Origin of the sequence: Rhodopseudomonas sp. BAL398 (genome assembly GCF_033001325.1) — a bacterium.
GTDB lineage: Bacteria > Pseudomonadota > Alphaproteobacteria > Rhizobiales > Xanthobacteraceae > JARJEH01.
In genome coordinates, this window is the sequence record NZ_CP133111.1 from 1,641,342 (window position 1) to 1,696,862 (window position 55,521).

Genomic DNA, 55,521 nt, shown 5'->3' on the forward strand with positions numbered 1-55,521 from the left:
CGGTCGGCACCGCGATCCTCGGCATCATCCTGCTCGGCGAACCCTCCGGCGCGATGCGGCTGGCCTGTATCGGGTTGATCGTCGCCGGCATCGTCGGGCTGAAGCTGGCGAGCTGAACCCTCCCGTCGTACTCTAGAACGTCAGCAGCCCCGCAGCCCAATAGGCCAGCGCCGCGACGCTGGCGGCGGCCGGAATGGTGATCACCCAGGCATAGACGATCGAGCTGGCCACGTTCCAGTTCACCGCCGACATCCGCCGCGCGGCGCCGACGCCGACGATGGCGCCGGTGATGGTATGGGTGGTGGAGACCGGCACGCCCAGATAGGTCGCCATGAACAGCGTCGCGGCGCCGCCGGTCTCGGCGCAAAATCCCTGCATCGGGGTCAGCTTGGTAATCCGCAGCCCCATGGTCCGCACGATCCGCCAGCCGCCCATCAGCGTGCCCAGCGCCATCGCCGACTGGCAAGCCAGCACCACCCAGAACGGCACCGAGAATTCGCTGCCCAGATAGCCCTGCGAATACAGCAGCACCGCGATGATCCCCATCGTTTTCTGGGCGTCATTGCCGCCATGGCCGAGCGAATACAGCGAGGCCGAGACAAATTGCAGGATCCGGAACGCGCGATCGACCGCGAAGGGTGTCGAGCGCACCGCGGCCCAGGACACGATCGCCACCAGCACCAGAGCCAGCAGGAACCCGACCACCGGCGACAGCACGATCGCCAGCAGCGCCTTCGACAACCCACTCCACACCGCCGCCGAGAGCCCGGCCTTGGCCAGGCCGGCGCCGAGCAGGCCGCCGATCAGCGCATGCGAGGAACTCGACGGAATCCCCAGCGCCCAGGTGACGATATTCCAGACGATCGCCCCCATCAGGGCGGCGAAGATCACCTGGGCATCGATAATGTTCGGATCGATGATCCCGGTGCCGATGGTGTTGGCGACGTGCAGCCCGAACACCATGAACGCCACGAAATTGAAGAACGCCGCCCACAGCACGGCATATTGCGGCCGCAGCACCCGGGTCGAGACGATGGTGGCGATCGAATTTGCCGCGTCGTGCAACCCGTTGAGGAAATCGAACAGCAACCCGATTGCGATGAGACCGATCAGGACCGGCAGACCTAGCGTGGCGTCCACTGCGGCCCCTAAACCTGTTCGATCACGATGCTGTTGATCTCATTGGCGACGTCGTCGAAGCGGTCGGCAACCTTCTCAAGATGCTTGTAGATTTCGGCGCCGACGACGAAATCCATGGTGTTGGCCTGGCGATGCTTGAGAAACAGCTCCTTGAGGCCGATGTCGTGCAGATCGTCGACCCGGCCTTCGAGCTTGCCGAGTTCCTCGGTGATCGCGGTCAGCATCGCCACATTGTGGCCGATCGACTTCATCAGCGGCAGCGCGCGGCCGACCAGATTGGCGCATTCGACCAGCAAGGCGCCGATTTCCCGCATCGGCGGCTCGAATTCGCGCACCTCGAACAGGATCACGGCCTTGGCGGTCTGCTGCATCTGGTCGATGGCGTCGTCCATCGCGGTGATCAGGTTCTTGATGTCGACCCGGTCGAACGGGGTGATGAAGGTGCGCCGCACCGCGGTCAGCACTTCCCGGGTAATGCCGTCGGCCTCGTTTTCGAACTGGCTGACACGCTGGCAATGTTCCAGGGCCTGATCGCCGCCGCGCAGCATGTCCTGCAGCGCCTGCGCGCCTTGAACACAGGTCTGGGAATGCCGGGCGAACAGGTCGAAAAACCTCTCCTCCTTCGGCAGGAAGGCGCGAAACCAGCGCAACAGCATGGGAACATCCGGCTTGATGGGAACAACGCGCCGGGCAGCCCCTGTCACGCGAGCGTCATAAACCACTTCCCGGAACCGGGGGCAACTGGGCGGCCGGCGTCATCCACCTTTTGCCGGCGCGCCGAAAACCGGGCCGCGGACGCCTTCGCCCGGACCTGCGCCCAGGCAGCGACGCCGGCGCCCGGCTTCGCACCTCACGAATCACTTGAAGTCGATCGGCTCGCAGCCGTGTCGCGACCCCTGCCGTCAAACGGTATCATGGGAGCGCATAACTAATCGCTTGCGCTACACTTCGAAAAATTTTTCGACGCCATAACGGACAGGCCCGATTCCCGCGCGGGTCACGACTTTGCTCCTAACTTCGCACACTTAAGCGACATTGCTGAGGACGTGTAGTAACGCGGCTGATAGCCGCTGCACAATTCGGTGCGGCTTGCAATCGTCACCATTCTGCTAGACTCGAATCTGTCCTGTCACTTTCAACCGCGGTGCAGATTCCGCAGAACTGGGCGGCCATGCTTCAACGCGCACTTGGATTAATCGCCGGCGTCGATCGCAAGACCCTGGCCAGCTGTCCGGCGACCGACAAGATGTGGGCGACCCATCTGGGGTTTTCGCTCTGCCTGTCCTTCGTAGTCGTCCTAGGAGTCTCGTTCCACGCTACCGGCTACATGATAGTCGGGGTCGGGACACGGCTGCTGGTGTCGGTGGTGATCGCCCTCACCGTGCTGATGTTCGATCGCGCGCTGTGCCAATCCGACTGGTTCTATCAGGGCACGTTGTGGAACAACGCCACCAAGCAGACCGGCGCGGAGGCGCGACAGTCGGCCTGGCGGTTCGTGCGCATCGCGGTCCGGCTCAGCATGTCGTTCGGTCTGGCCTGGGTGATCGCGATGTTCCTGGAGCTGGCGATCTTCTCCGGCACCATCAATGAGAAGATCGAGGCCGACCGCGTCGCCGCCAACGCCCCGATCTATCAGAAGATCCAGCAATACCAGTCGCAGCTCGACGCCGAGTCGGACCGTCGCCAGGCCAATATCGCGGCGCTGGAGCAGTTGCATCGCGATGCGGTAACCTCGGACGCCGCCGCCGAGCCGTCGACGCTGACCCGCTCGGACGAGATCGAGCAGCAGATCAAGGCGTTGGGCGCAAGGGAAGCCGCGATCCGCGACGACATCCGCGACATCGACGGCACGATCCAGCGCTATGTCGGCGACATGCATGCGGAAGAATTCGGCCTCAAGGTCCGCCCCGGCAATAGCGGGCGGCCGGGCGCCGGAATGCGCTATGAATACGCCAAGAAGCAGAAGGAATCCTTCGAGGCGCAGCGCGCGGCGCGCGAGGCCGAGATCGCCCAGCTCCACGCCAAACGCGACGAGCTGCGCGGCGCCCAGGCCCAGATCGCCGCGCAGGCGCTGGCCAGCCGTGATCGCGAGCGTGACGTCATCCAGCGCAAGCGCGACGCGCTGCAGGCGCAGATCGACGCCGCCCGCGCCGATTTGCGGCAATTCGATGCCACCAAGGCGGCCAGCGTCGCCGAATTCCGGAGCAAGGCGCTGAGCGAATCCTATTACCAGGAGAAGAAGGACCGGGTCGATCCGCTGACCCGGATGGCGGCCTATCAGGAGCTGAAGAACGATCCGAAGGACGGCGCGACCATGGCTCTGTTCTCCTGGATGACGCGGTTCTTCATCATCTTCCTCGAGATCGTTCCGGTGGTCGCCAAGATCTTCTTCTCGCCGCCGAGCGTTTATGCGGCCAAGATCCAAGCCCAGGTCGAGCGCGCAAGGCAGCGGATCGAAGCCAATGAGGACGTTGAGGATCAGCGCGTCGAGCCGGTGATCGAGCCGGCGGCCGCGCGCCCTGCCCCGTCGATCGCCACGATCCACACCCCCGCGATCGCCATGGAAGCGTTCGACATGCCGCGGCGCCGCGGATTCGACCGCTGGTGGGCGGAATTCGCCGACCAGAATCCCGCGCCGGTGGCGCGACCGGAATCGCGGCCAGAGCCGCTGCGCGACGATCCCGTTCTTGCAGCCCGGCAAAGCGAGCCGCTCCGCTGGGCCCAGGCCGAGGCAACTCCGTCCTTCGCCGTCACGGCAGCCCCCGTCGGGTCGTTCCGGCCGGAGAGCAGCCTTGGGCCCGCGACGAGCCTAGAGCCCGCGGCGATCCCCGCCGACCTCGGCTACGACCCGATCATCCTGCCGCACCGCAGCGACGCCGCGCAATCATCCGTCGCGGCGCTGCCAGCCGAGCAGCCCGACCCCACGGTCGACGCGCAGCTTGATGCCGACGATGCTGCCCGCACGGTCCAACCGCCACTGTTGGCCATCGTGGAATCGCTGGAGATGGCAGAGCCGCCGGCGCCGCCCGCCGCGGATCAGCCGGAGCAGATCAGCAGCGCCCAGGTGGTGAAGTTCAGCGCCGATGTCGAAAATCTGATGAGCGAGGCAATGGAACGCTCAAAGGCCGCCAAGGCTGGCAAACGCCGCAAGCACGGCGCATTCCACACCACCGAGCACGCCGAACACCTGGATGGCGACGGCGGCCAGCTGCCGCTGAACTACTCGTTGCAATACGAGATTTTTCCACGGGCCTGATTGCCTCGGACACGCGGCCGGAGCCCCCGGCCGCGCCGCTGCTCCCGTTACAGCGATCGCTTGAAGTAATGCGCGATCTCGCCGACCACGCCGCGGCGGAAGGTGAGCACGCAGGTCACGAAGATGACGCCCTGGATCACCGTGACCCATTGGCCGAAGCCGGCGAGATATTGCTGCATGGCGATGATCACGAAGGCGCCGACCACCGGCCCGAACACGGTGCCGAGGCCGCCGACCAGCGTCATCAGCACGATCTCGCCCGACATGGTCCAATGCACGTCGGTCAGCGAGGCGTTCTGCGCCACGAACACTTTCAGTGAGCCAGCGAACCCCGCCAGCGTCGCCGACAGAATGAAGGCCATCAGCTTGAAATGGTCGGTCTTGTAGCCCAGCGAAATCGCGCGCGGCTCGTTTTCACGGATGGCCTTCAGCACCTCGCCGAACGGCGAATTGATCGCCCGGTAGATCACCAGAAAGCCGAACAGGAAGCCGGCGAGAATGACGTAATACAGCGTGACCGGCTCCGACAGGTCGATCAGGCCGAACAGCTTGCCCTGCGGAATGCCCTGAATGCCGTCCTCGCCATGGGTGAACGGAGTCTGCAGATAGACGAAGTACAACAGCTGCGACAGCGCCAGCGTGATCATGGCGAAATAGATGCCCTGGCGTCGGATCGCCACCAGGCCGGTGACGACGCCGAGCGCGGCCGCCCCCAGCGTGCCGATCACGATGCCGAGTTCCGGCGCCAGCCCCCAGACTTTCAGCGCATGGGCGGTGATATAGCCGGCGGTGCCGAGGAACATGGCATGGCCGAATGACAGCAGCCCGCCATAGCCGATCAGCAGGTTGAAGGCGCAGGCCAGCAGCGCGAAGCACAGCCCCTGCATCACGAAATACGGATAGACGCCGGTGAGCGGCACCACCAGCAGCACCGCGGTCATGACCGCGAAGACGATCATCTCGTCGCGGATTGAGCGGCGGCCGGGGGCCGGAACGGCTTGGTCGGTGATGGATGTCATGTCAGGTCGTCCGTCCCGTAAGTCCCGAGGGTTTCACCAACAACACCAGCACCATCAGCACGAAAACCACGGTGTTGGAGGCCTCGGGATAAAAATACTTGGTCAAGCCCTCGACCACGCCCAGCGCAAAGCCGGTGATGATCGATCCCATGATCGACCCCATGCCGCCGATCACCACCACGGCGAACACCACGATGATCAGGTCGGCGCCCATTTGCGGTCGCACCTGGTTGATCGGCGCCGACAGCACGCCGGCGAGCGCCGCCAGGCCAACGCCGAGCCCGTAAGTCAACGTGATCATCCGCGGCACGTTGATGCCGAAAGCGCGCACCAAGGTCGGGTTTTCGGTGGCGGCGCGCAGATTGGCGCCGAGGCTGGTGCGCTCGATCAGGTACCAGGTCGCAAAGCAGACGACCAGCGAGCACACCACCACCCAGCCGCGATAGATCGGCAGGAACATGAAGCCGAGATTCATGCCGCCCTGCAGCTCGGGCGGGATCGCATAGGGCAGCCCCGAGGAGCCGAAATAGTTCTGGAATACGCCCTGGATGATCAATGCCAGCCCGAAGGTCAGCAGCAGGCCATAGAGATGGTCGAGCCCGGCCAGCCACTGGATCATGGTGCGTTCCAGGATCATGCCGAAGATGCCGACCGCGATCGGCGCGACGATCAGCGCCGGCCAATAGCCGATGCCCATCACGTTGAGCAGGAAATAGGCGCAAAATGCGCCCATCATATAGACCGCGCCATGCGCGAAATTGATGATGTTGAGCATGCCGAAAATCACGGCGAGGCCGAGACTGAGCAGCGCGTAAAACGAGCCGTTGATCAGCCCGACAAGAAGCTGCGCCAACAGGGCCTGAATATTGATCGACATATCGCCTCAACTCTCAGCGGCAGGGAACAGAAGCCCGGCGGCGGCGAGACGCCACCGCCGGGCGGTCGGAGCTATTTCTTCACCAGCGGACAATTGCTTTCCGACACCGGCCGGAATGCCTGATCGGCGGGCGTGGTACCCACCAGCTTGTAGTAGTCCCAGGGGCCCTTGGATTCCGAGGGCTTCTTGACCTCGAACAGATAGGCCGGATGGATCGCGCGGCCGTTGGCCTCGATCTTGCCCTTGCCGAACAACACATCGTCGGTCGGGATTTCCTTCATCTTGTCAGCAACCTTGGTGCCGTCATGCGGGTTGCCGCCGAGCGCCTGCAATGCCTTGAAATAGTGCAGCAGGCCGGCATAGACCCCGGCCTGAACCATGGTCGGCATCGCCTTGGTCTTCATCCGCGCGGAGAACCGCTTGGCGAAGGCCCGGGTCTGGTCGTTGGCGTCCCAATAGAAGGTCGAGCTGAGATTCAGCCCCTGGGCGACCGGCAGACCGAGCGAATGCACATCGGTCAGGAACAGCAGCAGACCCGCGAGTTTCTGGCCGCCGGCGACGATGCCGAATTCGGCCGCCTGCTTGATCGTATTGGTGGTGTCGCCGCCGGCATTGGCCATGCCGATGATCTTGGCCTTGGAGGCCTGCGCCTGCAGCAGGAACGAGGAGAAGTCGGCGGTGTTGAGCGGATGCTTGACGTCGCCGATCACCTTGCCGCCATTGGCCACCACCACCGCGGTGGTGTCGCGCTCCAGCGCCTGGCCGAAGGCGTAGTCCGCGGTAATGAAGAACCAGGTATCGCCGCCGGCCTTGACCAGCGCCCGCCCGGTCGAATTCGCCAGCATATAGGTGTCGTAGGTCCAATGCACCGTGTTGGGCGAGCACTGCTTGCCGGTGAGATCCGAGGTCGCGGCACCCGAATTGATCATCAGGGAGTTCTTTTCCCGGACGACATTGTTGACCGCCAGCGCCACGCCGGAATTCAGCACGTCCATCAAAACGTCGACCTTCTCGACGTCGATCCATTGCCGGGCGATGGTGGCGCCGATATCAGGCTTGTTCTGGTGATCGGCCGAGATCACGTCGATGGTCCAGCCCTTGCCGGTCAGGCCGGAATCCTCGACCGCCATCTGCGCCGCCACGGTGGAGCCGGGACCGCCGAGATCGGCGTACAATCCGGAATTGTCGGTCAGCACCCCGATCTTGACGGTCTTGTCCTGGGCGAAGGCGGCGCCGCTGGCCGAAATTGCCAGGGCGGCACCGAGTAGAATGGCAGAAGCTTTGTGTCTCATATCAATCTCCCTCCAGAAATTTCGTTCGCCGCAATCAGACACCGAGATAGGTGTGTAGCTTGTCCATGTTCGCCTCCAATTCGGAATTGGCGAAACCGTCGATGATTTTGCCGTGCTCGACGATGTAGTAGCGATCCGCCACCGTGGCGGCGAAGCGGAAATTCTGTTCGACCAGCAGGATGGTGAAGCCCTCTTTCTTCAGCCGCGCGATGGTATGGCCGATCTGCTGGATGATCACCGGCGCCAGCCCCTCGGTGGGCTCGTCGAGCATCAGGAAGCGGGCGCCGGTGCGCAGGATCCGCGCGATCGCCAGCATCTGCTGTTCGCCGCCGGACAATTTGGTGCCCTGGCTTTTCAGCCGTGACTTGAGATTTGGAAACAGTTCGAAGATCTGCTCCAGCGTCATGCCGCCAGGGCGCACCTGCGGCGGCAGCATCAGGTTTTCGCGCACGTCGAGGCTGGCGAAGATGCCGCGCTCCTCCGGGCAGAATGCCACGCCGAGCCGCGCGATCTTGTCCGACGAGGTACGGCTGATGTCGTGCCCATCAAAGCTGATCGCGCCGCTGCGCTTGTCGATGATGCCCATCACGGATTTCAGCGTCGTGGTCTTGCCCGCGCCGTTGCGGCCGAGCAGTGTCACCACCTCGCCGGGGCGGACCTCGAAGTCCATGCCGTGCAGGATGTGGGATTCGCCATACCACGCTTGGAGATTTTGCACGGTCAGCAGCGCAGCGGCGGTGGGGGCAGCCGCGGAGGCCGGATCGGCCGTCATGGTGTCAGTCATGGCCTGCTCCGAGATAGGCTTCTTTGACCCGCTCGTCCTGGGTCAAATCGGCATAATTGCCTTCGGCCAGCACCTCGCCATGGGTCAGCACCGTGATGATGTCGGACAGGTCGGCGACGACGTTGAGATTATGCTCGACCATCAGGATGGTGTATTTGGCCGAAATCCGTTTGATCAGCGCCGCGATCTTGTCGATGTCTTCATGGCCCATGCCGGCCATCGGCTCATCGAGCAACATCATCTCCGGATCGAGCGCCAGCGTGGTGGCGATTTCCAGCGCGCGCTTGCGCCCATAGGGCATCTCGACCGCGGCGGTTTCGGCGAATTCGCTGAGGCCGACATCGTCCAGCAAGGCGCGGGCGCGATCGTCGTAGCGGTCGAGCACACTCTTGGAACGCCAGAAATCGAACGAATGGCCATGCTGGCGCTGCAACGCGACGCGCACGTTTTCCCGCGCCGTCAGGTGCGGAAACACCGCGGAAATCTGGAACGAGCGGACCAGGCCGAGCCGCGCCACATCGGCCGGCGCCATCGTGGTGATATCACGTCCCTTGTAACGGATATGCCCGCCAGAGGGCCGCAGGAATTTGGTCAGCAGATTGAAACACGTCGTCTTGCCGGCCCCGTTGGGGCCGATCAGCGCGTGAATGGTGCCACGACGGACCCGCAGATTGACATCGCGAACGGCGAAGAAGCCGGCGAATTCCTTGGTCAGTCCATGGGTTTCAAGAATAATATCATCGGCCAAGCAAGCTTCCCCCAATCGGCCTTCGCGGCGAGACCATCGCGCGCGGCCGATTTATTTTTACTTTCCGGTATGCGTCGCCCCATCGATCGGCGACGCATCCAGTCCTTGTCTGGGGGAATATGCCGCCAATCGGAAGGGTTGCGCAAGGTGCAATGCTGGGCAGCGTAAAAATGATGGGGCGAGCCTGGGGACAGTCCGCACCGGCTGCGGACTATGCCAATTCCTCGGCATAAAGCTCGGGCTTGAATCCGACCAGCAGCTTGCCGTCACCCTCCAGCACTGGCCGCTTGATCATCGCGGGCTGCGCCAGCATCAGGGCGATCGCCTTTCGCTCGGTGAGGTCCTGCTTGTCGGCGTCGGCGAGTTTGCGAAATGTGGTGCCGGCGCGATTGAGCAGAGTTTCCCAACCGACCGCCTTGGCCCAGCGCGTCAGCCGCGCCTGGTCGATGCCGGCGGTCTTATAGTCATGAAAGGCATAGGCGACGCCGTGGCCGTCGAGCCAGAGCCGGGCTTTCTTCATGGTGTCGCAATTCTTGATACCATACAGGGTGACGGGCACGCGCAACCTCATCTGCTGAACCGCAAGGCCTCATACCTAGCCGTCGCCGGCGCTTTTGGCCACTGCGCGGCGCCTGCCGCCGGCCGGGCGCCAGCGAGCCGGATCACGTGCTTCGGCTCCGCCTGTTCGCGATGAGCGGTATTTCGCCCCGTCACAGGACTTGCGTAAACATCGGCTAAGCAACCCGATCCGATGTTCTGACACCTCACAACTCGGCGCTGTGCCGTGGCGGAGACATTCCGAGCCCCGGACGCGGCGCGCTGCCTTGCGGAATCCATCCATGACGATCGACATCGCCCAGCTGAAACAACGCGTCGACCATCTGATCGCCGCCGTCGAGCACGACGGCGCAACCCGCTGCGCCGGCTGGGCCGATCGCATCACCCGCCCCGGCTTCCATGCCAGCGCGACCAATCTGGCGCATTACCTGGCGCTGCGCCGCCACGATCTGCGGCCGTTGCAGCGCGCGCTGATGGCGCTCGGCCTGTCATCGCTGGGCCGGCTTGAAAGCCGCGTGCTGCCGACCCTGCAGGCGGTCAGCGCGACGCTGGCGGCGCTGTGCGGCGAGGTCCATGCCGCGCGGCCGTCGTCGCAGCATTTCTTCGCCGGCGAACACGCGCTCGCTCGGCGCAGCCACGAATTGTTCGGGACCTGCCCGGAGCCACGCACCACCGCGCTGCTGGTGACCTGCCCGACCGAGGCCGCCGACGATCCGGTGTTCCTGCAGCGGCTGGCCGAGCGCGGCGTCGAAGCGGTGCGGATCAATTGCGCCCATGACGATGCCGAGCATTGGCAGCGGATGATCATCAATGTCCGCGCCGCCGAGCAGCAGGTCGGCCGCCGCATCAAGGTGCTGATGGACATCGCCGGCCCCAAGATCCGCACCGGCAAGGTGCGCGCACCGGACGACCACGACCGGATCGGCAGCGGCGATCTGCTGGCGATCGTGCCGGAGGGCGGGCTCGACCGGGTCGATCCGGCCGAGGCCGGCTTCGCGGTCGAATGCACCCTGCCCGAGCCGCTGAGGCTGACCCCGGTCGGCGCCCGGGTGTTCGTCGATGACGGCAAGCTCTGCGTCCGGATCGAAAAGACCGCGCCGTGGGGCCTGCTCGGCCGCGTCACCGCCGCCGCCGACAAGGGCGTGCGATTGAAGCGCGAAAAGGGCCTGAACTTTCCCGACACGAAGCTGCAGATCGAAGCCCTCACCGCCAAGGACCGCCGCGACCTCGACTTCGTCGCCGCCCATGCCGACGGCGTCGAATTCTCCTTCGTGCAATCGGTCGCCGATGTCGAGATGCTGCAGGACGCGCTCGCGCAGCGCCGGCCGGACGATTGGCGCACGCTGTCGCTGATCCTCAAGATCGAAACCCCGACGGCGGTGGCCCACCTTCCGGAGATCGTGGTGCAGGCGGCGGGTCAACAGCCGACCGCGATCATGATCGCGCGCGGCGATCTCGCGGTCGAGATCGGCTTCGCCCGGCTGGCCGAGATGCAGGAGGAGATCTTGTGGATCGGCGAAGCCGCTCACATCCCGGTGATCTGGGCCACCCAGGTCCTCGAAACCCTGGTCAAGAAGGGCACCCCGTCGCGCGGCGAAATGACCGACGCGGCGATGGCGGCGCGCGCCGAATGCGTGATGCTCAACAAGGGCCCCTATCTGTTCAAGGCGATCACCGAGCTCGACACCTTGCTGCAACGCATGGGCGCCAACCAGCACAAGAAGACGCCGCAACTGCGCCGGCTGATGAGCTGGGCCTAGCGCCGCCACCGCTTGCGGGACAACGGCCTACGCTATATCTTACCCCTGTCTTACCTGACCGGAGGGCACCGTGTCCGCGGCTAAATATTTGACGACGACCGTCTCGACCAAGGGACAGGTGATTTTGCCGAAGGCGATCCGGCACCACCGGCAATGGCCGGCTGGAACCAGGCTGGTGGTCGAGGACACGCCCGACGGCGTGTTGTTGCGCCAGGAATCACGATTCGCGCAGACACGCCCCCAGGACGTGTTCGCGTCGCTTCCCTATCGCGGCAAGCCGAAGACACTGGCCGAGATGGAAGCGGGCATCGCCGCCGAAGCGCGACGTCGTCATGCTGGGGATTGATACCAATCTGATCGTTCGCTACCTGACTGGCGATCATCCGAAACAATCGGCCAGAGCGCGGGCGCTGATCGATGGCGAGGAGGTGTTCGTCGCCACCACGGTGCTGCTGGAAACCGATTGGGTGCTGCGCAGTGTCTACGGTTTTACGGCCAATGAAATTTGCGTCGCGCTCCGCGCCTTCGCGGGTCTGGCACGGGTCTCGTTGGAAGACCCAGCCCTGATCGCCTCCGCACTCGACCGCGTCGAACGCGGAATGGATTTCGCGGATGCGCTGCATCTTGGCCGCGCCGAACGCTGCGACGGCTTCGTCACCTTCGATAGCGGATTGATCAGAGCCGCGAAGGCAGCTGGCTTGAAACACGTCGGATTGCCGTAAGACAGGCGCTGGCGCACCAAGCGGCACGATTCAGCACGAGCATGCCCCGGCCGATGAGCTGGGCGTATTACGCCGCCGTTTCCTCACCCCGGCCGGCCGCCATCCCCGCTTCACAGCATCCCGTCGTTTTGACCGCGCTGGCTGCGGCAGGCCACCGGGGCCCTGTCAGCGCATCAGCTCGAGCAGCCGCGCAACGACAGACGTGACCGATGATCGCGGCACAGCATTCGATCGACCTCCGTTTCGGCGCCAAGAACGCCCCTTGACAACCTACCTACTAGTCAGTAGATAACGAGCCATGACCAGCATCTCGAAGACCTCGGACGACATCCTGCGCTGCGCGCGAACGCTGATTCTGGCGGGGGGCTATAACGGGTTCAGTTATGCCGATATCGCCAAGGTGGTCGGCATCCGCAACGCCAGCATCCACCACCATTTCCCAACCAAGTCCGTGCTGGTTCGAACCCTCGTCGCCCGATATCGCGAGGAGGCCGAGGCCGGCATCGCGCAGCTCGAGCGCGCCGTCGCCGACCCGGCCGAGCAGCTCCGCTCCTATGTCGGCTACTGGCAAGCCTGCATCGCCGACAACAGCGCACCATTCTGTGTCTGCGCCCTGCTCGCAAGCGAGATGCCGATGCTGCCCGACGAGGTGGCGTTCGAAGTGCGGGCACATTTCCGATCATTGTCGGCGTGGCTGGCGTCGGTCCTGGAGCGCGGTGTGCAACAGCGATGCTTGCGGCTGACGCAACCCGCCAAAGTCGAGGCCGAGGCGTTCATGGCGACGGTGCACGGCGCCATGCTGTCGGCGCGGACCTATGGCGATGCCACGATGTTCGGCGTGGTGACCCATCATCTGCTCGAACGTCTGCAGCCTCAGCGCTAATTTCCCTCGAAAAATGGCGACGACCTTCGCCCGCATCACCTACCTACTAATAGGTAAATTTTTAACTTAGGAAAGGACCTACAATGTTTGGCATTTCTCCGCTCGGCTGGGTGCACACCCTCGGTAGCCTCCCGGCGATTCCGACCGCCGTCTACATGATTGCACGATATGGCCGGATCGTGCCTCGCTCGACCGCGGGCACGGTGTATCTCGTCTCGATGCTGATCGGCGCAGTCACGGTGTTTTTGGTCGCTCGCCAGCCGATCAGCTACGGTATTGGCGCAGCTACCCTCGCCTTGGTGCTGGCGGGATATGCCGTCGGCTCCATCACCATGCTTGGACGCGCCGCGCCCTATCTGGAAACTATCTTCCTCAGCCTGAGCGTTTTCCTGCTGATGTTGCCCACCGTCTCGGAGACGCTGCGTCGCGTGCCCGACGGCCATCCGCTCGCGGCCGATCTGCATGCGCCGATCCTGCTCGGCGCCCAGGCCGCGATACTGGCGATTCTGCTGATCGGCCTGCCGATCCAACTGATCCTTCTGCGTCGTCGCAGCCGGCTCGCCGCGTCCTGAGTGGCGCCGAACCGCGCGGGTGCCAAGCGTCGAACCGCACCTGGCAGTCCCCGCGCGCGGCTCACAGCATCGCCGGCCGGACCAGCGCGCGGCAGCTGATGAGCTGGGCGTATTACGCCGCGGTGTCGCCGCCGCCGCCGGCCGCCATCCCAGCTTGACAGCATTCTGTCGTTTTGACAGGATACTGTCATGACCCAGACACCCCGTTCGCCGTTCGACGATCCATTCAACGCGCTCGTGCTCGAAGTGTTTCGGCTGAACGGCGCATTGATCCGAAGCGGCGACGAGCTGGTCGCGCCGCTCGGGCTCAGCAGCGCGCGCTGGCAGGTGCTGGGATCGATCGTCCATGGCGAGGGGCGGCTGTCGGTCGCAGCGCTGGCCGACAATATGGGGCTGGCGCGGCAATCGGTGCAGCGCGTCGTCAACGAACTCGAACAAGACGGGCTGGTCGGCTTCGCCCCCAACCCGGCCCACAAGCGCGCCAAGCTGGTGGTGATGACCGCGCGCGGCCAGCGCGCCTTCGACCGCGCCACCGCGCTATGGGCACCGCTGGCGGCAGAACTGGCGGCCGCGCTCGGCCCCCGCAAGTTGCGTCAGGCCACGGACAGCCTGTCGGCGATCCGCGAGCAACTCGAGCAACAACGCAACGACAGGAATGACCCATGATCAAGATTCTGCATCCGATCGCCGGCATTCTGGCATTTCTCACCATTCTGACATTCTGGCTATCAACCGTTGCGGTCGAGCTCGGCGGCGACCCGGTGGCGATCGCATCGGTCAAGCTCGGCATCCTGTGGGGCCTGCTGCTGCTGATCCCGGCGATCGCGACCGCCGGCGCCACCGGCTTCAGGCTCGGCGGCCGATCGCAGCGCCCCGACATCATGCACAAGCGCCGACGGATGCCGATCATCGCGCTCAACGGCATCCTCGTGCTGGTGCCCTGCGCGATCGTGCTGCAACAGCGCGCCAGCGCCGGCCAGTTCGACGCCACCTTCACCGCCATTCAGGGACTCGAACTGATGGCCGGCGCGGTCAATCTCGTCCTGCTCGGCCTCAACATCCGCGACGGCTTCAGACTGTCCCGGCGGTTCGGCATGGCGACGACGTGACGCTCGCCGGTGAGGCAGCCGCGTGGCTTGCACCCGGGCACGGCTCGGAGCGGGGCCCAGCCGTCACCCCAACATCTCCGGCCGGAACAGCGAGCGCCGGCTGATGATCTTGCCCGCCACCATGAAGACGCCGTCGCCGGTGTAGTGCAGCGTCTGCGGATGTTTTGGCGAAGCCGCGACATGGGCCTTCACCACTTCGAAGATGAAGAAATTGTATTTGTCGACCAAGACATCGTCGTGCAGCCGGCATTCGAAGCTGGCGTGGCATTCGCCGATCAGCGGCGCCTTGACCTCGTCGGCCTCTTGCGCCGTGAGGCCGAACTGCGCGAATTTGTCGATCTCGGCGCCCGAGCAATTGCCGATCCCGACCACCATGTCGGTCAGCGCCGTGGTCGGCAGGTTGATGACGCATTCGCCGCTGCGGCGGATCATCTCGAAACTGTGATTGCCGCCGGAGATCATGCAGCCGACCAGCGACGGGGTGAATTCCAGGATGGTGTGCCAGCCCAGCGTCATGATATTGGTCTTGCCCTGCCAGCGCGACGACAGCAGCACGATTGGCCCTGGTTCCAGATAGCGCCGGACCTGGCCGACCGGAAAATCCAATTTTTTCGGAAGTCTGGTCATGGTGGGGTCTCAACAAACTCGTCGCGGCGGGGCCAGCCGCGACACTGTATTCAAAGCGTCCGGCGCGGCCTATAGGCAATGCTGGCCCGAATCCGGCCGACGAGTCGGCCGCTTGCCACCGGAGCAGTCATGGAATTCACCGCCCTGTTTCTCGTCGTCGCCGTGGTGATGCTGATCGCCTGGCGCGGCTTGCGCAAGCTGACGCTGGCGCTGTTTGCCATCGCGCTGCTGGCGTCGGTGGCCACCTATCTGCACCACGCCACCGACGTTTTGAAGCTGTCGTTTTGAGGGCCGATCGATGACCCGCACGCACGCCGTCACCCTCAACGCGCTCAGCCTTTACGGCCTGGCGCTGCTGCTCGGCGCCGCCTTCGCGGCGCAGCTGGCGCTGCACGAACTGCCCTGCCCGCTCTGCCTGCTGCAGCGAGTGATGTTCGCGCTGCTGGCGATCGGTCCGATCCTCAACATCCGCTTCGGCCCGCGCCCCAGCCACTACGCGCTGTCGCTGCTCGCAGCCGTGGTCGGCGCCGTGGTGTCGACCCGTCAGGTGCTGCTGCACATCATGCCGGGCGACCCCGGCTATGGCACCGCAATGCTGGGCCTGCATTACTACACATGGGCGTTGCTGGGTTTCATCGTCGCGATCGTGCTGCTGGCCGCGATGCTGTTAGCCGACCGACAATTCGCGGAACAGCCGGTGCCGCAGCCGCCCGGCATCTTCGCCGCGGCCGGCGTCTGGCTGGTGATCGCGCTGACCTTTGCCAATGTCGGCTCGACCTTGCTGGAATGCGGCTTCGGCGCCTGTGCCGACAATCCGGTGATTTACGAGCTACTCAAGCGCTGAGGCCGGCGCCAGCGAGGCCATGAGCCTCACGCACGATCAATGCAAGCCGCTCCGCCGAGGATCGCAGCCGGTGCAGGTCGAAGCCGGCATAGCCCAGCAGCAGCCCCTGGCGCGGCTGAGCCTGCAGATAGAGCTGGCTCACCGGCTTCACCACGATGCCTTGCGCCAGCGCCTGGCGCGCGACCGCGACATCGGAAATCGCCTGCTTGAAATGGATCGCCAGCTGAATGCCGCATTCCGGCACCTCGACCTCGACGAGGTCGCCGAGCTGGCGCGTGATCGTCGCGACCACGACGTCGCGGGCGTCGCGATAATGCAGCCGCATCCGCCGGATGTGGCCGTTGAGAAAGCCCTGGCGGATGAAGTCGGTGACCATCGCCTGGACGAGCGTCGGCGGCTGCCGGTCGGTGACGAATTTGACGCCGGTGAAGACGTCGATCAGATCGCGCGGCACCACCGCAAAGCCGATCCGCGCGCCCGGAAACAGCATCTTGCTCAAGGTGCCGACATAGATCACCCGGGCGCCGTCATCGATGCCCTGCAACGACGCCAGCGGCCGGCCGACATAGCGAAACTCGCTGTCGTAATCATCCTCGATGATCCAGGCGCCGTGCTCGCGCGCCCAGGCCAGGATGTCGAGCCGGCGTCGCATCGACATCACCACCCCGGTCGGATATTGGTGCGACGGCGTGATATAGGCGGCGCGGGCGTTGGCTTCGCGCGCAATGCCGGCGCTGACGATCAGTCCGGAATCATCGACCGGCACCGGGATCATCCTGGCGCCGATGCCGTCCAGCGCGCCGCGCGCGCCGTGATAGCCGGGGTCCTCGACCCACACCGCGTCGCCAGGATCGAGCAGCACCCGCGCGCACAGATCGATCGCCTGCTGGGCGCCGGAGACGATGATGACCTGCTCGGGCTCGCAGCGCACCGCGCGCGCCGCCCGCAAATATTGCGCGACTTCGGTGCGCAGCGCCAATTCGCCGATCGGATCCGCATAGGCCAGGTTGACGCGATCCAGCGTCCGCAGCTGCCGCGATCCGACGCGCCGCCAGGCCTCGATGGTGATGGCATCGACCGAACTGCATCCGGGGCTGAACGGCACGTCCTGCGGCGGCGCCAGCCTGCGCGCGGTCTCGCGATAGCGATCGCCGGCCGCGGACAGCCGCCGGCTCGCCCCCTCTTTGGGTTGCCCGCCCCCGACCACCGGCACGATCACCGATTCCGAGACGTCATGCGACACATAGGTCCCGGAGCCGGTGCGGCCTTCGATATAGCCTTCGGCCAGCAGCCGGTCATAGGCCGCCAGTACCGAGGTTCGCGACACGCCAAGGCGATCGGCCAATTGCCGGGTCGACGGCAGCCGGCTGCCCGGCGCCAGGGTCTTCAGCAGGATCGCCTCGCGCAGCCCGAGATAGATCTGCTGCAGCAGCGGCGTGTCATTGCCCGGATCGACCACCAGATCGAGAAAATCCGCCCATTTCGAGCGCGACCCGCCAGCGGCCGGCGGTTTGCGTGGTTTGACCGGTTGCGCGACGTCGGAATCCATCAGCCGTCCTTTGACAATCAGACCCGCCACGCGCGGCACCACATCGAAGTGGCATTGCGCGAGACGGCATTATCTTGGCTGCGATCATACCGCTATGGGATCGGCCCGGCAATTCGAGAGTGGTCGCTCGGCGCGGCCGAAGTGGGTCTGGCGGCGCGCGAAACCACGCGGTTGGTAGAGGACATCCAATGGGGGTCCTGCACATGACTGCAATCCACGAATTATCCGCCACCGCGCTGCTCCGGGCCTATGCCGAGAAGAGCCTGTCGCCGGTCGAGGTGACGCAGCATGTGTTGGAGCGGATCGCCAAGGTCGATCCGAAGCTGAATGCGTTCTGCGTGGTCGATCCCGACGCGGCGCTGCGCGACGCCCGCGCCAGCGAGACGCGGTGGATGGCGGGGGCGCCGGCCGGCCTGGTCGACGGCGTGCCGACCACCATCAAGGATGTGGTGCTGACCAAGGGCTGGCCGACGCTGAAAGGCTCGCGGCTCAGTTCGGCGGCCGGGCCCTGGGATGAAGATTCGCCGGCCACCGCGCGGCTGCGCGAACATGGCGCGGTGCTGCTCGGCAAGACCACCACCCCGGAATTCGGCTGGAAGGCGATCGGCGACAGCCCGCTGACCGGCATCACCCGCAACCCGTGGTCGCTCGACCACACCTCCGGCGGCAGCAGCGCCGGCGCCGCGGCCGGCCTCGCCGCCGGCCTCGGCGCGCTGGCGGTCGGCAGCGACGGCGGCGGCTCGATCCGGATTCCGGCGAGCTTCTGCGGCGTCGCCGGCATCAAGCCGACGCTGGGGCGGGTGCCGTATTATCCGCCGAGCGCGATGAGCACGCTGGGCCATTGCGGCCCGATGGCGCGTAGCGTCGACGACGTCGCGCTGATGCTGACGGTGCTAAGTGGCGCCGATCCGCGCGAGGCCTATGCGCTGCCGCCGGCCGGCGATTTTCGCGACGGCATCGATGGCGGCGTCGCGGGCCTGCGGATCGCGCTCAGCATGAATCTGGGTTATGCCAAGGTCGATCCCGAGATCGCCGCGCTGGTGCAGGCGGCGGCGCAGCGGATGCAGGCGCTCGGCGCCGCCGTCGAGGAAGCCGATCCCGGCTTCGAGTCGCCGCATGACGCCTTCGACGTGCTGTGGAAATCCGGCGCCGCCAATGCGGTGTCGCAGCTGCCGCAGGATAAGCTCGATCTGCTCGATCCGGGCCTCGCCTGGGCGGCGCGCGAAGGCGCCCGCTTCTCGGCGACCGACTATGTCCGCGCCGATTTCGTCCGCACCCATCTCGGCATCCAGATGGCGCAATTCCACCAGCGCTACGATCTGCTGCTGACGCCGACGGTCGGCATCCCGGCGCTGCCGGTCGGCATGGACCTCGCCGATCCGGTGACCGAGCGCGGCTGGATCGACTGGGCGCCGTTCTCCTATCCGTTCAACATGACCCGGCAGCCGGCCGCCACCGTGCCCTGCGGCTTCACCGCGGCAGGCCTGCCGGTCGGGCTGCAGATCGTCGGTCCGCTCTATGCCGAGGCGCTGGTGCTGCGCGCCGCCAAGGCGGTCGAACTGCCGCTGGCGATGCCGGCGCTGAACTAAGCGGCACGCTGATCGTCGCCATTGCGAGGCGCGCAGCGACGAGGCAATCCAGGACTGCCGGGTGTGGCCCCTGGATTGCGTCGCTGTCGGTCGGCGCTTCGCGCCGGCCTCCGCTCGCAATGACGACTTTGACGTGTCGCCTCTTGAATTCAGGCGCTCAGGCCGCCGCCTCCCACTTCGCCACGTCGAGAAAAGTACTTTGATAGGTCGCGCCTTCGCCGATATCGGTGTAGCGGTCGGAGCACAGCATGTTGACGGTGCCGGCTTCGGAATCGACATCGGTGCGCTGGCCCGGCACCAGAACGACGCCGCGCTGCACCTCGTCGCTGATGGTCAGCACCATCCGGATCTGCGCCCGGTCGTTGTGCAACCGCACCACATCGCCCTCGGTGAGGCCGCGTTGCGCGGCATCGTCCGGATGCATGATGCAGACCACCGGTCCTTGTCGTTGACGGAGAAACGCCACGCCCTCATAGGCGGTGTGCGGCTGGAAATAGCCCGGCGCGGTCAGCAACCGCAGCGGCCATTTGGCGGCATCGCGCGCTTCCTCGGCGTCCGGCTTCCAGTCCGGCATCGGGCTCACGCCCATTTCCGCCAGGGTCTCCGAATAGATCTCGAGCTTGCCCGAGGGCGTCCCAAAACTTTGCGCATCAGGCTGCGAAAGCTTGATCGGACCGGCGGTGAGCAACGCCGGATCGAAAGCCGGGATGCCCTCCCCGGCGCCGTCGAACAGCGCGCGTACCAGTTCGGATTCGGGCAGCCGGAAGACGGCGTCCTGCAGACCCATTCGCGCTGCCATCGCCTGCGCGAATTTCACATTCGACCACGCCTCGCCCTGCGGCTCCACGGCGCGCGGCGCGTATTGCATGTAGTAGGAGCCATAGGAGCGATAGAAATCCTCGGTCTCAAGATAGGTCGTCGCCGGCAGGACGATGTCGGCGTAGCGCGCCGTCATCGTCATGAACGGATCGTGGACCACGGTGAACAGATCCTCCCGCGACAGCCCGCGCCTGACCTTGCTGGCTTCCGGACAGGTGATGGCGGGATTGTTGGCGGAGACGAACAGCCCATGAATTGGCGGGCTCTCCATGTTGAGCAATTCTTCGCCGAGCCGCAGATGATTGACCAACCGCGTCGCCGCCAGCCCCGACGGCTTGCGGATCGCGCCATAGTTGAACGGCATCGAGCCCGGCGTCACCAGCAGCGCGCCGCCGCCGCGCCGCCCATAGGCGCCGGTCAAGGCCGGCAACGTGCTCACCGCGCGCAGCGCTTGGCCGCCATTGGCGAGCCTTGTCATGCCCTCGCCGAGCCGAATGAACGAGGTCTTCGCCTTGCCATACATCGCCGCCAGCCGCTCGACATCGGCGACGCTCAGCCCGGTCACTTCGGCAACATAAGACGGCGTGAAGCGCGGCAGCGTCTCGCGCTCGAGCCGGTCGAAGCCGAGCGTGTTTTGCGCAAGATAGGCGCGGTCGCACAAGCCATCGCGCACCAGCACATGCATCACGCCGAGTGCCAGCGCCGCGTCGGTGCCGATCCGGATCGGAATGTGCCAGTCGGCGCGCTCCGCGGTGCGACTGCGGCGCGGATCGATCACGACCAGCGGAACGTCCGGCCTGGTCTTGCGGATCGCCTCGACCTTCGCCCAGAAATGCACGTTGACGGCGACCAGATCGCAGCCCCAAGCGATGATCAGATCGGAATCGACCACGGTTTCCGGATCGGTGCCGCCGACCGGGCCGACCGTCATGTCCCAGGAGGTCTCGCAGCAGGTGTCGCAGACGGTGCCGGCCTGCAGCCGGCTGGTCCCCAGCGCATGGAACAGGCCGTTGACCAGGCCGCGGTTCAACTGGCCCTGATGCGCGCTATAGGCGTAGCCGAGCAGCGCCAGCGGGCCGTGGTCGGCGATGATCGCCTGCCACCGCGTGGTGATCTCGTCGAGCGCTTCGTCCCAGGAAATCGGCCTGAAGTCGCGGCCGCCCTTGGCGCCGACGCGGCGCAGCGGAGTCAGGATCCGATCCGGCGAATGCACCAGCTCGGCGTCGCGATTGGTCTTGGCGCAGGCGAAGCCGGCGGTGAACGGCTGCTCCGGATCGCCCGACACGCGGGTCACCTGGCCGTCCTCGACCTGCACCAGCAACGAACACATGTCCGGACAATCGTGCCCGCAGACCACCCGCTTGATATCCATGATCACTCCCAATCGACGATACTCGCCAATTGGTCAGAATCCGCCGCCGCCTGCCACGACCACTTTCAACCAGCAGAACATGCCACATTCGCTCGGGACCTCGACGGCGGACGCCGGCTTCGGTTGGGCTCAGAGCACACCATAAGTGAGCAGGATGAAATAGGCCGGGATCGTCGCCAGCGAGATCACGGTTGTCAGCGCCGTCATCACGGCGACGTAATTGGCATCCGCCTTGTAAGCCCGGGCCGCGATCGAGACCTGGGTCATGATCGGCATCGACGATTCGATGATCAGAACGTTGCGCATGAAGCTCGGCACCTCGAACAGATTGCATGCCACGATCGTCACCGCCGGCGCGATCAGGAAGCGCGCCGCGACCAGAATCCACATATCCGTAGAAATGCGGACGCTGCGCAGATTGGCCACATAGATCGCGATGCCGATGAACAACATCGCCAGCGGCGTGCTCATGCCGCCCAGATAGGTCATGGTGCTGGTGGCAAAGGTCGGCAGCTTGGCGCCGAGCAGGATCAGCACGATGGCCACCGAGGCGCCGATCAGCGGCGGCGATAGGATCTTCTTGAGCGTGGTCTGGCTGAAGATCTTCGGCGCGGTCAGGTCGGCGGTCTCGTCGCCCTTGTGGCGGGCGAATTTGGGTCCGTCGAGGCCGAGGCCATAGGCGCCAAGGGTCCAGAACAGCAGCGACTGCACCAGATAATACATCACGGCGATCGGCAACGCCTTGTCGCCGTACAGCGCGATGTTCACCGGAATTCCGACGAAGGCGCTGTTGGAGACGAAGAACATCGCCCGAAACGCGCCGCGGCGGTGGTCGGGAACGTTGCACAGTTTCGAGACCACGGTGCCGATCGTCCACAGCACCAGCAGCGAACACAGCGGCACGATGACGGCGGCGCCGAGATTGAGCAAGTCGGCCTTGCTGTAGGACTTCATCATGCTGACGATCATGTAGAGCGGGATCGTCACCGTCATCGCGAGCTTCGAGAACAGCTGGCCGACGTCTTCGTTGAACCATTTGATCTGGGTCAGGTAGTAGCCGAGCGAGATCATCAGCATGCAGCTGTAGACCCCGCTGAGGGATTCAAAAATGGCCATCGGGAGTTACCGTTCGAAGCGGGAAAGGAAGATGCAAAGGGCGCGGAAGCCGCCAAGCGCGAGCTCGTAAAACGTCCCCCGCATAGCGATCAAGGCCGGACCATGCTCGCCCCAGAGGCGGTTTTGAAATCGTCTTTTCTGTTATGGTGATCAGATATTCGGATCGATTGCGCAGTAACCTCTGTAACTCCTGCCATATCGGCGCAGACCATCAAGACAAAACTAGACATTAAACTTAGGCGTGATAAGATTTTCAAATCATCATAACTGCCGCTCGGCCCTTGCGACCGAGATCAGCCGGCGCGGTCACCCCATGAAGAACCGGCAGATCAAAGCCTTTTTGGCGATCGCGGAAGAGCTGCATTTCCGCAAGGCGGCGGACAAGCTGGGGCTGACCCAACCGGCGCTGAGCCTGGCGATGAAGACGCTCGAGGAGGAGATCGGCGTCGAGCTGTTGCTGCGCGATCGGCATCAGACCAGGCTGACCTATGCGGGCGAAGTGTTCCGCGCAGAGATCACCGAAATGCTGGCCTGCGCCGAGCAGGCGAGCGAACGGGTGCGCCGCGCCTCCACTGGAATCATCAGCCAGCTCAAGATCGGATTCATTTCGACAGCCACGACGGCCGATTTCCTGCCGCGACTGATCAGCGAGTTTCGCGCGGTTCATCCGGGGGTCGCGCTCAGTCTGCAAAACAGCGTCACCATCGATCTCCTCACCATGATCAAGGCCGGCACGCTCGACATCGCCTTCATCCGCCTGCCGCTGATCATGCCGCATGACGTCGAAATGGCCAGCGTCTACACCGAACGTCACGCCCTGCTGGTGCCGGCCGACAATCCGCTGGCGCGGCAGGAGGCGATCCGGTCGCGCGACCTGCAGGGCTCGCCCTTTATCATGTATGCCCGCCGCAACGCGCCGGGCTATCACGACCTGATCATGCGCAGCCTGAACAGCAACGCGATCCACCCGCTCATCGTCCAGGAGGTCGGTGAAATGTATACGATGGTGGCGCTGGTCGCGGCCGGCATCGGCATCGCGGTGGCGCCGATCTCCACGCGCAACTATCAGCTGCCCGGGGTGGTGTTCCACGACGCGAGCTGGTTGCCCGCGGCCGAGATCGCCATCGCGTTTCGCAAGGACGACACCCGCCCCGCAACTCGGCTGTTCATCGACCTCACCCGTCGCGCCCAGCGCGCGGCGGCCGAAAACCAGCCTATGCCCAACGCCTGAGCCGGCGCCGCGGCGTCCCTCGACCTGCCCCAAGGAGCCGCGACATGGAATTCAGCCAATTGCGATGCTTTCTGGAAGTGGCCGACACGCTGCATTTCACCCGCGCGGCCGAGCGCCTGCATTTGAGCCAGCCGGCGCTCAGCACCCAGATCGACAAGCTCGAGATCGAACTCGGCGTCGAGCTGTTCGAGCGATCGCGCAAGCAGACCACCCTCACCTATCCGGGCACGCTGTATCGCGCCGAGGCCGAGAAAATCCTGGCATTGGGCGCGCGCGCCGTCGAGCGGGCGCGGCTGGCGGCGGCGGGAAAGATGGGGCGATTGCGGATCGGCTTCATCTCGACTGCGGCGGCCTATGTGATCCCACCGCTGATCGCCGAGTTTCACAAGCAGGCGCCGGACGTCGAGCTCGAACTGCGCCATCATCTGACGGCGGAGCAGGTCGATCTGTTGACCAGCGGCGCGCTCGATATCGGCTTCCTGCGTGTTCCGCTGCGCGAGCCAAGCGGGCTGTGCACCATCCTGGTCCACAAGGAGCCCTACCAGCTATTCCTGCCGGCCTCGCATCCGTTGGCGTCGAAATCCAAGCTCGCCCTGGGCGACCTCGACGGCGCCGACTTCGTCACCTATTCGAAACGCAACGCGCCGGGCTACGCCGCGACGCTGGCAGACGCCCTGCAACAAAGCGGGATTCGTCCGGCCGCCACGCACGAGGCCAGTGACATGTATTCGCTGATGTCGCTGGTGTCCGCCGGGGTCGGCATCGCCATCGCGCCGGCGTCGCTACGGAATTATCGCCTGCCCAACGTGGCGATCCGGGATCTTTCAGGCATTCAACCATCGGAAGTGGCGCTGGCGCACCGCGAGGGTATCGATCACCCCGCCGCCCTGGCCTTCATCCGCTCGGCGCGTGCCAAGGTCGATTTTCGCGACGACGACATCGAGACCGGATAGCGCTGGCAGCTGCCGGCACGAAGCCGCAGCGCCGTCACAGGCTCACAGATGCATCACGCCCATGCCGATCCGCTCGTGATTGGTCTCGGGCAGAAAGGCGGATTCGCCATAGGCGACCACGGCCACCCAATGCGCGTCGGCGATGATGACAACTTTGACCTTCAGGCTGCTGTCACCGGGAATCGTTGGAATGAGCCCGCCCATGGCCTCAAGACCGGCGTGGATCAAGGCATGGGTCGCGCCCGGTCGGTCCTCGATCGTGCGGTTCTTCAGCGCGGCGTTGAGGATCGAGCGTGGAAAACTCTTGTTGATCTCGGTCTTGCGACCGCTGACCCACATCACCGAAAATTTGAAACTGGTTTCGTTGGCGATCTTGGCCTTGAACTCGGCTTCCTCCTCATTCGAGGACATCGCCAACATGATCGCCACTTTGCCAATCCGGCTGGCATTCAACTCCAATTGCACGGGGGTATCCTCGCGTTGCAGTAGACGGCGCCATCGCCAGCCACGCATCCGGTGTCCCTCGCGGAGCAAACCGAATCATCGTGTGATTGGGCCAGTTACCAGATTTTCTGTGGGCTTATAGGCCTGTTATGTACCGGGATATAGTAGATAGCCTTGCCAATCCGTTTCAGCTTGATTCAATCTCGACCACACCCGTTGCGAGCAATTGACCCGAACACACGCAGCTGCGCCGAAATCGACCGTCGCAGACGATTGCCTCAGACCCGCGGCAATGTCAGCAGCGCTTCGACCCGTTGCACCACCAGCACCGCGATCACGGCCTTGATCAGGTCACCCGGCAAGAACGCCAGCGAACCGACCGCGATGGTGGTCAGGCTGATATGGCTGACGGCCGAGAGCCAGAGCATGCCGCCAAGATTAAGGACGACGATGCCGCCCAACACGGTGGCAACCAGATAGAAGATGGCGCGCGACAGCGGCCGTTGCAAGGCTTCGGCGCGCATCGCCAGAAATCCGATCGTATAGGCCGCGGGCACCCAGGCCAGCAGGTAGCCCACCGTCGGACCGGCGAACACCGCCAGGCCGCCGCGACCGCCCGACAGCACCGGCAGGCCGGCGGCGACCAGCGCCAAAACCGTCAAGCAGGCCAGCGCGCCGCGTTTTGGCCCGAACATCAGGCCGGCCAGCATCACGCCGAACGACTGCAGCGTGATCGGAACAGGCAGGATGCCGATCACGATCGGCGGAATCGCCCCAAGGCCCACGATCAGGCCGGCCGCGAGGCCGACCAGGGCGAGGTCGCGGGTTCCGAAACTTGCGGCAGATTGCGGTGTCATGGTCGACGGTCTCCTCGATTGGTATCGCATCCGAAAGCGGGGACTGCGCAGGGAACGGCACCGCCCTCCCGGTCGCTGATGGCATCAGGGCGGGCGCGGGCTTCGGTGACGACCGCCGTCGCGCCGGGGCCTTGGCCGGAACGAGGCGGCGGACCGCGCAGATCAATGGCGTCGGCGAGGTCCTGCGCGCGCAAAATGATTCTCACAACCAGCGGCACCGCCAGCGCGACGATCGAGCGATCGAGCCCGCGCATCGCCTGGGCTTCGCGGATCTGCGCGATTTCATCGACGATCAGCGGCACAAAGCGGATCGTCAAGGTCAGCGTCAGACCGGCCCGCTCGGCATTGAGCAACCCGATCCGCTGCAACGGCCACAGCGCCGCCTCGATCGCGGCGGTCATCGCCGACACCGACGAACTGGCTGTGACCGCCTGGGCAAATCCGATCAAGATCAGCAGCCGCGCCGTCACGATGCCCGCCGAGGCCAGGCCATGGCTCCAGCATTCGAACAGGCCGATCCAGCCGACAATGATAGCGGGGCCCCTGATGCCGCCCCACAGCACGCGCGGTGCCACTTCGGTCGCCAGCAAAGCGCAACAGGCGAACAGGCCCGCGGCGGCGAGGATCCAGGGATTGTGGACAAATGCCAGGCTGGCGCCGAGCCCGGCCAGCACGATCAGTTTCCAGCCGACCGGAATCCGCGCCAGCGGCGCCGCGGCCACCCAGCGTTTCGCGGCGCCGATCATTGGCAAAGCTCGCGGTAGCGCGCGACGGCCTCGGCCGGCGACGCGTCGACGAGAATGCGGCCGCCGTCGATCACCAGCACGCGATCGAAATCCTCGACCAGCTCGAGATCATGGGTCGCAACGATCGCCTGCTCGGCCATTCCGGCGAGCAGCCGGCGAAACCGGTTGCGGTTGGCGAGATCGAGCTGCGAGGTCGGCTCGTCGAACAGGATCGTGACCGGCTGACGCGTCAGCACGCCGGCCAATGCGACCAGCTGGCGTTCGCCGCCGGAGAGTTCGTGGACCCGGCGCGGCGCTAGATCGGCGATGCCGAGCCGCGTCAGGCTCTCGGTGATGCGGTCGGTGACCGCCGCCGGCGTCAAGCCGCGCGCCTTCAGGCCAAAGGCCAGATCTTCCGCGACGATCGGGCACACGATCTGATTGTCGGGAGTTTGAAACAGAAAGCCGGTGCGGTCGCGCACCGTGACGGCATCGCGACGCGGATCCAGCCCATCGACCGTCACGCTGCCGCTGGAGGGCGCCACCAGCCCGATCATCAGACGCAGCAATGTCGACTTGCCGGAGCCGTTCAGGCCGAGGATGCCGATTCGGCTTTCGTCGGCCCGGAAATCGACCTGCCGCAACACCTCGCGCCCGTCCCGGATCAACGACACATCGCAGAATGCAATCGCCTGAGCGCCCTGCTCTGCCCCACTATCCGCCCGCGGAAACAACGCTGGCGCCGGGGTTTGTGCGACCTTGCCGAACAGCATCGAGTGGATATTCATGGCGGCCTCTGGGAGCTTCGACGCGACCGCGCCGAATTGTCGACAAATGAGGACCGCGGCAGATCTCGCTGCCGCGGCCATTCGCAGTCTAGTTCATCAGACGAAGAATAGCTTCATCACCAGGAACAGGACCGACGGCGTCACCAGACAACCAAATCCGGTGTAGAACGTCGCCGTCAATGCGCCATAAGGCACCATCCGAACGTCGGTCGCGGCAAGGCCCGCGGCCACGCCGCTGGTGGTGCCCATCAGGCCGCCATAGACGATTGCGGAAGCCGGGCTGGTCAGGCCGAACGGCTTGGCCAAGAACGGCGTCAGGATCATCACGGCGATCGATTTCACCACGCCGGCGGCAACCGACAGCGCGATCACCTCCGAAGATGCGTGCAACGCCGAGCCGGTGACCGGGCCGACGATGAAGGTCAACGCACCGCCGCCGATCGTGGTGAGCGACACGGCATCGCGATAGCCGAAGATATAAGCAGCCAACACACCCATCGCGAAGGCCAGCGCGGTGCCGATGACCAGGGCCAACACGCCGCCGAGACCCGCCTTCTTGAGTTCAGACAGCTTCACCCCATAGGCGGTCGACACGATGCAGAAGTCGCGCAGCATCGCGCCGCCCATCAGGGCGAAACCGGAGAACATCCAGACGTCGGCGATGCCCTTCTTGCCGCCGGTGGTGATGCCGCCATAATAGGCCAGCGCCAGACCGATGATGATCGCCACCGCCGAACCGTGGATGCGGTTCTTGGTGACGTGCTTGGAGAACGAGTAACAGATCCAGGTCAGCAGGCCGACGACGACGAAGGCGAAGATCAGCTGACGTGGGCCGAACAAACTAGTGATAAAAGCAGTCATGTCACTCTCCCTGATCAGGCTTTAACGGACGGGGCTACGACAACCGGAGCAGCCGACGGCGCCTCGGTCTCATCGCCGAATGTCGAGGTCGCGGACCCTGCCAAAGCCGAAAGCGGACGGATCAAGACGAAGCACACGATCACCGACAGCAGCCCGCCGACGAACGCGATCGCGCCGCCGTGCATCGCCGCCGCGACGTTCTGGGTTGCCGCCATCGCGATCACGACCGGGATATACATCCCGTTCCAGAACATGATGCCGTCTTCCGATGGCTTCGGAAGCCAGCCGTTCTTCTTCAACCATGGCGTCACAAACACCAGCAACAACATGGCGAAGCCGACGCCACCGATATCGCCGGGGATATTCAACAGATTGCCGAGGCCAAGGCCGATCGCCGTGCCGATGAACATGCAAAGGCCGAGGACCATCACACCGTAGATGACCATTTCATTACTCCCCACTGAGCACGGACGACCTTTGTCGGACGTGTTTTCAGGTCAAGTTTGAGCGTTCACGCCCGAGCCATCTCGAGCGTGTCGGATAGGTGATGCGATTGCCTGAACTACGGCCTGCGACTAGGCAGGCCGCGGTTCAGGCAATTGGTTACTCGACGACGACGATGATCGCGCCGGGCTTGACGCGATCGCCGACCGCGACTGCGATCGACTTCACGGTGCCGTCGATCGGGCACACCAGCGGGCTCTTCATCTTCATCGCTTCCAACACGGCGACCGGGGTGCCGGTCTTGATGACGTCACCAACGGCAACGGCAATCGATTCGACCTTGCTGGGCATCTTTGCTTTGAGTTCCATCTTAACTTTCCTCGTTTGTGATCAGCTCGTCCGACACGGACGAGCTTTCAGATTGGTCCAGTGCGCGCACGGTGGCGGCCCAGTCCAGGAGACGGACGCCGTCGATACCGCGGCCAAGGACCGTGGTTTTCGACGACATCAGTTCGTTGAGTTTGACGCCTGCGCCATTCGGCAGCGTCACTTCGACGTCAAACTTGCGCTTGTATTCGTCCCGCAGATCGCAAAGACCGGCGTGAACCAGGCGAAGTTTGGCGTAGCTCGTTGGACGTACGACAGCATCGACGTCCGAATTGGTTTCAAGATAGGGCAGACCGGTGAGGATCTGCAGCGCCGCCGACCCGAACAGGCCGACCTCGACGCCATGCGACTCGCATAGCGCGCGCAGGCTGTTCAGCGCGGCGGCGCCCTCGAACGCGTCGCCCTGCAGCCGACCGAACACCTCGTAGGGCGAATGCGCCTTGCCGATCCGCTTCGGCGGCAGCGCGAACGACGCGCGCACGCGCGAACCGTCGTCGCGGAACGGAAATGATACGCCGAGTTGCAAATAGCCGCGCGGCAACGGCCCCTTCGCGGCGCAGATGATTCCCGGCACCGCTTCCGACGCGAACACGCGATGCACGCGCGCTTCCAGCGCCGGATGACGGAATGGCGGGAGTAAGCCGCGACACACGGTCTCGGCGGAGCGCAACCGCTCCTCGACCGAGAACTCCACCATGGTGTGTCGCGAACCTAGCATTGATAGTCTCCCGTCGCGTTTTCCCCCTGGAGGGATAAACGCGTCATCTCATGAACCGGCGAAACCCTTCGCCGGGTAGTTTGCTCAGCGCTTCTTGTGCCAGACCGGATCGGTCTTGGAGGTCGACTGCACCTCCATCTGAGCCCGAACCAGATCGTCGAGAGCCTGTGTCGCCACCGGCCCGGTGATGAGGAGTTGCGCAGCCTCGATGCTGTCGGCGCTGCCGAAACCAGGCACCAGCCGCAATTCCGTGGCGTCGCACGAGGTCTGAAGATCGGTCGCGATCTTCACCACGCGACTCTTGATGCGTAAGATGGTGCGCGCGGCGCGATCCAGCGTCTCATGCGAGGCCACCGGCGTCTTGGTAATCACCACCTCATATTCCGGATAGGTGCGCCGGCGGCGATAGGTGATGACCTTGCCGGCCGGATCGCAGACGTGACCGGATTCCGAAATCGGGAAGCTGTCGCCCATCGGCAGGCCGCCGACCACCAATTCGCGAAATCCGTCACCGGCCGGCGACGGCACGAAGGACAGGTCGTCGCGCACCGGCCGACCGTTCAGCGTCAACCAGCCAAATTCTTGGCAGCCATAGAGGTCATGGACCTGATAGCCCTGCGCCGCGACCTCGGTCAGCAGATCGAGATCGAGCGGCGTACCGGCAACCACGATGCGACAGGCCGCCGGCAGATCGGCAGCGAGGCCGAGCTGCTTGGCTTCGGCCAGACTGGCGCGAATGAAGGACGATTCGCCGAGCACGATATCGGGCCGCTCTCGGCAGAACGTCGAGATGAAAGCGGCGCGGCTCGAGCGCTCGAGGAAGAACCATTCGATGCCGCAACGGTCCAGCGCCTCTTTCGAGAACACGTTGACCAGCGGCGGATAGGTCACGAACATCCGGTCGCCCGGTTTGGCGCCAATCGCCTCCATCACCCGCCGGGTCGCCTCGCACCGGGCTTCGATTTCGGTGTGGGCGACGCCGACGATGTTTTGGAACGCCGACGATCCGGTGGTGAAGGTGACATAGGCAAGGTTGAAGGGGGTGTGGATCTCCTCGATCACATGCGCCGCCGTCGGCCCCGCAATGCCCTTGTCCGCGAGCGTACGGCGGGGCATTTCGGCCAAGGTCGGCGCCGTGCTGAAGGCATCGGCCGCGGCAGCGTATTGATCAAGTGCGTCTGACATCGATCCACTCCCCCTTCGGGTTGTTAGTTCGCCTGCGGCCGGAATCTGGCCTGCACCGCCGCGAACTCGGCGTTCAACCGGGCCAGGACCTCGGGACGAACCTTGCGGCCGCCACGCTCCTGACCGAGCTTGCCGCGGCCACGCGGGCCCACGGCGTTCAGTCCTTCAGCCTTGGCTTTCCGGATTTCGGCGACCTGCTTGATGATCGCCTCGCGCATCGCCGGGATCTCCGAGACCAATTCCTCGACACCGCCGAGTTGGTAGAAGAAGGTCGGGCCTGCGGCGAACACCGGGTTGCTCTTGGCCAACTCCTCGAGCACTTCGATGTCCTTCTTGATGATACGCGAAACCGACGTGATCGGCATGACGTGGATCATGGTTTGGAATTTTGCATCCAACGACAGGATCCGATCGGCCTGCAACCCATGGCATAGGAAGGCCCCGGAAATCGCGCGACCGACCACCATGGCGACGATCGGATGTCCGGCGAGCCGGGCTTCCGCGAGGGCCAACTGATAGGCCCCGGTCGCCTTGTTCATGCCGAAGATCTCTTCGACCTTGCCCGGGCCGTTGCCGGGGGTGTCGACGACCAGGATGATCGCCCGCTTCTGCTCCGGCTTCTTGGCCGCGTCGGCGGCGAGGCTCGCATAGACGGCCTGCGCCATCTTGTAACCCTCCTCCATGCCGATGATGCCGGAATAAACCACCGGGAATTTTTCGTTGAAAGCTTCCGCGTCCGACGCGATCACCGTCACTAGCTGGCCGTCGAGCTTGGCCTCGCCGACCACCGCGCCCGGCCCGAAGGTCGCATCGGTGAAGGCGAGCGAGCCGACCTTGTCCTGCGCGAAGCTGTTGGGATCGACGATCAGATCGACCGCCTCCCGGCCTTTTCCTAATAGTGTGTCCATGTTCGTCTCCTAATCAAAGAACCAGGCGTTTGACGGTCTTGCGGAAATCCGCGATGGGACCGTCGGCGAGGCCGATCGGGTCGTTGTTGCCGGCATAGCGCCAGACGTCGCGGGAGTCGGTCGGGGCGATCGTCACCGCGAGCGCGACGCCGCGCAGCTGCTTCTCCACCAAAGCTTCGGAACCGATGCGACGCAGCGACTCGAATTCGGCGATCGGCAGCAAGGTCAGCTCGGTGAGCTGCGCGCGGAACGACGCCACCGTGTCGTCGACCAGGAAGTTACAGTCGCCCATCACGTATTTGTGGCGGCCGCCCGTGGTGCGATAGACCAGCGCGCGATTCGAACTGTCGAACTCGTCCTTGCCCATCTCCTGCTCGATCACTTCCGGGCCGGTCAGGCCGAGACGGCCGAACTCGCTCATGATGATCGCGTCGGTCGCGGCGGCGACGAAGCCCATGCCGCCGAAGCAGCCGATCCGCGAACCGATCAGCGCCACGATTGGCACCTTGTGCCGCGCGCGCTGGATCGCATCCATCACCTCGGCGTGGGCGAGCAGCCCGGCATTGGCTTCGTGCAGACGCACGCCGCCGGTCTCGAACGAGATCGCCACCAGCGGCCGCTGCGCGTCGGGCAGCTCGGGGAATTCGGCGATCAGGCTGTCATAGAATGCGATCGCCTGATCGATGGTGCCGACCATCTTGGCGCCGCCGACTTCGCCGACCGAACCGCCGATGAAGCGGCCTTCCTGCGAAATCACGAACACCGGCCGCTGGCCGATCTTGCCGACACCGGTGACGATGCCGTCGTCGAATTCGACGGCTTCGCCGAGGGTGACGAGATGCGGGCTGCAGAAGCGGTCGAACGGTCCGATCAGCTCGACGAAGCTACCTTCATCGACGAGGCCGATCGCCCGATCACGCGCGTTGCTCTCCAGAAAAGAGCTTGTCTGAATCTTGGTCCAATTGGGCATGATTGATCCTCGTTGCTCAGGCCGGTAATTCGGCAAGCGCCTGGCGAAGCCGCAAAGCGACCACGGCAGGCGAGGCGTTGTTGTCGTTGATCTCGATCTGCGCATCGGTCAGACCGGTCTCGGCCGCAAAATGACTGATCACCCTGCGCCACAGATCGTCGAAGCCCTTGACGGGCGTGACGACGCGCACCGACAGCTTGCCGGCCTTGTCGGACGGCGAGAGCAGAACCTCGAGGTCGCCGGAGCCGACGACGCCATAGTGCACCGAACTGGTGACGCGCCTGGGCGTCCCCGTTCCATTGATTTCGAATTCGATCGTTTGAAGAGCCATGTCTTCCCCCTGATCACCAGTTGCGGAAACGAGTTGGCGGGTTGTAGAGCCCACCGGAAATATCAACGAGGTCGCGCATCGAGCGCGCGGCCAGCAGATCGCGGTTGGCGCGCGAACGATCGACGCCGATATCTTCCGGCGTCTGGAAGATCTTGGCTTCGCGCAGCTTCTTGGTTTCCGCCGGGTCTTCCTTGATGCCGACCTCGGTGAAACCCGCCACGGCGCGAATGGCGGCCATACGGACCTCCATGTTCGGCGCGCGGTTGAGGTAGGCGATGCCCTCCTCGGTCACGATGTGGGTGACATCGTCGCCGTAGATCATCACCGGCGGCAGATCGAGCTTGGCGTTCTCGGCCAGCTTCCAGGCATCCAGCTTGTCGACGAAGCTGGGCGCCCGTCCCTCGCCGAAGGTTTCGAGGCCCTGTACGACAAGACGCTTGCCGCGCGGCATGTCGCCAATCAGGTCGTGCATGTTCGGTACTTCCTGACCGCATTTCAGCCAACTCTCGGTGACGTGACGACGACCCTTGGGATCGCAGCCCATGTTCGGCGCGCCGCCGAAGCCGGCGACGCGGTTGGCGGTGGCGGTCGACGAATTGCCGAACTTGTCGATCTGCAAGGTGCCGCCGATGAACATGTCGAGGGCGTAGTGACCCGCGGTCTGCGCGAAGGCACGGTTCGAGCGTAGCGAACCGTCAGGTCCGGTGAAGAACACGTCGGAGCGAGCCCGGACATAATCTTCCATGCCGAGTTCACCGCCGAAGCAATGGATGGTGTCGACCCAGCCGGCCTCGATCGCGGGAATCATGGTCGGATGCGGGTTCAGCACCATGTGGGTGCAGCACTCGCCCTTGAGGCCGAGTTCCTCGCCATAGGTCGGCAGGATCAGTTCGATCGCCGACGTCAAGAAGCCGATGCCATGGTTGAGGCGCTTGACCTTGTATTCGCCATAGATGCCCTTCAGCGCCATCATCGCCAGCAGGATGTGGTTGTCGGTGATCAGGCCGGGATCGCGGGTAAACAGCGGCTCGATGAAGAACTCCTTCGGGCTTTCGATCACCGCGTCGACCCAATCAGCCGGAATATCCACGCGCGGCAGCTTGTCGACGATCTTGTTGACCTGGGCGATGACGATGCCCTGGCGGAACTTGGTCGCCTCGACGATGACCGGCGTGTCTTCGGTGTTGAAGCCGGTATAGAGGTTGCCCTCGCGGTCGGCCTCATAGGCGCAGATCAGCGACACCCGCGGCGTCAGATCGAGGAAGTAGCGGCCGAACAATTCGAGATAGGTATGAATCGCACCGAGCTCGATCTTGCCCTCGCTGATGAACTTGGCGACGCGCCCGGCCTGCGGGCCGCCGAAGGCGAAATCAAGCTTTTTGGCGATGCCCTTCTCGAACATGTCGAGATGCACCGGCAACGGCACGCAGGACTGCACCATATGCAGATTGTTGATTTCGCTGGGATCGACCTGCAACAGGCTGTCGGCGAGAAAATCGGCCTGCTTCTGGTTGTTGCCCTCGATATTGACGCGGTCGAAGGAGCGGATGACGGCCTTCAGCAGCGCAACCGTGTCTTCCTTCTTCACCTGTTTGCCAGGACCGATATATTTGGCCGCGGCCTCCATGCGCTGGCGCGTATCGACGGCCAGCTTATCCCACTTCCGTTCAGTCTTCATGTGAGTACACCCGTGAGGTTCTTGGAGATTTGGTCGAGCCCCCGGCCAACGGGGATGCCCGTGGCGATTTCGCCGGAGTGAACGAGGCGGATCGTGCCCGTCTCGTCTTGGATGCGCAGAGCCCCGTCGTCCGCGAGGCCGAGCAATCGGGCCATGATCGGTTCATCGCCGTCGATGAGCCGGACGATCTGGCCAAGGCTTTCCGCATGGCGCGTCCAGGTGCTGGCGAATGCCGACACGCCGACGCTTTCCCACAGCGGCAACCACACTGCGAGCGCATCGAGAAAACCGCCGAGGATCTGCAGCGGCTCAATCGGACGCCTGGCCAAAGTCGAAAGTGAGATTGCCGTGCTCCGAATGTCTTCGGGGAAATCCGCCTCGGCTATGGCCAGGTTGAGACCGAAACCGAGCACGACGAAATCCAATTCGCCGGCCGGATCGGTGTGGGCTTCGGCAAGAATGCCGGAGATCTTGCGGCCATCGACCAACAGGTCGTTCGGCCATTTGATTGAAGCGGCGATCCCGGCCTGGTCGGCGACTGCCTCCCAGAGCGCGACCGCACCGAGCAAAGTCAATTGCGACGCCTGCTCGATCGGCCGGCCGGTGCGGATCAAAACCGAAACGCACAGACTGCCGGACTGCGTGGAGAACCAGGATCGCGAGCCCTTGCCGCGACCGCGGGTCTGGTGGTTCGCGACCAGGACGGTGCCGTGTTCGACGCCGGTCTTGCCGAGGTCGATCAGGGCACGGTTGGTGCTGTCGATCTCGGCGACATGAAGAATGGTCCGCCCGATGCCATAGCCCCGCTCAACGGCGCCGAGGCGTGTCGCGTCCGGGATGATGTCAACGAAGCGGACCATGATTGTTCTCCAGATTTTCCGAGCCTGTTAGTGCGCGGCAACCAGGGTGATGGTGGAGGCGAAGATGCCGACGGCGATAGCAGAGACGATCACGCCGCAGATGCTGGCGCCCATCGCAACCGGGAAGATCATTGCGTAGGGGTTCTCTGCGCCGGCGATCTTCTGGGCGAGCTTGGCGGTGGTGGGCACGCAGGAGATGCCGGCGATGCCAACCAGCGGGTTGAACGGCTTCTTGCTGAGGAAATACACCACCCAGCCGCCGAGCAGACCGCCGATGCCGGAGACCAGCAGCGCGGTGATGCCGAGCACCAGCAGGATCAGCACACGGCTGTCGAGCAGGGTCGAGGCTTCGCAGAGCACGCCGAGCACCAGGCCGAGCATCAGCGTCGACATATAGGTGACGGTCTTCTCGAGCAGATCCTGGTAGACTTCGATCTCGGCTTCCTTGATGGCGATGCCGAGGAAGAAGGACAGGATCAGCGGCGATGCGACCGGCAGCAGCAGGCAGAGCAGCGCGGCGGAGACGATGGTGAACACGAACTTCGCCTTCTGCGAAACGTCCGGGAATTCCAGTTCGACTTCCAAGCCGCGATACTTCTTCGGCACCATCGCCTTCATCAGATAGGGATAGCCGGCATAGGTCAGCGACAGATACAGATAGGCGATGACCGAGATCGGCACGAACAGGTGCTTGGCCATCATCAGCGAGGCGAACAGCACCATCGGGCCATCGGCGCCGCCGATCGTGCCGACCGCCGCTGCTTCACCGGGCGTCAAGCCGGCGTAATAGCCGATCACCAGCGTCACGAAGGTGCCCATCTCGGCGAAGATCGCGCAGGTCATCACCGCCCAGGGACGAACCAGAATGAAGGAGATGTCCGACATCGACCCGATGCCGAAGAACAGCATGCAGGCGACCAGCGAATTGGAGAAGGTGAAGTTGTAAACTGGCTGCAGGAAGTAGATCTGCATGTCGTTGACCAGTTTGACGGGATCCGTAATCATCGGATCGAGCATCAAGGTGCCGATGTGATTGCCCTCGAGGAACATCACGCCGGCGTTGACGCACATCATCGCGACGCCCATCGGCACCATGATCAGCGGCTCGAGCGTACGCTTGAACCCAAGCACGGCGAGAAAGAAGCCGGCGACGATCAGGAAGACGCGGGCGAAGGCGATCGACGGTTCCTGCAAGAACATCGTGGCGATGCCCGGAAAGACCGTGAAGAGTTGCTGTAGCATGGGACTAATCTTTCCAGTTCAATCAGGCGTTTTCGGACGCTTCGGAATTGCCCATGACTTTGCTGAGCAGGACGATCACACCGATCACGGTGTATGAGATCGCGGCTGTGAGCGCGTAGGCCGACACCGCGTAGACGATGATGTTCATTGTTGGTCTCCGTTGGCATGAAGGGTTTCGAAGCCGGCCGTCGCCGAGACCGGAAACGATCCGTGCTCGATGAGGTGGACGGCGATGGTGACTGCGAGCAGATCCGCGGCGCCGCCTGCGCTGATGCGACGGGCGATGCAATCGGTGTCGAAGGCGTGGAGTTCGGCCAGGCCACGCGGCGTCAGCGCGCCGCCGAGGTCGCGGATCCGACTGGCGCCTTCGCGAACGAAAGTGAGCGCGTCGGGACCGCCGCGCCAAAGCACCGTGGTGTCTTCGGCTTCCGCGATCAGGCAGATCAGGGTGTGGACCAGGGCCCGATTGAGGCCGTGTCCGGCCTCGATCGTCGACCGCAAGGTCGGCAAGCCATATTTCGCAACGGTCGGAAATCCGTCTTCGACTTCGCCGCGAATGCCGCGCGTGCCGTGACGCGCATGCAGCAACTCCCCGGCCGTGGTCGGATTGGCCTGCCGATCGATCAGTTCGCGCTGCACCAGTCCGGCGGTGATGGCAGCGGCTTCGGCGAAAATCTGCGTCGATGTCGGCGCTGAATTGTGGTGATGCGCCCGCCCCGCGGCGGCGGCGGTGATACCAAGCGCGAACAGCGCGCCGCGCTGCGTATTGACGCCGTTCGAAGCCGCCATCAACAGCACGTCGTAGTCGCGGCCGACCGCGCGCACCGGCGGCAACACCGCAGCGGCCTCGCCGCCATGCGTGAGGCCAATGGCGGCACAGCGATGAAAACACGGAGCGATCGCCGCCGAGGTCAGCATGAAGGTCTGCTGATCCATGTCGGCGTGAGCGCCCATCGAGCGCGGCGTCACCAGACCCGGCTTCGGATGGGCGGAAACTTCAAGCAGGATGCCGCTGAGGCAAGCGGACCCGATGGTCCAGGCCTTCGGCGCGATGCCGTCGGCGAAATAGGGCGTGAGATCAGCGGTGCGTATTGGCGAGCAGTCCATGACGACGATCCAGCCGAACGGTCGCCCCCGAGACCTCAGTCTCGAGAAACATCCGGTCGCAGCACGACGCCATCACCGGCGCGCACCGTTAGCAGAACACCATCACGGGTTTATCGAAGTCACTTGGTGTAGCCTTCCCCTGCAGGTCCGCCGCCTCAACGCTGAAGCCGGATCGTAGGGAAGATGCGAAGTGGTCGATCGCCTAATCACTGGCACTGAACTCTTCGACCGAGACGATCAGTGTGGCGACGGTATGTCACTGCAGGTTATTCGGGTCAACGATACTTTCGCCCCATCCGGCATCATACGGAGGTATTGCCCAATCGGAGTTCACGAAGCGCTGTCAACAGCTTAAAGGTTTCGTCTCGTTGTCTCTATCGGATTAAAGCGCAAGCGATGAAGGCCAAAAGGCCGTCGTCACAACAGCCATGCCATCATCAAGGCAACTGAATTTGAGCAAAACAGCACACCAGCTGATGACGTCAGATTGAAGAACGAGTCGCAGCTGTGTAGGTTGGCGGCATGAAATCAAAGGCGCCGTCCACCATTACGACCGGCCTGTCGGTCTGCCCGCATGATTGCCCGTCGGCCTGCGCCCTGGAAGTCGAACTGCTGAATCCGCGCACCATCGGCCGAATCAGAGGCGCCAAGAGCAATTCATATACGCTGGGCGTCATCTGCGAGAAGGTCGCACGTTACGCCGAGCGCATTCATCACCCTGAACGATTGCTTTATCCGCTCAAGCGGATTGGAGCGAAGGGCGCCGGTGAATTCGCGCGGATCTCCTGGGCCGAGGCACTCGACCTGACCGCCGCCGCATTCCTGAAGGCCGAGCAAGAGCACGGCGCGGAAAGCGTCTGGCCGTTCTATTTCGCCGGCACGATGGGGCTGGTGATGCGCGATGGCATCGAACGGCTGCGCCGTGCCAAGGGTTATTCCGGCATGTACGCGACCTATTGCACGGCGCTGTCATGGGCCGGCTATCATGCCGGCGTCGGCCGCCTTGCCGGGGTCGACCCCCGCGAGTTGCAGAAATCGGATCTGATCGTGGTGTGGGGCGGCAATCCGGTGAACACCCAGGTCAATGTGATGACCCATGTCGGCATCGCGCGCAAAACCCGCGGCGCCAAGCTCGCCTGCGTCGATATTTACGACACCGGCACGATGAAGCAGGCCGACATCAAGCTGCTGATCCGTCCCGGCACCGACGGCGCGCTGGCCTGCGCCATCATGCATGTGTTGTTTCGCGACGGCCACGCCGACCGCGATTATCTAGCGCAATACACCGACTGCCCCGATGAATTCGAACGCCACCTCGCCGACAAGACGCCCGAATGGGCCGCCCGCATCTGCGATATCGCCGAGACCGAGATCGAAGCCTTCGCGGCGCTGATCGGTTCGACACCGCGCAGCTTCTTCCGCATCGGCTATGGCTTCACCCGCTCGCGCAACGGCGCCGTCAACATGCATGCGGTGACCTCGATCCCGGCCGTCACCGGCGCATGGCAGCATGAAGGCGGCGGCGCGCTGCATACCAACAGCGGCATGTACCAATGGGACAAGACCCTGATCGAGGGCCGCGACGCCGATGTGCCGTCGGGCCGCATGCTCGACCAATCGCGGATCGGCGCGGTGTTGCTCGGGGACGCAAGCGATCTGCAGGGCGGCCCGCTGGTGAAAGCGATGCTGGTGCAAAACACCAACCCGGCTTCCGTCGCGCCCGATCAGAACCAGGTCAAGGCGGGCCTTTCGCGCGAAGACCTGTTTCTGTGCGTGCACGAGCAGTTCATGACCGAGACGGCGCGCTACGCCGATGTGGTGCTGCCGGCCACCATGTTTCTCGAACATGACGACATCTATCAGGGCGGCGGCCATCAACACATCATGCTGGGGCGCAAACTGGTCGAGGCTCCGGGCGAATGCCGCAGCAATCACGAGGTGATCGCCGCATTGGCGCAGCGCGTCGGCGCCAGCCACCGCGGCTTCGCCATGACGCCGCGCGACATCATTGATGAAACGCTGACGGCCTCGGGGCGGCCGGGCCTGGATCGGCTCGAAGCCGAGAGCTGGATCGATGTTCAGACCGATTTTTCCACCGCGCATCAGATCGCGGGTTTCGGTCATTCCGACGGCAAATATCATTTCAAGCCGGATTGGCGCCAAACCGCAGCCTATCTGGGGACCCGGCCACTCGGCCCGTGCCAGTCCCTGCCCGCCTTTCCCGATCATTATCCGGCGATCGAGGAAGCGACCGACGCGTTTCCGTTCCGCCTCGCCACCAGCCCGGCGCGGACGTTTCTCAATTCGACCTTCACCGAGACCCCCTCCAGCGTGAAGCGCGAGCACCGGCCCACCGTGTTCGTGCATCCCGATGACCTCGCCGCCGCCGGGCTGGTGTCCGGCGACAAGGTCAAGCTCGGCAGCGCCCGCGGCCAGGTGACGCTGCATTGCCAATCCCACCCCGGCCAGCGCCGCGGCGTCCTGATCGCGGAATCGATCTGGCCTAATGACGCGTTCGAGGACGGCTGCGGCATCAACACGCTGACCGGCGCCGATCAGCCGGCCCCGGCCGGCGGCGGCAGCTTCCACGACAACCGGGTGTGGCTGCAGAAGGCGTGAGCGCCGCGATGTCGGCGACAGGCGCTCAACGCTCGATCGTGCCGGTGCGTCTGATCTTCTTCTGCAGCAGCATCACCCCGTAGAGCAGAGCTTCCGCCGTCGGCGGACAGCCGGGCACGTAGATGTCGACCGGCACGATACGGTCGCAGCCCCGCACCACAGAATAGGAATAGTGATAATAGCCGCCGCCATTGGCGCACGATCCCATCGAGATCACATAGCGCGGCTCCGGCATCTGATCATAGATCTTACGCAGTGCAGGAGCCATCTTGTTGGTCAGCGTGCCCGCGACGATCATCAGATCGCTCTGCCGAGGCGATCCGCGGGGAAAACAACCGAACCGCTCGAGATCGTAGCGCGGCATCATGACCTGCATCATCTCGATTGCGCAGCAAGCAAGCCCGAAGGTCACCCAATACATCGACCCCGTCCGCGCCCATGTGATCATCGCGTCTGTCGAGGTAACGAAAAACCCTCTGTCGGCAAGCAGGTGGTTGACGTCCGAAAACGACGGCTGATATCCGGCCAATTCCATCCTTGCCTCTGTCGTCTGCATCTGTGATCGCCCGTCTCCGGGGCACCTGAAAGCGCCGGACGCCCCCCCGGTCCAGGCTGGCGCGACAACCATCTCGCCGTTATTTTTCAAAATTGACTGTCGCTGTATTGAACGGTTCGGACATCGTTCGCCGATCCAGAACGCAGGTCGATCCAGACCGCAGGAGGACCGACGGTGCCTTCGACGACGACCTCTAAAATCGCAGGGCCGCGTCCAAGCATGGCTGGCTGTGTGTTCTGCACGATCATTCGCGATACCAGAGGCGTCGCGCTCGGCCAGTCGCAACGCTTCAATTTCTTCCCGGCGGCGCCGCTCTGTAGTATCGCCTGGGTGCTCGCCGGTGACTGCCATCTGATCGATCATCCGGGGCAGATGGAGCAGCCCTGGACGGGGGAAAAAGCGCCAGCCCTGTCGGTCTACGGGCCACAACTCGGGCCATTGGTCAGCTGGAATCCCGGCGAGACCTACGGGGTCTCCATCTCATTCTATCCGGACGCGTTTTGCACGATGACGGGGCTCGATCTGAGCCAATTCAGCGGACGCATGATGCAGGCCGAAGAGATCTTGCCGGAGCGGCTTCTGCTGTCCTGCCGCAATTTCGCCGATGCCGCTCGACGACACGGTGTCGAAGGCAGCTTGCCAACTCTTGAGGGCGAACTCCAGGACATCTGGCTAGGCGCACGGCCTGCCGGGATCGGGACGATGAGATCGATAGAAGACTGGAGCAGACATCTGTTACGCCGAGCCGCCATGACCGGTCTTGGACGCAGCACGCGGCAGACCGCACGGCGCATCAGGTCGTGGACCGGCCTCAGCCAGAGGGACATCCAGGGCCTCGGGCACACCGAGCAGCTCTATGCCAAATTGCACGAGGCGATGCAGAAGGACGATGTCGATTGGGCGCAGCTCGCCGCGGCGACGGGATTTGCCGATCAAGCGCACATGATCAGACAGATGCGACGGCATACCGGCCTCACGCCGGAGCAACTTCGGCACCGTGCCAGACATCATGAAGCGCTGTGGGCCTATCGCCTGCTCGAACAATATTTCACGATACCGGATGCTCGCTAGTCCTACTGCGTCATGAATGTATCGCGCTCGATTCTCCAGCGCCGTCTGGTCATGTCGACCAGACGGCGGAAGCCGATATTGTCGGGAAGCATCGATAGCCAGGATTTGATCGGCTTTCTCGTCTTCGGGCCATTCGATCAGCAACCATCGTTCTGGCCGGCTGGCAGTGAGCTGATAATCGCGATGCGCCGCGCGGACACGCAGGCGGGCAAAGCGTGGGGACAGCCAAGTGCCCTCCCCGCCACCTGATCGTGCGCCAGGCGCGCTTGGGCAAGCCAAGCGCCAGCTTCTCGACCGAGACGGGTCGATGCTGGTCATCGCGGCCGACGAGCTCCCAATGGCGCCTGCCCTCAAATGACGCCGCCGTTCGCGCGCACAGTCTGGCCGTTGATCCAACCGCCATCCGGCCCGACCAGCAGCGAGACCACATTGGCGATGTCATCGACCTCGCCGAGGCGGCCAAACGGGTTCATCTGCTTGATGCGATCGATCGTCGCCTGGTCCTTTCCGCCCAGAAACAGATCTGTCGCGACCGGGCCTGGCGCCACCGTGTTGACGGTGATGCCGCGCGGTCCCAGCTCCTTGGCAAGGATATGGGTGAGCGCTTCGACCGCGGCCTTGGTGGCCGCATAGACGCCGTAGCTCGGTTGATAGAGGCCGACGACGCTCGACGAAAAGCTTACGATCCTGCCGCCGTCGCGCAGCCGCTTTGCGGCTTCGCGCATGCCGTTGAACGTGCCCTTGAGATTGACCGCGATGGTCTGGTCGAACATCGCGTCCTCGGTCTGGGCGACCGGCGCCAGCTTCATGATGCCGGCATTGTTCACCAGCACGTCGACACCGCCATAGGCAGCTTCCGCCGAACCGAACATGCGCGCGACGGCGTGCGGATCGCTGACATCGGCTTGGCAGGAGATGGCGCGTCCCCCCGCCTGCTCGATCTCATCGACCAGCTTGGCGGCGGCATTGGCGCTGCCCGCATAGTTGACGATGACTGTCAGGCCGTCGCGCGCCAGCCGTCGGGCGATCGCGGCTCCGATGCCGCGAGACGACCCGGTGACGATCGCGACCCTGTTGGTTTCCGTGGTCATTGTTCGTGCTCCCATCTCATGGTGGCGGCGGCGCGAAGGCCGACCGCCTTTCGTTGGATTCAGTCTTTGGCTCGATATTCCGCAGGAATCACGAACACCTCGTCGGCGCGTGCATAGCCGCCGTCCTTGATCTCTTCGATCAACACCATGGTGTGCGCTCGGGCGGCTTCGGAGAAATACTCGACCAGCATCGCGGTGGTGCGATGGACGATCTCCTCCTTCTGGGCACGGCTCAGCGCGGCCTCCGGCACCTTGAAATTGGCGAACGGCATGGTCTTCACTCCTGTTGCTTGGTTGATCTGATGATGTGAACGCTTGCGCTCTTGCGTTCGGCCGTCACAATTCGTGGCCGATGCGTCGATCGATCGAATAGCGCCCGCCGCCGTGGATGGAGATCAACAGGGCGATAAAGCCGAGCATCAGCGGGTATTCGATGCCTCGGTCGATCCACGGATAGGTTGGTGCCAACGCTGCGCTGATGACTGCCATCTGCACCGCCAGCATCGGCGCAACAAGGCGGGTGGCCAGGCCGAGCGCGATCGCCAGCCCCCCGAAGGTCTCGAGCAGAGCGACGAAGGTCGCGAGCTGCGGCGCCAGAGGCAGGTGCAGGACCTTGCCGATCAGGTTGATCGAGGCCCCCATCGGATCGGCCATTGAACCGTGGCCAATCCCCAGCAATTTCGGCACGCCGTGGGTGACGATCGTCAGGCCAAAGGCGACGCGAAGCAGCGCATAGGCGACAGGCTTGGCAGCGGCATAAAACGATGCGAGCGCCGGGATCAGCAGGCGCGGTTCGTTCTGCGCCGGGCTGTCCATTCGCATTGGATCTGGCATGTCGGCCTCCTTCCTCTGAGGGCGAAACTAGCCATTTTCAAATCTTGGGGTAGAAAGCCGCTTTCAACATCACTATTTCAAAAAACATAACAATGGAACGCGTGGACCATGGATCGCATCGGCGTCATGCGCCTGTTCGTCAGGATCGTTGAGCGCGGCAGCTTCGCTCAGGCCGCGCGAGACCTGCAGATCCCGCGTCCGACCGCGACCCATGCCATTCAGCGCCTGGAGGCGGAGCTTGGCGTTCGTCTGCTCGAAAGGACCACCAGACATGTCAGGCCGACGCTCGATGGCGCGCTCTACCACGAACGCTGCATCAGGCTGCCGGCCGATCTCGATGAGGTGGAGAACGTATTCAGGAACGCCGAACCCAAGGGGCCGCTCCGCGTCGATATGCAGGGAACGCTTGCGCGGTTTTTTGTGCTGCCGGCGCTACCCGGATTCATCGCGCGTTATCCTGGCATTTCGCTGAACCTCAGCGAAGGCGACCGGATGGTCGACCTTGTCACCGAGGGGATCGATTGCGTCGTGCGCGCGGGCGCGCTCTCCGACTCGTCCCTGATCGGCCGCTGCATTGCCGCGTTCGAGCAGCTGACACTGGCGAGCCCGGATTATCTGCAGCGCCATGGCGTGCCGTCGACGCCGGACGATCTAGGTGGTCATCGGATGGTCGCCTATTCGGCCTCGGCCACGGGGCAACCCTATCCGATGGAATTCGCGAAAGACGGTCGAATCCTGGAGATTCCGCTGCCCCATGACGTCATCGTCCGGGGCGCCGAAATCTACACCGCTGCGGGCGTCGCCGGGTTGGGATTGATTCAGGTCCCGCGCTATCGCGTCAACCACCAGATCGCCGCCGGCGCGCTTGTGCCGCTGCTGGAGAATTTCCCGCCGCCGGCAATCGAGGTCTCCGTGCTCTATCCGCAAAGCAGGCATCTGTCCTCGCGCGTCAGAGTGTTTATCGACTGGCTGACGGATGTGTTTCGAACCGCACAGGCGCAGGATCAATGATCGGCAACGCCTCGCCCGCCATCCTGGGCTGGATCGTGTCTTCGCCTTTCGGCATGGAGATGACCTCAAGCGAACTTTTGTCCACCAGGATGGTTTCCTTTCGAGAATGAATGAACCCGACGCATTGAGGATTCTGCCATGGGCGCACTGATCGATGGACGCTGGACGACCGATCGCGACGAGATCGAGAACGGGACGTACCAGCGCAAGCCGACATCCTTTCGGCATCAGATCTCCAACGAGCCCGGCGCCAAATATCCCGCGGAGCCTGGACGCTACCACCTCTATGTCTCGCTCGCCTGCCCCTGGGCATGCCGGACGCTGATGGTGCGCAAACTGAAAAAGCTCGAGGACGTCATCTCCGTCACCATCGTCCATCCCGACATGATGGAGAACGGCTGGACCTTCGGAGACACCCCCGAGCCGATCAATGGTTTTCGCTTCCTCCACGAGGTCTATGTCGCCGCACTGCCCAGCTATTCCGGCCATGTCACCGTTCCGGTGCTCTGGGATCGCAAGACCGGCACGATCGTCAACAACGAGTCGGCCGAGATCATCCGCATGATGAACAGCGCGTTCGATAGCTGCGGCGATGCCTCGGTCGATCTCTATCCTGCAGCGCTCGCGGGCGAGATCGATGCGCTCAACGCGGTGGTGTACGAGACCGTGAACAACGGCGTCTATCGCGCCGGCTTCGCTGCCTCACAAGCCGCCTATCAGGACGCCGTTTGGAAGTTGTTCAAGACCCTGGATGACCTCGAAACCCGGCTGGCGCGCCAACGCTATCTGATGGGCGCCGCCTTCACCGAAGCCGACGTCCGGCTGTTCACCACCGGCGTCCGCTTCGACCTAGTCTATTACACCCACTTCAAATGCAACGTGAAGCACTGGTGGGACTATCCCAATTTGGATAACTGGCTCCGTGACATATACCAGATGCCCGGGATCGCGGAGACGGTCGATCTCGACCACATCAAGCGCCACTATTATTTCAGCCAGCGCTGGGTGAACCCTTCCGGCATCGTCGCGGCGGGGCCGTCGATCGACCTTCGCAAAGCGCATGATCGTCATCGGTTCGCGCAATAGAGACGATCAAATCTCAGGTCCCTTTGCTGTCCATGCTCAGAGCCCTGCGGCGAGTTGCGCCACTCGTCGCCGCTCGCGATCGGGATGAACCAAAACCCGGATGAGCGATGCAACCGGTCGAGCTTGGCCAATGGTCATCCCGCCCCCTGGGCCACCAGGCTCAGCAGATCGTCGCAACCGATGTGCTCCTCTCAGACTGAATTTGCAGCGTGCAACCCTGGCTATAGGGTCTGCAATTGGCGCTGGAATGAGGGGTTTCTCGACCTTTCAGACTGCTACGAAGCCACCATCGACCAACAGTTCCTCGCCACCGACGAAGCTGCTTTCGGCAGATGCGAGAAACAGCACCGCCTTGGCAACGTCTTCCGTCTGGCCGAGCCTACCGAACGGGATCGTCTGCTGCATCCATTCTTCAATGCCGGCATTGTTCTGCAGATAGGTCTGCATGGCTGGGGTCATGACCATGCCTGGAGACACAACGTTCACCCGGATGCCTCGGCTTTTCAGGTCGGTCGTCCACGTCCGTGCCAGAGAGCGGATAGCCGCCTTTGTAGCGCTATAGATGGACAGGTTGGCAAAGCCTTTGCTGCCGGCGCCCGACCCAGCTAGTATAATGGCACCGCCAGCAGACATCAGTGGCAGAGCCTTCTGCACGGTAAAGACCGTGCCTTTGACATTGATCGCAAATACGCGGTCGAAATGGTCTTCCTCAATGCTGCCGACCGTTGCGGACTCGGACACGCCAGCGTTAGCGAAAACCACGTCCACGCGCCCATGATCGCGCGATATTTGAGCGTACAGCCTGTCGAGGTCGGCAAGGTCACTGACATCTCCTTGCACACCAACGGCACCGCTGCCGATTTCCGCGAGTGCCTCGTCCAAACGCTTTTGGCGACGCCCCGTGATATAAACATGGGCGCCCTCCGCCGCGAATGACTTGGCTGCCGTCAAACCAATCCCGTCCGTTCCGCCCGTGATCACCACAACCCTGTCGTTAAATCGCTTCGTCATCCCAGTCCTCGCTCCGATTAAGTGGAAGATTGCTCCACTTTCTATATGGAGATATCCTCCACTTATCAAGCGGTCGGGAGGCGATTTTTTTTGGCTAACGAAATTCCATTGCGAGCCGATGCGCAGCGAAATCGGGATCGAATCCTGGCGGCAGCAGAGGAAGTCTTTCGCGAGAAAGGCGCAGGCGTCTCACTGGACGACGTCGCAAAGCGTGCTGGGGTCGGGATCGGGACCCTCTACCGACGCTTTCCGACGCGAGAAGACCTCTTGGCCGCAGCATACAATGCCAGATTCTTGGCAGTTGCTGAGAATAGTCGTGCAAGAGAAGCCGAGCTTGATCCCGCCAACGCCCTGCGTGCCTATCTTGAAGAACTCGTCCAATATACGAATGTCTATCGTGGTTTTGCCGCGTCACTCGGGATCGTTCTACAGATTGGGACGGACGGATGTCTCGCAACCAGCGAGGAAGGCACTCGGCTCCTGGAAAACGCGCAGAATGCTGGGGCAGTTCGATCTGATATCAGCTTCGACGACATGGTCTGCGTCGCCACAGCAATCTCGCTTGCCACGGAGCGGAAGAGTTCACCGCAAGCCCACATCGTCCGTTTGGTGGACGTATTCATGAATGGAATTGGTACGGGCTGACTCTGCCGTCATCTCTTGCATGCAGTGATGCACCTTCCAAGTTTGTCGCCGGACTGTGTGAGCAATTTGCCCTGACCCGTTGCGGTCGTTGGCCGCGCAAGGCCTGACTGAACGGTCGGCGATAAGCCCGCTCCCACTGGGCACGGTCATTTCAAACGACCCGTATTGTCGGAAAGCCGCCGGGGCTAGAATTTGTAGCCGATCGACAGCATGCCCGAGGGCTGGAGTTTGTCCTTGACGATCGGGCTATTGGCCGCGTCGCCAAGGAGATAGCCGACACCCGCCTGTCCCCGAACCAGCCAGTGCTCCGAGATCATGTAGGTGGTGGAAGTCGTGAAATCCGCGCGTTTGAAGCCTGCGTTCGCGTTGAAGGTGGACAGCCCTGACCGCGCCGATTGCTCCGGTGTCACACCGAAATATGCCCGCATATACTTGTCGTCCGCCCAGGTCGCCGAAACGCCGGCACTCAAGGTGAAACGGTCGTATGTATGGGTGGCGTTAACGCCGAACCTGGCCACCAACCCTTCGCTGCCGCCGATTGTTCGATCAAGCGAACCGTAAAATTTCACCGGTCCCAGGTTGTAGGAAGCGATGCCGCCAACGACGCCAGCGAAGCCGATGTCGCCCAGCCCCTTCAGGTCGTCTGAATCGCTTTCATAGCGCCCAAGCTCGTAACCTCCCCGGAGATCAAAGCTGAAATCGCCGGGAGAGAAGACATTCAGCGTCACGCCGCGCGAATCGACGGAAACACGGCCGTAGTGGGCAGATGCAAGGGGGATCGGCAAAACTCTAAACGCGTCCGCGCCCTCATATTTCGGCACTAACATGGCGCTCGGACCGAGAACGACGTTCCAGCTTCTGAGAAAGCCATAGATAGCTGAAGAATCGTTCTTCGTATCTGTGGCAGGAGTGGTTACCGCGGTCTGCGCATCCACCACCCGCGCGGCGGCGACCAGGATGAGAAATGCCCCTATGGCCGCAATAGGGATGCGTTTTCCTAACTGTACGAAAGATTTCGTTTTGGATGACATAGCCGGTGCAGCTCCGAAAAGATGGCTCGTGTGGACGCGAACCGCGCGACAGCGGAAGGATCGGCCAGTTGCCTGCCCCATCTCAACGTCGTCTATTCCGGGATTGCCTTGGATTTCGAAATGCTAAGTGATGTTGCGGATTTCAGCGTCCCGCGATTAACCCCCGCAGCAGAGTTGCCCAATAAGAGTGAATTTACGCAGTCGCTTGGGGCTCGGGCGCGCGGCTCTTTAAACGCTGCTCCGATCGATCTTATTCTCCCGCCCGTCGATATCGGCGTTCCCAGGGGTGCTCTGAGCATCATCATGGGGACGTGGCAGGAGCCATCTCTCCCCGGGATTTGGCGATCGCTCTGGCCTTTCGGGGGCGGTGACGATGGCGAGCATTGCCGGCATCTGCAGGCGGACGATCAGCCCACTCGGTTCGGCATCGAGCAATGTGAGGGTGCCACCGCAACTGCGCACCAATTCATCCACTATGGACAAACCAAGCCCAAACCCGCTCCGATTCCCCGCCGGGCGCGCCGCGTCCGCCTTGTAAAAGGGTTCGAGCACTTTCGCTTTCAGCTCGGAAGGCAAGCCAGGGCCGTTGTCGGAAACGTCGATCCGCACGGCACCATTGGTTTCCGGCAAAAGGCTCACCGTCACCTTGCCCGCAAATTTGGTGCCGTTGTCGACGAGGTTAGTCACTATCCGAGCGAGAGCCCGTGGTTTGCAGACGTGGGCCAAGCGTTGTGGCCCTAGATAAGTCACGTCGAACCCGATATTGCTGAAACTGACACAGACCGTTTCCAGCAAACTTGGAAGATCGGCCTTCTCCAGCTTCTCCATGCTGACTTCGTTGCTCAGGTAGGCCAGCGTCTCTTCAATCATGTCGTTGATGCCGACGATATCCCGCAGCAAGGCTTCGCGTAAGTTGAGCTCAGAACAGCGTTCAGCACGAAGCTTCAGACGCGTAAGCGGTGTTCGCAAATCATGGCTGATTGCACGCAACATGCGCGTGCGGTCATCTATCATGGCGTGTACGCGGGCACGCATATCGTTGAGAGCGCGGGCCAGCAATACCATCTCCTCGGCGCCCTCCTCCGCGAAGGGACGCCTGACGGTTCGGTCCAGGTGATATTTGCTAGCTGCCGCAGCGAACCGCAATAGCGGCGCACTGATCGCCCTATTGGCGTAGAACCAGAGCAGGATGACCGGCCCGACGACCGCCATAACCTTCATTAAGAAGAGAGTTGGGCTCTCTCTCAACCAGAAGACGGCGGGCGGCGGTAACCCGAAGGCGAGTGCCCGGTCGCTGTCGAGTCTTACAACCACAACGTCATGCAAGGCGCCGGACGTGTGCTCTCGCCACACCGCTTCGAGCTTGCTCGGCAATTCACGAAGGATGCGGCTCTGGGCGTCCGATGGCTCCGAACCCGAAGGTCCCTCGAGGTCCGCAACTGGGACAATCTCGACCGAAGGCCCCGTCCGCGCGACGTCGGCGAGCGTCTTTGCTGCTTCTTCCGGCGTTCTGGCGGATTGCATCTGCGCGACAACCATCACGATTCGATTCACCGTCGCGCTGGCAATAGTTACGCCAGGGGCAAAAATCTCGACAGCAGCAACCACGAAACCAACGGCAACGACATGCCAGATGGCCAACACCTTGATCTGGCGTTGGATAGGACACGAGCGGAAGCGCGCGAAAAAGTTCATCAGATTGCCTCGACGTCCGGGGTGAATTGATACCCGCCCAGTCGTACGGTCTTGATCAGCGTCGGCTCGCGTTGATTGGGTTCGATCTTCGCGCGCACACGGCTGACATGCACGTCGATGCTTCGCTCGACCGGCCCGGCGAGACCCGCATGCGTCAGCGTCAGCAGCCGTTCGCGCGACAGCACCTGGCCGGGATTTCGGCAGAAGGCGAGGAGAACGTCGAACTCAGCCGTGGTCATCGAAACCAGTGCGCCGTCGGGACTTCGCAGCTGCCGCGTGGTCGCGTTGATCCGCCAGCCGGCGAACGCCATCACATCGCCACCGGCCAAGCGGTGGCTGGCGTCGTAGGAAGCGCGTCGAAGCAGACTCTTGATGCGTGCCACCAGCTCGCGCGAGTTGAACGGCTTGGTGACGTAGTCGTCCGCGCCGAATTCCAGCCCAACGATCCTGTCGACATCGTCGCCGAGCGCGGTCAGCATCAAGATCGGAGTCGTCGTCGCATGACGCAGCCGCCGACAGATGCTTAACCCGTCTTCCCCCGGCAGCATCACATCCAGCACCACCAAAGCCACGTCCTCGGCATTGAGAACGCGATCCATCTCTGGTGCTGACCCCGCAGTGACCGTCTGAAACCCATGCTCGGCCAGCATCGACGCCAGCATCGACGCCATTTCAACGTCGTCTTCAACCAGGAGAATCCGGGCGTCGAGATTGGTGCGCATTGGTACGGCGAGAGTGTTCAAACTCATAAACGTCTTCCTGCCGAAAGATGACAGATTAGACTGCCATCTTTAAATTATCGACCCACGGAAGATTTTGTTTTGTTACCGCTGCAATTCACCGGCGCTTGACCCCCAGTACCCGACAGACGGTAAAACTCGGTCATAAAGGGGCACCGCCTTGAGGTCGCTAAAAGCCAAACGTCCAAGCTGGTCGCCGTTCCTGGATTCCGTCATGGTAATTAGCTGGAGATCGTTGCCCCGGCCCTCCCCGGCTAGCCAGCATCGATGCCCTGCGCGGCGTTAGACACGTCAGCCCAACTTTCCCAGGTTGCGATGCGCTTCTGATAGATGTCCTTCAGCATCGGCAGCAGCCAGTCACCGAGGATGAGGCGGAGCGGCGGCTCGTCCGCGTCCACCAGCTTGAGGATGGCGGCGGCGGCTGCGGCGGGATCGCCCGTCATCTCGGGCTTGAATCCCGCCCTGACGGTGCGCCGCAGATCGTCGTAAACCTCCATGGTCGGCGCGGCCTTGATCGCAGAACCGAAGCCTGTGGCAAAGCTTCCCGGTTCGATCATCGTGGTCTTGATGCCAAACCCGGCCACTTCGCCGGCTAGCGACTCCGTCAGCGCCTCCACGGCGAACTTGGTGGCGCCGTAGATCCCGGCGGTCGGAAAGCTGGCGACGCCGCCGATGCTCGACATCGTCAGAATATGACCGCTGCCCTGCGCGCGCAGAAGCGGCAGCGCCGCCTGGATGACGGAGAGCGTTCCGAACACGTTCGTTTCGATGTTCGCGTGCGCTTCGGCAGGCTCGATCTCCTCGATCGCGCTCATATAGCCGTAGCCCGCGCAGCACAGGATCACGTCGAGGCGGCCAAAGTGGCGGTGCCCCTGCGCGACCGCGTCGAACACCGCGCGGCGATCGGTAACATCGAGCGGCATCGTCAAAACGGCGTCGCCATAGGTGTCGACGAGATCGTCAAGCGTCTGAGATCGCGCGCGGTTGCCACGACCTTGTCGCCACGCCTGAGCGCCGCTTCGGCCCAGATGCGGCCGAAGCCGCTCGACGTTCCGGTGATGAACCAGATCTTCATTTGTGGCATGTTGTCGCCTATCGGTGGTTTTGCACTGAGTGCGAATAATAATCGCACTCAGTGCGATATTCAAGGGGTGAAACGTGCCAGAAGCAGATATCGCGTCAGACCGGCCGGACGGCCTGCGCGAGCGCAAGCGGCGCGAGACGTTCGACCGGATCGCGAAGACGGGACTGCGCCTGTTCATCGAAAATGGATTCGAGGCCACGACGCTAGACGCGATCGCGGCAGCGGCGGGCATCTCGCGCAGAACCTTCTTCTATTATTTCAAATCGAAGGAGGAGGTGTTGCTGGCCCAGGAGGGCAGCGGCTTCTCGCAAGCGCTGCGCACCGCGATGCTTGAGCAATCGCCGGATCAGGCTCCGATCGATGCGGCGCGCGAATGCCTTCTCACGCTGGCATCGCGGTACGAGACGAAGGAGTCGGTCATCGTCGACAGGCTGCTGCGATCCACCGAAGCGCTGCGCGCCCGCAAGGAAGCCCTGTTCGTCGACATGGAACGGACCCTGGAAGGTGCGATGGGCGAAATGTGGACGGCGCCGTCACAGCGCGAGACGCATCGCGTAGTCGCGATGATGGCGATCGGGACGCTGCGTCTAGCCCTGGATGACTGGCGCAGAGAGGACGGCCGGCACCCGCTGGCATATTACCTGCGGCGGACTTTCGCCCTTCTCCAAAGGCAGTCCTGACAGCGGCCACCATCGCGCGCGGGTCTACCGCGAAGAGACATAACAGGCCGCGGCAGAAAGGTGCCGGTTCAAACATCATCGTTAGCTTCCGAACGCGAGGAGGACGCCATCTATCGACGCCTATCGGCTCTCAGCGCGCCTTCCAAGTCCGAGATTCGCACCGCGAATGCGGCCAAGGACCGTCGAGCTAAGCGTCCCCCGGCGGCAGTCTCTCAGGTCACGCAGCCCGCGCCGGCTCTGCTCCGAGGTCGTAGAACAGTGCGGTCATCACCTCGAGCGCGGAGCGGGAGGTGCCGAGGAGGATATGCTCGTTCGGCGCATGCTGCGAACAGCCGGGATAGGAGTGCGGGATCCAGATTGTCGGCAGGCCGAGGATTTCGGAAAAGCTGTCATTCGGCAGTGAGCCGGCAAGATTGGGCTGCACGATCGGCGCCTGTCCGGTCGTGCGCTCGATCGAGGCGCGCACCCGCTCGACCCAGGGATGGTCGGGATCGAGCCGCGTCGCCCGGAAGAACTCGCGGTCGGCGGGGGTGACCGTGACGTCGGCAAAACCGTGGTTGTCGAGGTGGCGGCGCAGCGCCGACAGGATGTCGTCCGAATCTGTGCCGACGACATAGCGCAACTGGCAATGCGCGGTGGCGCTGCCGGAGATGGCATTGACCGGCGCTTCGGGCACGCCGCTCTTCATCGCCAGAACGGCGAAGGCGTTCCAGCCGAAGACGCGTTCGGCCGGCGTCAATCCTTGCTCGCCCCAGTCCTCGTCGATCGACGGATTGCCGGTGCCGAGCGGACAGGCGGCGATCGCTGCGCGGATCTTTGGCGTCAGGCTGGTGGGGCGCCATTCCGGAATGAGGATCTGGCCGCGGGCATCGACGATCGAAGCGATGACATGGGCGAGCCGCGTCGCAGGGTCCTTCAACAGGCCGCCCCAGTTTCCGGAATGGTGGGCGCCGTCGCGATAAGAGACCGCGAGGTCGAAATTGACGCCGCCGCGGCTGCCCATGAACATCGTCGGCCGGTCGGCCTGGATGCGCGGCCCGTCCGAGGCGATCAAGACGTCGGCGGCGAGCCGCTGTTTCTGCGCCGTGAAGAAGGCAGACAGCCCGGCCGAGCCGGTCTCCTCCGACATCTCGATGATCACCTTGAGGTTGAAACCAAGCCGGCCGCGCTCGGCGAGGACGGCGCGCAATGCCGCCAGGTTGATGAGGTGCTGGCCCTTGTTGTCCGCGGTGCCGCGGCCATAGGCCCGGTCGCCCTCGACCACCATCTCGAACGGATGCAGACCTTCGCGCCACTGCTCGGTCTGCGCCCGGATCACGTCGCCATGGCCATAGGTGAGGACGGTTTCGAAGGCCGGATTCTCGATGCGCTCGCCGACCAGGAACGGACCGCCGCGCGGATCGCTGTTTGCGAAGATTTCCGTCGTGCAGCCGAGGGACTTAAGCCAGGGCACCATCGCCTCGGCGAGATAGCGCTGGAGCTCCGCCTTGCGGCTGGAATCCTGGCTTTCCGTCTCATAGGCGACGAGCCCCGCCAGTTCGGCAAGGTAGCCGCCGCCGTCAAAGTAGCCGCGGATGCGCGACAGGGCGCCGTCTCTCGTGCCGGTCATGGCGGAAGTCTCCCAGGCAAGGCGGATTTGGCGGCATTCGAGCCAGGGCATCGAACGCCGCCAACATACTACTGGCTTACAGGTGCTGGATTACAGCGCCGGCGGCCGCGGCTGGATCGGTGCGTTGACCTCCGCCGGGATTGGCGAGGCATAGGGTCTCTTGGCCAGACGCGCCTGGTGGTCGGCCTTGGCCCGCGCCAGCAGTGCCGGATCCTTCAACAGGTCGACGGCGGTGCCGGCCATCGCCTTGGCGGCATAGACGAGGCCCTTCTTGGCGGCCGGCGACTTGCCCTGCGCGGTGATCTGCCAGGAATGGCCGGGCGAGCCGATGGCGTGGGTGGCCACCCGCGCCTGCACCGTCGGCACCGCCCAGGAGACGTCGCCGACATCGGTCGAGCCGATCATTTCTTCGCCGACCGAATCCATCGGCACG

The 55,521-nt window shown here is 63.6% G+C and carries 60 protein-coding genes (2 of these 60 running past the window's edge); 20 read left to right on the plus strand and 40 right to left on the minus strand.

The annotated features are described in order from the left end of the window. A protein-coding gene (gene sugE / locus RBJ75_RS07870) for a quaternary ammonium compound efflux SMR transporter SugE (RefSeq protein WP_044412394.1) crosses the window boundary here: on the plus strand, positions 1-116 show its final stretch. 199 nt of this gene lie to the left of the window's left edge; the window shows 116 of its 315 coding nt (coding positions 200-315); its start codon lies off the left edge, out of view; its stop codon occupies positions 114-116. A 16-nt stretch (positions 117-132) separates the two neighbouring features. On the opposite strand, the gene RBJ75_RS07875 is transcribed toward sugE, so the two are convergent. Then, positions 133-1,140 carry an inorganic phosphate transporter gene (locus RBJ75_RS07875; protein ID WP_044412397.1) on the minus strand — a complete coding sequence of 336 codons (1,008 nt, stop codon included), beginning with the start codon at positions 1,138-1,140 and terminating at the stop codon, positions 133-135. Between the two features lie 8 nt (positions 1,141-1,148). Beyond that, positions 1,149-1,793 carry a DUF47 domain-containing protein gene (locus RBJ75_RS07880; RefSeq protein ID WP_044412434.1) on the minus strand — a complete coding sequence of 215 codons (645 nt, stop codon included), beginning with the start codon at positions 1,791-1,793 and terminating at the stop codon, positions 1,149-1,151. A gap of 518 nt (positions 1,794-2,311) precedes the next feature. On the opposite strand from RBJ75_RS07880, the gene RBJ75_RS07885 reads away from it, so the two are divergent. Then, on the plus strand, positions 2,312-4,396 hold the full coding sequence (locus tag RBJ75_RS07885) for a DUF4407 domain-containing protein (RefSeq protein ID WP_044412437.1): 2,085 nt from the start codon (positions 2,312-2,314) through the stop codon (positions 4,394-4,396). Between the two features lie 47 nt (positions 4,397-4,443). Here RBJ75_RS07885 and RBJ75_RS07890 read toward each other — a convergent pair whose 3' ends face one another. From RBJ75_RS07890 to RBJ75_RS07915, 6 genes are all read right to left on the minus strand, one after another. Further along, on the minus strand, positions 4,444-5,415 hold the full coding sequence (locus RBJ75_RS07890; protein ID WP_044412400.1) for a branched-chain amino acid ABC transporter permease: 972 nt from the start codon (positions 5,413-5,415) through the stop codon (positions 4,444-4,446). A 1-nt stretch (position 5,416) separates the two neighbouring features. Continuing rightward, on the minus strand, positions 5,417-6,280 hold the full coding sequence (locus RBJ75_RS07895; protein ID WP_044412440.1) for a branched-chain amino acid ABC transporter permease: 864 nt from the start codon (positions 6,278-6,280) through the stop codon (positions 5,417-5,419). A gap of 83 nt (positions 6,281-6,363) precedes the next feature. Continuing rightward, positions 6,364-7,584: an ABC transporter substrate-binding protein gene (locus tag RBJ75_RS07900; RefSeq protein WP_044412402.1), complete on the minus strand. Its 1,221-nt coding sequence runs from the start codon at positions 7,582-7,584 to the stop codon at positions 6,364-6,366. 34 nt (positions 7,585-7,618) lie between these two features. Further along, complete coding sequence (locus RBJ75_RS07905; RefSeq protein ID WP_044412404.1) at positions 7,619-8,368, minus strand: ABC transporter ATP-binding protein; 750 nt, start codon at positions 8,366-8,368, stop codon at positions 7,619-7,621. Continuing rightward, positions 8,361-9,116: an ABC transporter ATP-binding protein gene (locus RBJ75_RS07910; protein WP_044412405.1), complete on the minus strand. Its 756-nt coding sequence runs from the start codon at positions 9,114-9,116 to the stop codon at positions 8,361-8,363. Before RBJ75_RS07910 ends, RBJ75_RS07905 begins: the two co-directional genes overlap by 8 nt. 211 nt (positions 9,117-9,327) lie before the next feature. Further along, a complete protein-coding gene (locus RBJ75_RS07915) occupies positions 9,328-9,675 on the minus strand; it encodes an ArsC family reductase (protein WP_044412443.1) in 348 nt (115 codons plus the stop codon). A gap of 280 nt (positions 9,676-9,955) precedes the next feature. On the opposite strand from RBJ75_RS07915, the gene RBJ75_RS07920 reads away from it, so the two are divergent. The 7 genes from RBJ75_RS07920 to RBJ75_RS07950 all read left to right on the plus strand — a co-directional run bounded on the left by RBJ75_RS07920 (position 9,956) and on the right by RBJ75_RS07950 (position 14,720). Continuing rightward, on the plus strand, positions 9,956-11,434 hold the full coding sequence (locus RBJ75_RS07920) for a pyruvate kinase (RefSeq protein ID WP_044412406.1): 1,479 nt from the start codon (positions 9,956-9,958) through the stop codon (positions 11,432-11,434). Between the two features lie 70 nt (positions 11,435-11,504). Further along, the gene (locus RBJ75_RS07925) at positions 11,505-11,780 is read left to right on the plus strand and encodes an AbrB/MazE/SpoVT family DNA-binding domain-containing protein (RefSeq protein ID WP_044412407.1); all 276 of its coding nucleotides are present in this window, start codon (positions 11,505-11,507) and stop codon (positions 11,778-11,780) included. Further along, positions 11,767-12,156 (plus strand): type II toxin-antitoxin system VapC family toxin, encoded by a 390-nt coding sequence (locus tag RBJ75_RS07930; protein WP_044412410.1) that lies wholly within the window; start codon positions 11,767-11,769, stop codon positions 12,154-12,156. The genes RBJ75_RS07925 and RBJ75_RS07930 overlap by 14 nt, the downstream gene beginning before the upstream one ends. A gap of 298 nt (positions 12,157-12,454) precedes the next feature. Then, complete coding sequence (locus RBJ75_RS07935; protein WP_044412413.1) at positions 12,455-13,039, plus strand: TetR/AcrR family transcriptional regulator; 585 nt, start codon at positions 12,455-12,457, stop codon at positions 13,037-13,039. An 83-nt stretch (positions 13,040-13,122) separates the two neighbouring features. Then, positions 13,123-13,611 carry a hypothetical protein gene (locus RBJ75_RS07940; protein WP_044412416.1) on the plus strand — a complete coding sequence of 163 codons (489 nt, stop codon included), beginning with the start codon at positions 13,123-13,125 and terminating at the stop codon, positions 13,609-13,611. A 189-nt stretch (positions 13,612-13,800) separates the two neighbouring features. Beyond that, on the plus strand, positions 13,801-14,277 hold the full coding sequence (locus RBJ75_RS07945) for a MarR family winged helix-turn-helix transcriptional regulator (protein ID WP_044412419.1): 477 nt from the start codon (positions 13,801-13,803) through the stop codon (positions 14,275-14,277). Next, the gene (locus RBJ75_RS07950) at positions 14,274-14,720 is read left to right on the plus strand and encodes a hypothetical protein (RefSeq protein WP_044412422.1); all 447 of its coding nucleotides are present in this window, start codon (positions 14,274-14,276) and stop codon (positions 14,718-14,720) included. The genes RBJ75_RS07945 and RBJ75_RS07950 overlap by 4 nt, the downstream gene beginning before the upstream one ends. Before the next feature lie 63 nt (positions 14,721-14,783). On the opposite strand, the gene RBJ75_RS07955 is transcribed toward RBJ75_RS07950, so the two are convergent. Further along, complete coding sequence (locus tag RBJ75_RS07955) at positions 14,784-15,347, minus strand: flavin reductase family protein (protein WP_044412425.1); 564 nt, start codon at positions 15,345-15,347, stop codon at positions 14,784-14,786. A gap of 129 nt (positions 15,348-15,476) precedes the next feature. Here RBJ75_RS07955 and RBJ75_RS07960 point away from each other — a divergent pair, with 129 nt between their 5' ends. Both RBJ75_RS07960 and RBJ75_RS07965 read left to right on the plus strand, forming a co-directional pair. After that, the gene (locus RBJ75_RS07960) at positions 15,477-15,635 is read left to right on the plus strand and encodes a DUF5993 family protein (protein WP_173427363.1); all 159 of its coding nucleotides are present in this window, start codon (positions 15,477-15,479) and stop codon (positions 15,633-15,635) included. 10 nt (positions 15,636-15,645) lie between these two features. Continuing rightward, complete coding sequence (locus tag RBJ75_RS07965) at positions 15,646-16,191, plus strand: disulfide bond formation protein B (RefSeq protein ID WP_044412428.1); 546 nt, start codon at positions 15,646-15,648, stop codon at positions 16,189-16,191. Here the strand turns inward: RBJ75_RS07965 and RBJ75_RS07970 are convergent. Continuing rightward, entirely contained in the window at positions 16,181-17,770 is a 1,590-nt protein-coding gene (locus RBJ75_RS07970) for a PLP-dependent aminotransferase family protein (RefSeq protein WP_201776318.1), read from the minus strand. The genes RBJ75_RS07965 and RBJ75_RS07970 overlap by 11 nt on opposite strands. 173 nt (positions 17,771-17,943) lie before the next feature. Here RBJ75_RS07970 and RBJ75_RS07975 point away from each other — a divergent pair, with 173 nt between their 5' ends. Beyond that, on the plus strand, positions 17,944-19,329 hold the full coding sequence (locus tag RBJ75_RS07975; RefSeq protein WP_317528860.1) for an amidase: 1,386 nt from the start codon (positions 17,944-17,946) through the stop codon (positions 19,327-19,329). 157 nt (positions 19,330-19,486) lie between these two features. On the opposite strand, the gene RBJ75_RS07980 is transcribed toward RBJ75_RS07975, so the two are convergent. Together RBJ75_RS07980 and RBJ75_RS07985 are read right to left on the minus strand one after the other, a co-directional pair. After that, entirely contained in the window at positions 19,487-21,520 is a 2,034-nt protein-coding gene (locus tag RBJ75_RS07980) for a molybdopterin-dependent oxidoreductase (RefSeq protein WP_052629003.1), read from the minus strand. Between the two features lie 129 nt (positions 21,521-21,649). Continuing rightward, positions 21,650-22,636 (minus strand): AEC family transporter, encoded by a 987-nt coding sequence (locus tag RBJ75_RS07985; protein WP_044414892.1) that lies wholly within the window; start codon positions 22,634-22,636, stop codon positions 21,650-21,652. Positions 22,637-22,949: 313 nt separating this feature from the next. On the opposite strand from RBJ75_RS07985, the gene RBJ75_RS07990 reads away from it, so the two are divergent. Together RBJ75_RS07990 and RBJ75_RS07995 are read left to right on the plus strand one after the other, a co-directional pair. Further along, complete coding sequence (locus RBJ75_RS07990) at positions 22,950-23,867, plus strand: LysR family transcriptional regulator (RefSeq protein WP_052629004.1); 918 nt, start codon at positions 22,950-22,952, stop codon at positions 23,865-23,867. Positions 23,868-23,911: 44 nt separating this feature from the next. Then, positions 23,912-24,820, plus strand: coding sequence for a LysR family transcriptional regulator (locus RBJ75_RS07995; protein WP_044414894.1), 909 nt, complete (start codon positions 23,912-23,914; stop codon positions 24,818-24,820). Positions 24,821-24,862: 42 nt separating this feature from the next. On the opposite strand, the gene RBJ75_RS08000 is transcribed toward RBJ75_RS07995, so the two are convergent. From RBJ75_RS08000 to mdcB, 17 genes are all read right to left on the minus strand, one after another. Next, positions 24,863-25,285, minus strand: coding sequence for a HutP family protein (locus RBJ75_RS08000; protein WP_234707479.1), 423 nt, complete (start codon positions 25,283-25,285; stop codon positions 24,863-24,865). A gap of 257 nt (positions 25,286-25,542) precedes the next feature. Continuing rightward, entirely contained in the window at positions 25,543-26,121 is a 579-nt protein-coding gene (locus RBJ75_RS08005) for a biotin transporter BioY (protein ID WP_044414896.1), read from the minus strand. Then, positions 26,118-26,867: an energy-coupling factor transporter transmembrane component T family protein gene (locus tag RBJ75_RS08010; protein ID WP_044414898.1), complete on the minus strand. Its 750-nt coding sequence runs from the start codon at positions 26,865-26,867 to the stop codon at positions 26,118-26,120. The genes RBJ75_RS08005 and RBJ75_RS08010 overlap by 4 nt, the downstream gene beginning before the upstream one ends. After that, positions 26,864-27,634: an energy-coupling factor ABC transporter ATP-binding protein gene (locus tag RBJ75_RS08015; protein WP_080901148.1), complete on the minus strand. Its 771-nt coding sequence runs from the start codon at positions 27,632-27,634 to the stop codon at positions 26,864-26,866. The genes RBJ75_RS08010 and RBJ75_RS08015 overlap by 4 nt, the downstream gene beginning before the upstream one ends. Positions 27,635-27,730: 96 nt before the next feature. After that, positions 27,731-28,495 carry a malonate transporter subunit MadM gene (gene madM, locus RBJ75_RS08020; RefSeq protein ID WP_276156700.1) on the minus strand — a complete coding sequence of 255 codons (765 nt, stop codon included), beginning with the start codon at positions 28,493-28,495 and terminating at the stop codon, positions 27,731-27,733. A gap of 14 nt (positions 28,496-28,509) precedes the next feature. After that, positions 28,510-28,941 carry a malonate transporter subunit MadL gene (madL, locus tag RBJ75_RS08025; protein ID WP_044413357.1) on the minus strand — a complete coding sequence of 144 codons (432 nt, stop codon included), beginning with the start codon at positions 28,939-28,941 and terminating at the stop codon, positions 28,510-28,512. Between the two features lie 157 nt (positions 28,942-29,098). Next, positions 29,099-29,308, minus strand: a complete 210-nt coding sequence (locus RBJ75_RS08030; protein WP_044413354.1) for a biotin/lipoyl-containing protein — start codon at positions 29,306-29,308, stop codon at positions 29,099-29,101. A gap of 1 nt (position 29,309) precedes the next feature. Next, a complete protein-coding gene (gene mdcG, locus RBJ75_RS08035; protein WP_080901086.1) occupies positions 29,310-30,023 on the minus strand; it encodes a malonate decarboxylase holo-[acyl-carrier-protein] synthase in 714 nt (237 codons plus the stop codon). Positions 30,024-30,128: 105 nt separating this feature from the next. After that, on the minus strand, positions 30,129-31,229 hold the full coding sequence (locus RBJ75_RS08040) for an AMP-binding protein (protein ID WP_044413348.1): 1,101 nt from the start codon (positions 31,227-31,229) through the stop codon (positions 30,129-30,131). Positions 31,230-31,252: 23 nt separating this feature from the next. Beyond that, positions 31,253-32,137 (minus strand): biotin-independent malonate decarboxylase subunit gamma, encoded by an 885-nt coding sequence (gene mdcE / locus RBJ75_RS08045; protein ID WP_044413345.1) that lies wholly within the window; start codon positions 32,135-32,137, stop codon positions 31,253-31,255. 13 nt (positions 32,138-32,150) lie between these two features. Then, positions 32,151-33,107: a biotin-independent malonate decarboxylase subunit beta gene (locus RBJ75_RS08050; protein ID WP_044413343.1), complete on the minus strand. Its 957-nt coding sequence runs from the start codon at positions 33,105-33,107 to the stop codon at positions 32,151-32,153. Positions 33,108-33,123: 16 nt separating this feature from the next. Beyond that, positions 33,124-33,438 carry a malonate decarboxylase acyl carrier protein gene (gene mdcC / locus RBJ75_RS08055; protein ID WP_044413340.1) on the minus strand — a complete coding sequence of 105 codons (315 nt, stop codon included), beginning with the start codon at positions 33,436-33,438 and terminating at the stop codon, positions 33,124-33,126. 13 nt (positions 33,439-33,451) lie between these two features. Continuing rightward, positions 33,452-35,116, minus strand: a complete 1,665-nt coding sequence (gene mdcA / locus RBJ75_RS08060) for a malonate decarboxylase subunit alpha (RefSeq protein WP_044413337.1) — start codon at positions 35,114-35,116, stop codon at positions 33,452-33,454. Then, positions 35,113-35,976 (minus strand): biotin--[acetyl-CoA-carboxylase] ligase, encoded by an 864-nt coding sequence (locus RBJ75_RS08065; RefSeq protein ID WP_044413334.1) that lies wholly within the window; start codon positions 35,974-35,976, stop codon positions 35,113-35,115. Before RBJ75_RS08065 ends, mdcA begins: the two co-directional genes overlap by 4 nt. Positions 35,977-36,003: 27 nt before the next feature. Continuing rightward, positions 36,004-37,218 carry a Na+-transporting malonate decarboxylase, carboxybiotin decarboxylase subunit gene (madB, locus tag RBJ75_RS08070; protein ID WP_044413331.1) on the minus strand — a complete coding sequence of 405 codons (1,215 nt, stop codon included), beginning with the start codon at positions 37,216-37,218 and terminating at the stop codon, positions 36,004-36,006. Between the two features lie 22 nt (positions 37,219-37,240). After that, positions 37,241-37,366 (minus strand): hypothetical protein, encoded by a 126-nt coding sequence (locus tag RBJ75_RS08075; RefSeq protein WP_276156701.1) that lies wholly within the window; start codon positions 37,364-37,366, stop codon positions 37,241-37,243. Then, complete coding sequence (gene mdcB, locus RBJ75_RS08080; protein ID WP_276156702.1) at positions 37,363-38,325, minus strand: triphosphoribosyl-dephospho-CoA synthase MdcB; 963 nt, start codon at positions 38,323-38,325, stop codon at positions 37,363-37,365. The genes RBJ75_RS08075 and mdcB overlap by 4 nt, the downstream gene beginning before the upstream one ends. Before the next feature lie 522 nt (positions 38,326-38,847). Between mdcB and RBJ75_RS08085 the strand changes: the two genes are divergently transcribed. Continuing rightward, entirely contained in the window at positions 38,848-40,944 is a 2,097-nt protein-coding gene (locus RBJ75_RS08085; RefSeq protein ID WP_044411001.1) for a molybdopterin-dependent oxidoreductase, read from the plus strand. Positions 40,945-40,969: 25 nt separating this feature from the next. Here RBJ75_RS08085 and RBJ75_RS08090 read toward each other — a convergent pair whose 3' ends face one another. Further along, positions 40,970-41,500, minus strand: a complete 531-nt coding sequence (locus tag RBJ75_RS08090) for a NuoB/complex I 20 kDa subunit family protein (protein WP_044410998.1) — start codon at positions 41,498-41,500, stop codon at positions 40,970-40,972. 231 nt (positions 41,501-41,731) lie between these two features. Between RBJ75_RS08090 and RBJ75_RS08095 the strand changes: the two genes are divergently transcribed. Continuing rightward, on the plus strand, positions 41,732-42,571 hold the full coding sequence (locus tag RBJ75_RS08095) for an AraC family transcriptional regulator (protein ID WP_160297937.1): 840 nt from the start codon (positions 41,732-41,734) through the stop codon (positions 42,569-42,571). A gap of 350 nt (positions 42,572-42,921) precedes the next feature. Here RBJ75_RS08095 and RBJ75_RS08100 read toward each other — a convergent pair whose 3' ends face one another. From RBJ75_RS08100 to RBJ75_RS08110, 3 genes are all read right to left on the minus strand, one after another. Next, positions 42,922-43,662 (minus strand): SDR family oxidoreductase, encoded by a 741-nt coding sequence (locus RBJ75_RS08100; protein ID WP_044410991.1) that lies wholly within the window; start codon positions 43,660-43,662, stop codon positions 42,922-42,924. 59 nt (positions 43,663-43,721) lie between these two features. Next, the gene (locus tag RBJ75_RS08105; RefSeq protein ID WP_044411004.1) at positions 43,722-43,934 is read right to left on the minus strand and encodes a tautomerase family protein; all 213 of its coding nucleotides are present in this window, start codon (positions 43,932-43,934) and stop codon (positions 43,722-43,724) included. 64 nt (positions 43,935-43,998) lie between these two features. Then, positions 43,999-44,478 carry a DoxX family protein gene (locus RBJ75_RS08110; RefSeq protein WP_201776315.1) on the minus strand — a complete coding sequence of 160 codons (480 nt, stop codon included), beginning with the start codon at positions 44,476-44,478 and terminating at the stop codon, positions 43,999-44,001. Positions 44,479-44,604: 126 nt separating this feature from the next. Between RBJ75_RS08110 and RBJ75_RS08115 the strand changes: the two genes are divergently transcribed. After that, positions 44,605-45,507 (plus strand): LysR family transcriptional regulator, encoded by a 903-nt coding sequence (locus tag RBJ75_RS08115; protein ID WP_044410987.1) that lies wholly within the window; start codon positions 44,605-44,607, stop codon positions 45,505-45,507. Positions 45,508-45,645: 138 nt separating this feature from the next. Next, complete coding sequence (locus tag RBJ75_RS08120; protein WP_044410985.1) at positions 45,646-46,593, plus strand: glutathione S-transferase family protein; 948 nt, start codon at positions 45,646-45,648, stop codon at positions 46,591-46,593. 267 nt (positions 46,594-46,860) lie between these two features. Here RBJ75_RS08120 and RBJ75_RS08125 read toward each other — a convergent pair whose 3' ends face one another. Continuing rightward, complete coding sequence (locus RBJ75_RS08125) at positions 46,861-47,604, minus strand: SDR family NAD(P)-dependent oxidoreductase (protein WP_044410983.1); 744 nt, start codon at positions 47,602-47,604, stop codon at positions 46,861-46,863. 90 nt (positions 47,605-47,694) lie between these two features. Here RBJ75_RS08125 and RBJ75_RS08130 point away from each other — a divergent pair, with 90 nt between their 5' ends. Continuing rightward, positions 47,695-48,249: a TetR/AcrR family transcriptional regulator gene (locus RBJ75_RS08130; protein ID WP_152647880.1), complete on the plus strand. Its 555-nt coding sequence runs from the start codon at positions 47,695-47,697 to the stop codon at positions 48,247-48,249. A gap of 185 nt (positions 48,250-48,434) precedes the next feature. Here RBJ75_RS08130 and RBJ75_RS08135 read toward each other — a convergent pair whose 3' ends face one another. From RBJ75_RS08135 to RBJ75_RS08150, 4 genes are all read right to left on the minus strand, one after another. Beyond that, positions 48,435-49,280, minus strand: a complete 846-nt coding sequence (locus RBJ75_RS08135) for a MipA/OmpV family protein (RefSeq protein WP_080901240.1) — start codon at positions 49,278-49,280, stop codon at positions 48,435-48,437. Positions 49,281-49,508: 228 nt separating this feature from the next. Beyond that, positions 49,509-50,975: an ATP-binding protein gene (locus tag RBJ75_RS08140; protein ID WP_052629050.1), complete on the minus strand. Its 1,467-nt coding sequence runs from the start codon at positions 50,973-50,975 to the stop codon at positions 49,509-49,511. Next, on the minus strand, positions 50,975-51,697 hold the full coding sequence (locus tag RBJ75_RS08145; RefSeq protein ID WP_044417491.1) for a response regulator: 723 nt from the start codon (positions 51,695-51,697) through the stop codon (positions 50,975-50,977). The genes RBJ75_RS08140 and RBJ75_RS08145 overlap by 1 nt, the downstream gene beginning before the upstream one ends. Before the next feature lie 272 nt (positions 51,698-51,969). Next, on the minus strand, positions 51,970-52,863 hold the full coding sequence (locus RBJ75_RS08150; RefSeq protein WP_234707526.1) for an SDR family NAD(P)-dependent oxidoreductase: 894 nt from the start codon (positions 52,861-52,863) through the stop codon (positions 51,970-51,972). A gap of 10 nt (positions 52,864-52,873) precedes the next feature. Between RBJ75_RS08150 and RBJ75_RS08155 the strand changes: the two genes are divergently transcribed. Further along, positions 52,874-53,479 (plus strand): TetR/AcrR family transcriptional regulator, encoded by a 606-nt coding sequence (locus RBJ75_RS08155; RefSeq protein ID WP_044417493.1) that lies wholly within the window; start codon positions 52,874-52,876, stop codon positions 53,477-53,479. Positions 53,480-53,696: 217 nt separating this feature from the next. Here RBJ75_RS08155 and RBJ75_RS08160 read toward each other — a convergent pair whose 3' ends face one another. Next, positions 53,697-55,088 carry a M20 family metallopeptidase gene (locus RBJ75_RS08160; protein WP_044417495.1) on the minus strand — a complete coding sequence of 464 codons (1,392 nt, stop codon included), beginning with the start codon at positions 55,086-55,088 and terminating at the stop codon, positions 53,697-53,699. A 90-nt stretch (positions 55,089-55,178) separates the two neighbouring features. Further along, positions 55,179-55,521, minus strand: partial view of a M20 family metallopeptidase gene (locus tag RBJ75_RS08165; protein ID WP_276156703.1) — the 3' end only. 1,091 nt of this gene lie beyond the right edge of the window; only the last 343 of its 1,434 coding nucleotides appear in the window; its start codon lies beyond the right edge, outside the window; its stop codon occupies positions 55,179-55,181.

Coding starts and splice junctions, on each gene's coding strand:
- RBJ75_RS07885 (WP_044412437.1), top strand. CDS start 2,312: ATGCTTCAACGCGCACTTGGATTAATCGCCGGCGTCGATCGCAAGACC.
- RBJ75_RS07890 (WP_044412400.1), bottom strand. CDS start 5,415: ATGACATCCATCACCGACCAAGCCGTTCCGGCCCCCGGCCGCCGCTCA.
- RBJ75_RS07900 (WP_044412402.1), bottom strand. CDS start 7,584: ATGAGACACAAAGCTTCTGCCATTCTACTCGGTGCCGCCCTGGCAATT.
- RBJ75_RS07905 (WP_044412404.1), bottom strand. CDS start 8,368: ATGACTGACACCATGACGGCCGATCCGGCCTCCGCGGCTGCCCCCACC.
- RBJ75_RS07920 (WP_044412406.1), top strand. CDS start 9,956: ATGACGATCGACATCGCCCAGCTGAAACAACGCGTCGACCATCTGATC.
- RBJ75_RS07930 (WP_044412410.1), top strand. CDS start 11,767: ATGCTGGGGATTGATACCAATCTGATCGTTCGCTACCTGACTGGCGAT.
- RBJ75_RS07935 (WP_044412413.1), top strand. CDS start 12,455: ATGACCAGCATCTCGAAGACCTCGGACGACATCCTGCGCTGCGCGCGA.
- RBJ75_RS07940 (WP_044412416.1), top strand. CDS start 13,123: ATGTTTGGCATTTCTCCGCTCGGCTGGGTGCACACCCTCGGTAGCCTC.
- RBJ75_RS07945 (WP_044412419.1), top strand. CDS start 13,801: ATGACCCAGACACCCCGTTCGCCGTTCGACGATCCATTCAACGCGCTC.
- RBJ75_RS07950 (WP_044412422.1), top strand. CDS start 14,274: ATGATCAAGATTCTGCATCCGATCGCCGGCATTCTGGCATTTCTCACC.
- RBJ75_RS07955 (WP_044412425.1), bottom strand. CDS start 15,347: ATGACCAGACTTCCGAAAAAATTGGATTTTCCGGTCGGCCAGGTCCGG.
- RBJ75_RS07960 (WP_173427363.1), top strand. CDS start 15,477: ATGGAATTCACCGCCCTGTTTCTCGTCGTCGCCGTGGTGATGCTGATC.
- RBJ75_RS07965 (WP_044412428.1), top strand. CDS start 15,646: ATGACCCGCACGCACGCCGTCACCCTCAACGCGCTCAGCCTTTACGGC.
- RBJ75_RS07975 (WP_317528860.1), top strand. CDS start 17,944: ATGACTGCAATCCACGAATTATCCGCCACCGCGCTGCTCCGGGCCTAT.
- RBJ75_RS07980 (WP_052629003.1), bottom strand. CDS start 21,520: ATGGATATCAAGCGGGTGGTCTGCGGGCACGATTGTCCGGACATGTGT.
- RBJ75_RS07985 (WP_044414892.1), bottom strand. CDS start 22,636: ATGGCCATTTTTGAATCCCTCAGCGGGGTCTACAGCTGCATGCTGATG.
- RBJ75_RS07990 (WP_052629004.1), top strand. CDS start 22,950: ATGAAGAACCGGCAGATCAAAGCCTTTTTGGCGATCGCGGAAGAGCTG.
- RBJ75_RS07995 (WP_044414894.1), top strand. CDS start 23,912: ATGGAATTCAGCCAATTGCGATGCTTTCTGGAAGTGGCCGACACGCTG.
- RBJ75_RS08005 (WP_044414896.1), bottom strand. CDS start 26,121: ATGACACCGCAATCTGCCGCAAGTTTCGGAACCCGCGACCTCGCCCTG.
- RBJ75_RS08010 (WP_044414898.1), bottom strand. CDS start 26,867: ATGATCGGCGCCGCGAAACGCTGGGTGGCCGCGGCGCCGCTGGCGCGG.
- RBJ75_RS08015 (WP_080901148.1), bottom strand. CDS start 27,634: ATGAATATCCACTCGATGCTGTTCGGCAAGGTCGCACAAACCCCGGCG.
- madM (WP_276156700.1), bottom strand. CDS start 28,495: ATGACTGCTTTTATCACTAGTTTGTTCGGCCCACGTCAGCTGATCTTC.
- madL (WP_044413357.1), bottom strand. CDS start 28,941: ATGGTCATCTACGGTGTGATGGTCCTCGGCCTTTGCATGTTCATCGGC.
- RBJ75_RS08030 (WP_044413354.1), bottom strand. CDS start 29,308: ATGGAACTCAAAGCAAAGATGCCCAGCAAGGTCGAATCGATTGCCGTT.
- mdcG (WP_080901086.1), bottom strand. CDS start 30,023: ATGGTGGAGTTCTCGGTCGAGGAGCGGTTGCGCTCCGCCGAGACCGTG.
- RBJ75_RS08040 (WP_044413348.1), bottom strand. CDS start 31,229: ATGTCAGACGCACTTGATCAATACGCTGCCGCGGCCGATGCCTTCAGC.
- mdcE (WP_044413345.1), bottom strand. CDS start 32,137: ATGGACACACTATTAGGAAAAGGCCGGGAGGCGGTCGATCTGATCGTC.
- RBJ75_RS08050 (WP_044413343.1), bottom strand. CDS start 33,107: ATGCCCAATTGGACCAAGATTCAGACAAGCTCTTTTCTGGAGAGCAAC.
- mdcC (WP_044413340.1), bottom strand. CDS start 33,438: ATGGCTCTTCAAACGATCGAATTCGAAATCAATGGAACGGGGACGCCC.
- mdcA (WP_044413337.1), bottom strand. CDS start 35,116: ATGAAGACTGAACGGAAGTGGGATAAGCTGGCCGTCGATACGCGCCAG.
- RBJ75_RS08065 (WP_044413334.1), bottom strand. CDS start 35,976: ATGGTCCGCTTCGTTGACATCATCCCGGACGCGACACGCCTCGGCGCC.
- madB (WP_044413331.1), bottom strand. CDS start 37,218: ATGCTACAGCAACTCTTCACGGTCTTTCCGGGCATCGCCACGATGTTC.
- RBJ75_RS08075 (WP_276156701.1), bottom strand. CDS start 37,366: ATGAACATCATCGTCTACGCGGTGTCGGCCTACGCGCTCACAGCCGCG.
- mdcB (WP_276156702.1), bottom strand. CDS start 38,325: ATGGACTGCTCGCCAATACGCACCGCTGATCTCACGCCCTATTTCGCC.
- RBJ75_RS08085 (WP_044411001.1), top strand. CDS start 38,848: ATGAAATCAAAGGCGCCGTCCACCATTACGACCGGCCTGTCGGTCTGC.
- RBJ75_RS08090 (WP_044410998.1), bottom strand. CDS start 41,500: ATGCAGACGACAGAGGCAAGGATGGAATTGGCCGGATATCAGCCGTCG.
- RBJ75_RS08100 (WP_044410991.1), bottom strand. CDS start 43,662: ATGACCACGGAAACCAACAGGGTCGCGATCGTCACCGGGTCGTCTCGC.
- RBJ75_RS08105 (WP_044411004.1), bottom strand. CDS start 43,934: ATGCCGTTCGCCAATTTCAAGGTGCCGGAGGCCGCGCTGAGCCGTGCC.
- RBJ75_RS08110 (WP_201776315.1), bottom strand. CDS start 44,478: ATGGACAGCCCGGCGCAGAACGAACCGCGCCTGCTGATCCCGGCGCTC.
- RBJ75_RS08115 (WP_044410987.1), top strand. CDS start 44,605: ATGGATCGCATCGGCGTCATGCGCCTGTTCGTCAGGATCGTTGAGCGC.
- RBJ75_RS08120 (WP_044410985.1), top strand. CDS start 45,646: ATGGGCGCACTGATCGATGGACGCTGGACGACCGATCGCGACGAGATC.
- RBJ75_RS08125 (WP_044410983.1), bottom strand. CDS start 47,604: ATGACGAAGCGATTTAACGACAGGGTTGTGGTGATCACGGGCGGAACG.
- RBJ75_RS08135 (WP_080901240.1), bottom strand. CDS start 49,280: ATGTCATCCAAAACGAAATCTTTCGTACAGTTAGGAAAACGCATCCCT.
- RBJ75_RS08140 (WP_052629050.1), bottom strand. CDS start 50,975: ATGAACTTTTTCGCGCGCTTCCGCTCGTGTCCTATCCAACGCCAGATC.
- RBJ75_RS08145 (WP_044417491.1), bottom strand. CDS start 51,697: ATGCGCACCAATCTCGACGCCCGGATTCTCCTGGTTGAAGACGACGTT.
- RBJ75_RS08160 (WP_044417495.1), bottom strand. CDS start 55,088: ATGACCGGCACGAGAGACGGCGCCCTGTCGCGCATCCGCGGCTACTTT.